The 57,671-nt window shown below is 35.7% G+C and carries 55 protein-coding genes (2 of these 55 only partly in view); 42 read left to right on the top strand and 13 right to left on the bottom strand.

Annotated features, from left to right (window positions below):
- A protein-coding gene (locus tag AA0017_RS08760) for a YheC/YheD family protein (RefSeq protein WP_413380999.1) crosses the window boundary here: on the top strand, positions 1-971 show its 3' portion. 343 nt of this gene lie to the left of the window's left edge; only the last 971 of its 1,314 coding nucleotides appear in the window; the start codon falls outside the window, past its left edge; its stop codon occupies positions 969-971.
- A 107-nt stretch (positions 972-1,078) separates the two neighbouring features.
- Here the strand turns inward: AA0017_RS08760 and AA0017_RS08755 are convergent, their stop codons facing one another.
- On the bottom strand, positions 1,079-1,903 hold the full coding sequence (locus tag AA0017_RS08755) for an aldo/keto reductase (RefSeq protein ID WP_413380997.1): 825 nt from the start codon (positions 1,901-1,903) through the stop codon (positions 1,079-1,081).
- Between the two features lie 164 nt (positions 1,904-2,067).
- Here AA0017_RS08755 and AA0017_RS08750 point away from each other — a divergent pair, with 164 nt between their 5' ends.
- Both AA0017_RS08750 and AA0017_RS08745 read left to right on the top strand, forming a co-directional pair.
- Complete coding sequence (locus AA0017_RS08750) at positions 2,068-2,748, top strand: NAD(P)H-binding protein (RefSeq protein ID WP_413380995.1); 681 nt, start codon at positions 2,068-2,070, stop codon at positions 2,746-2,748.
- Between the two features lie 81 nt (positions 2,749-2,829).
- Positions 2,830-3,414 carry a DUF1541 domain-containing protein gene (locus AA0017_RS08745; protein ID WP_413380993.1) on the top strand — a complete coding sequence of 195 codons (585 nt, stop codon included), beginning with the start codon at positions 2,830-2,832 and terminating at the stop codon, positions 3,412-3,414.
- Positions 3,415-3,517: 103 nt separating this feature from the next.
- Here the strand turns inward: AA0017_RS08745 and AA0017_RS08740 are convergent, their stop codons facing one another.
- Together AA0017_RS08740 and AA0017_RS08735 are read right to left on the bottom strand one after the other, a co-directional pair.
- On the bottom strand, positions 3,518-4,192 hold the full coding sequence (locus tag AA0017_RS08740) for a response regulator transcription factor (RefSeq protein WP_413380991.1): 675 nt from the start codon (positions 4,190-4,192) through the stop codon (positions 3,518-3,520).
- The gene (locus tag AA0017_RS08735; protein WP_413380989.1) at positions 4,167-5,573 is read right to left on the bottom strand and encodes a sensor histidine kinase; all 1,407 of its coding nucleotides are present in this window, start codon (positions 5,571-5,573) and stop codon (positions 4,167-4,169) included. Before AA0017_RS08735 ends, AA0017_RS08740 begins: the two co-directional genes overlap by 26 nt.
- Positions 5,574-5,773: 200 nt before the next feature.
- On the opposite strand from AA0017_RS08735, the gene AA0017_RS08730 reads away from it, so the two are divergent.
- Together AA0017_RS08730 and AA0017_RS08725 are read left to right on the top strand one after the other, a co-directional pair.
- Positions 5,774-6,718: an MBL fold metallo-hydrolase gene (locus AA0017_RS08730; RefSeq protein WP_413380987.1), complete on the top strand. Its 945-nt coding sequence runs from the start codon at positions 5,774-5,776 to the stop codon at positions 6,716-6,718.
- A gap of 173 nt (positions 6,719-6,891) precedes the next feature.
- Positions 6,892-7,887 (top strand): MBL fold metallo-hydrolase, encoded by a 996-nt coding sequence (locus AA0017_RS08725; RefSeq protein WP_413380985.1) that lies wholly within the window; start codon positions 6,892-6,894, stop codon positions 7,885-7,887.
- 7 nt (positions 7,888-7,894) lie between these two features.
- Here the strand turns inward: AA0017_RS08725 and AA0017_RS08720 are convergent, their stop codons facing one another.
- From AA0017_RS08720 to AA0017_RS08705, 4 genes are all read right to left on the bottom strand, one after another.
- Positions 7,895-8,332: a disulfide oxidoreductase gene (locus tag AA0017_RS08720; RefSeq protein WP_413380983.1), complete on the bottom strand. Its 438-nt coding sequence runs from the start codon at positions 8,330-8,332 to the stop codon at positions 7,895-7,897.
- Entirely contained in the window at positions 8,333-9,013 is a 681-nt protein-coding gene (locus AA0017_RS08715; protein ID WP_413380981.1) for a thioredoxin domain-containing protein, read from the bottom strand.
- Between the two features lie 474 nt (positions 9,014-9,487).
- Positions 9,488-10,069, bottom strand: a complete 582-nt coding sequence (locus AA0017_RS08710) for a hypothetical protein (RefSeq protein WP_413380979.1) — start codon at positions 10,067-10,069, stop codon at positions 9,488-9,490.
- A 328-nt stretch (positions 10,070-10,397) separates the two neighbouring features.
- Positions 10,398-10,718 (bottom strand): hypothetical protein, encoded by a 321-nt coding sequence (locus AA0017_RS08705; RefSeq protein ID WP_413380977.1) that lies wholly within the window; start codon positions 10,716-10,718, stop codon positions 10,398-10,400.
- Positions 10,719-10,887: 169 nt separating this feature from the next.
- Between AA0017_RS08705 and AA0017_RS08700 the strand changes: the two genes are divergently transcribed.
- From AA0017_RS08700 to AA0017_RS08665, 8 genes are all read left to right on the top strand, one after another.
- Positions 10,888-11,385: an NUDIX hydrolase gene (locus AA0017_RS08700; protein ID WP_413380975.1), complete on the top strand. Its 498-nt coding sequence runs from the start codon at positions 10,888-10,890 to the stop codon at positions 11,383-11,385.
- Positions 11,386-11,457: 72 nt separating this feature from the next.
- The gene (locus AA0017_RS08695; RefSeq protein ID WP_413380973.1) at positions 11,458-11,955 is read left to right on the top strand and encodes a L,D-transpeptidase family protein; all 498 of its coding nucleotides are present in this window, start codon (positions 11,458-11,460) and stop codon (positions 11,953-11,955) included.
- A 279-nt stretch (positions 11,956-12,234) separates the two neighbouring features.
- Positions 12,235-12,606 (top strand): hypothetical protein, encoded by a 372-nt coding sequence (locus AA0017_RS08690; protein WP_413380971.1) that lies wholly within the window; start codon positions 12,235-12,237, stop codon positions 12,604-12,606.
- Positions 12,607-12,831: 225 nt separating this feature from the next.
- Positions 12,832-14,040, top strand: coding sequence for a CynX/NimT family MFS transporter (locus tag AA0017_RS08685; RefSeq protein WP_413380969.1), 1,209 nt, complete (start codon positions 12,832-12,834; stop codon positions 14,038-14,040).
- Between the two features lie 208 nt (positions 14,041-14,248).
- Positions 14,249-14,848, top strand: a complete 600-nt coding sequence (locus AA0017_RS08680; RefSeq protein ID WP_413380967.1) for a TetR/AcrR family transcriptional regulator — start codon at positions 14,249-14,251, stop codon at positions 14,846-14,848.
- Positions 14,845-16,041 carry a hypothetical protein gene (locus AA0017_RS08675; protein WP_413380965.1) on the top strand — a complete coding sequence of 399 codons (1,197 nt, stop codon included), beginning with the start codon at positions 14,845-14,847 and terminating at the stop codon, positions 16,039-16,041. The genes AA0017_RS08680 and AA0017_RS08675 overlap by 4 nt, the downstream gene beginning before the upstream one ends.
- Before the next feature lie 296 nt (positions 16,042-16,337).
- On the top strand, positions 16,338-17,795 hold the full coding sequence (locus AA0017_RS08670) for a polysaccharide deacetylase family protein (RefSeq protein WP_413380963.1): 1,458 nt from the start codon (positions 16,338-16,340) through the stop codon (positions 17,793-17,795).
- 193 nt (positions 17,796-17,988) lie between these two features.
- Positions 17,989-18,513: a hypothetical protein gene (locus tag AA0017_RS08665; RefSeq protein WP_413380961.1), complete on the top strand. Its 525-nt coding sequence runs from the start codon at positions 17,989-17,991 to the stop codon at positions 18,511-18,513.
- A 287-nt stretch (positions 18,514-18,800) separates the two neighbouring features.
- Here the strand turns inward: AA0017_RS08665 and AA0017_RS08660 are convergent, their stop codons facing one another.
- Complete coding sequence (locus AA0017_RS08660) at positions 18,801-19,235, bottom strand: DUF2383 domain-containing protein (protein ID WP_413380960.1); 435 nt, start codon at positions 19,233-19,235, stop codon at positions 18,801-18,803.
- A 233-nt stretch (positions 19,236-19,468) separates the two neighbouring features.
- Here AA0017_RS08660 and AA0017_RS08655 point away from each other — a divergent pair, with 233 nt between their 5' ends.
- On the top strand, positions 19,469-19,915 hold the full coding sequence (locus AA0017_RS08655) for a hypothetical protein (RefSeq protein WP_413380958.1): 447 nt from the start codon (positions 19,469-19,471) through the stop codon (positions 19,913-19,915).
- A 103-nt stretch (positions 19,916-20,018) separates the two neighbouring features.
- Here AA0017_RS08655 and AA0017_RS08650 read toward each other — a convergent pair whose 3' ends face one another.
- On the bottom strand, positions 20,019-20,525 hold the full coding sequence (locus AA0017_RS08650) for a YhcN/YlaJ family sporulation lipoprotein (protein ID WP_413382498.1): 507 nt from the start codon (positions 20,523-20,525) through the stop codon (positions 20,019-20,021).
- Between the two features lie 368 nt (positions 20,526-20,893).
- Between AA0017_RS08650 and AA0017_RS08645 the strand changes: the two genes are divergently transcribed.
- On the top strand, positions 20,894-22,771 hold the full coding sequence (locus AA0017_RS08645; protein ID WP_413380956.1) for a BCCT family transporter: 1,878 nt from the start codon (positions 20,894-20,896) through the stop codon (positions 22,769-22,771).
- 49 nt (positions 22,772-22,820) lie between these two features.
- Here the strand turns inward: AA0017_RS08645 and AA0017_RS08640 are convergent, their stop codons facing one another.
- Positions 22,821-23,639: a cytochrome c oxidase assembly protein gene (locus AA0017_RS08640; protein WP_413380954.1), complete on the bottom strand. Its 819-nt coding sequence runs from the start codon at positions 23,637-23,639 to the stop codon at positions 22,821-22,823.
- On the bottom strand, positions 23,629-24,129 hold the full coding sequence (locus tag AA0017_RS08635) for a DUF2243 domain-containing protein (RefSeq protein ID WP_413380952.1): 501 nt from the start codon (positions 24,127-24,129) through the stop codon (positions 23,629-23,631). Before AA0017_RS08635 ends, AA0017_RS08640 begins: the two co-directional genes overlap by 11 nt.
- 207 nt (positions 24,130-24,336) lie before the next feature.
- Between AA0017_RS08635 and AA0017_RS08630 the strand changes: the two genes are divergently transcribed.
- The 10 genes from AA0017_RS08630 to AA0017_RS08585 all read left to right on the top strand — a co-directional run bounded on the left by AA0017_RS08630 (position 24,337) and on the right by AA0017_RS08585 (position 37,995).
- Positions 24,337-26,007, top strand: a complete 1,671-nt coding sequence (locus AA0017_RS08630; protein WP_413380950.1) for a PrpR N-terminal domain-containing protein — start codon at positions 24,337-24,339, stop codon at positions 26,005-26,007.
- Positions 26,008-26,169: 162 nt separating this feature from the next.
- Positions 26,170-27,156 (top strand): 2-keto-3-deoxygluconate permease, encoded by a 987-nt coding sequence (locus AA0017_RS08625; protein WP_413380948.1) that lies wholly within the window; start codon positions 26,170-26,172, stop codon positions 27,154-27,156.
- Between the two features lie 66 nt (positions 27,157-27,222).
- Entirely contained in the window at positions 27,223-28,524 is a 1,302-nt protein-coding gene (locus AA0017_RS08620) for a four-carbon acid sugar kinase family protein (RefSeq protein WP_413380946.1), read from the top strand.
- A 19-nt stretch (positions 28,525-28,543) separates the two neighbouring features.
- Positions 28,544-29,515: a 4-hydroxythreonine-4-phosphate dehydrogenase PdxA gene (gene pdxA / locus AA0017_RS08615; protein ID WP_413382495.1), complete on the top strand. Its 972-nt coding sequence runs from the start codon at positions 28,544-28,546 to the stop codon at positions 29,513-29,515.
- Positions 29,516-30,053: 538 nt separating this feature from the next.
- Positions 30,054-31,481, top strand: coding sequence for an aldehyde dehydrogenase family protein (locus AA0017_RS08610; RefSeq protein ID WP_413380944.1), 1,428 nt, complete (start codon positions 30,054-30,056; stop codon positions 31,479-31,481).
- 185 nt (positions 31,482-31,666) lie between these two features.
- The gene (locus tag AA0017_RS08605) at positions 31,667-33,139 is read left to right on the top strand and encodes a carboxylesterase/lipase family protein (protein ID WP_413380942.1); all 1,473 of its coding nucleotides are present in this window, start codon (positions 31,667-31,669) and stop codon (positions 33,137-33,139) included.
- A gap of 383 nt (positions 33,140-33,522) precedes the next feature.
- Complete coding sequence (locus tag AA0017_RS08600; RefSeq protein ID WP_413380940.1) at positions 33,523-34,107, top strand: SGNH/GDSL hydrolase family protein; 585 nt, start codon at positions 33,523-33,525, stop codon at positions 34,105-34,107.
- Positions 34,108-34,132: 25 nt separating this feature from the next.
- Positions 34,133-35,497 (top strand): sigma-54 interaction domain-containing protein, encoded by a 1,365-nt coding sequence (locus tag AA0017_RS08595; protein ID WP_413380938.1) that lies wholly within the window; start codon positions 34,133-34,135, stop codon positions 35,495-35,497.
- A gap of 331 nt (positions 35,498-35,828) precedes the next feature.
- Positions 35,829-36,605 carry a 3-hydroxybutyrate dehydrogenase gene (locus AA0017_RS08590; RefSeq protein WP_413380936.1) on the top strand — a complete coding sequence of 259 codons (777 nt, stop codon included), beginning with the start codon at positions 35,829-35,831 and terminating at the stop codon, positions 36,603-36,605.
- A gap of 76 nt (positions 36,606-36,681) precedes the next feature.
- Complete coding sequence (locus tag AA0017_RS08585; protein WP_413382492.1) at positions 36,682-37,995, top strand: GntP family permease; 1,314 nt, start codon at positions 36,682-36,684, stop codon at positions 37,993-37,995.
- A gap of 91 nt (positions 37,996-38,086) precedes the next feature.
- Here AA0017_RS08585 and AA0017_RS08580 read toward each other — a convergent pair whose 3' ends face one another.
- The gene (locus tag AA0017_RS08580; RefSeq protein WP_413380934.1) at positions 38,087-39,493 is read right to left on the bottom strand and encodes a PLP-dependent aminotransferase family protein; all 1,407 of its coding nucleotides are present in this window, start codon (positions 39,491-39,493) and stop codon (positions 38,087-38,089) included.
- Positions 39,494-39,617: 124 nt separating this feature from the next.
- On the opposite strand from AA0017_RS08580, the gene pdxS reads away from it, so the two are divergent.
- The 5 genes from pdxS to AA0017_RS08555 all read left to right on the top strand — a co-directional run bounded on the left by pdxS (position 39,618) and on the right by AA0017_RS08555 (position 45,719).
- On the top strand, positions 39,618-40,505 hold the full coding sequence (gene pdxS / locus AA0017_RS08575) for a pyridoxal 5'-phosphate synthase lyase subunit PdxS (RefSeq protein WP_413380932.1): 888 nt from the start codon (positions 39,618-39,620) through the stop codon (positions 40,503-40,505).
- Positions 40,505-41,104 (top strand): pyridoxal 5'-phosphate synthase glutaminase subunit PdxT, encoded by a 600-nt coding sequence (gene pdxT, locus AA0017_RS08570; protein WP_413380930.1) that lies wholly within the window; start codon positions 40,505-40,507, stop codon positions 41,102-41,104. The genes pdxS and pdxT overlap by 1 nt, the downstream gene beginning before the upstream one ends.
- Before the next feature lie 721 nt (positions 41,105-41,825).
- Entirely contained in the window at positions 41,826-43,727 is a 1,902-nt protein-coding gene (locus tag AA0017_RS08565) for an endonuclease MutS2 (protein ID WP_413380928.1), read from the top strand.
- Between the two features lie 376 nt (positions 43,728-44,103).
- The gene (locus AA0017_RS08560; RefSeq protein WP_168771640.1) at positions 44,104-44,247 is read left to right on the top strand and encodes a hypothetical protein; all 144 of its coding nucleotides are present in this window, start codon (positions 44,104-44,106) and stop codon (positions 44,245-44,247) included.
- Positions 44,248-44,747: 500 nt separating this feature from the next.
- Positions 44,748-45,719 carry an NAD(P)H-dependent flavin oxidoreductase gene (locus AA0017_RS08555; RefSeq protein WP_413380926.1) on the top strand — a complete coding sequence of 324 codons (972 nt, stop codon included), beginning with the start codon at positions 44,748-44,750 and terminating at the stop codon, positions 45,717-45,719.
- Positions 45,720-45,853: 134 nt separating this feature from the next.
- Here AA0017_RS08555 and AA0017_RS08550 read toward each other — a convergent pair whose 3' ends face one another.
- The gene (locus AA0017_RS08550) at positions 45,854-46,135 is read right to left on the bottom strand and encodes a hypothetical protein (protein ID WP_413380924.1); all 282 of its coding nucleotides are present in this window, start codon (positions 46,133-46,135) and stop codon (positions 45,854-45,856) included.
- A gap of 232 nt (positions 46,136-46,367) precedes the next feature.
- Here AA0017_RS08550 and AA0017_RS08545 point away from each other — a divergent pair, with 232 nt between their 5' ends.
- The 12 genes from AA0017_RS08545 to AA0017_RS08490 form a co-directional block, all read left to right on the top strand.
- Positions 46,368-46,847, top strand: a complete 480-nt coding sequence (locus AA0017_RS08545; protein WP_413380922.1) for a hypothetical protein — start codon at positions 46,368-46,370, stop codon at positions 46,845-46,847.
- A gap of 160 nt (positions 46,848-47,007) precedes the next feature.
- Positions 47,008-48,219, top strand: a complete 1,212-nt coding sequence (locus tag AA0017_RS08540) for an ROK family transcriptional regulator (protein WP_413380920.1) — start codon at positions 47,008-47,010, stop codon at positions 48,217-48,219.
- Between the two features lie 265 nt (positions 48,220-48,484).
- Positions 48,485-48,763 (top strand): CD3324 family protein, encoded by a 279-nt coding sequence (locus AA0017_RS08535; protein ID WP_413380918.1) that lies wholly within the window; start codon positions 48,485-48,487, stop codon positions 48,761-48,763.
- 226 nt (positions 48,764-48,989) lie between these two features.
- Complete coding sequence (locus AA0017_RS08530) at positions 48,990-49,367, top strand: NDxxF motif lipoprotein (protein ID WP_413380916.1); 378 nt, start codon at positions 48,990-48,992, stop codon at positions 49,365-49,367.
- Between the two features lie 243 nt (positions 49,368-49,610).
- Positions 49,611-50,768, top strand: a complete 1,158-nt coding sequence (locus AA0017_RS08525; RefSeq protein WP_413380914.1) for a Gfo/Idh/MocA family protein — start codon at positions 49,611-49,613, stop codon at positions 50,766-50,768.
- Between the two features lie 50 nt (positions 50,769-50,818).
- Positions 50,819-51,874, top strand: a complete 1,056-nt coding sequence (locus AA0017_RS08520; protein WP_413382489.1) for a Gfo/Idh/MocA family protein — start codon at positions 50,819-50,821, stop codon at positions 51,872-51,874.
- A gap of 50 nt (positions 51,875-51,924) precedes the next feature.
- Positions 51,925-52,764 (top strand): AraC family transcriptional regulator, encoded by an 840-nt coding sequence (locus AA0017_RS08515; protein WP_413380912.1) that lies wholly within the window; start codon positions 51,925-51,927, stop codon positions 52,762-52,764.
- A 31-nt stretch (positions 52,765-52,795) separates the two neighbouring features.
- A complete protein-coding gene (locus tag AA0017_RS08510; protein WP_413380910.1) occupies positions 52,796-53,641 on the top strand; it encodes a sugar phosphate isomerase/epimerase family protein in 846 nt (281 codons plus the stop codon).
- A 194-nt stretch (positions 53,642-53,835) separates the two neighbouring features.
- Positions 53,836-54,906: a serine hydrolase domain-containing protein gene (locus AA0017_RS08505; protein WP_413380908.1), complete on the top strand. Its 1,071-nt coding sequence runs from the start codon at positions 53,836-53,838 to the stop codon at positions 54,904-54,906.
- Positions 54,907-55,091: 185 nt separating this feature from the next.
- Positions 55,092-55,709 (top strand): hypothetical protein, encoded by a 618-nt coding sequence (locus AA0017_RS08500; protein WP_413380906.1) that lies wholly within the window; start codon positions 55,092-55,094, stop codon positions 55,707-55,709.
- A 250-nt stretch (positions 55,710-55,959) separates the two neighbouring features.
- Positions 55,960-57,249, top strand: coding sequence for a spore germination protein (locus tag AA0017_RS08495; RefSeq protein ID WP_413380904.1), 1,290 nt, complete (start codon positions 55,960-55,962; stop codon positions 57,247-57,249).
- 16 nt (positions 57,250-57,265) lie between these two features.
- On the top strand, positions 57,266-57,671 hold the 5' end (the start) of the coding sequence (locus tag AA0017_RS08490) for a hypothetical protein (RefSeq protein WP_413380902.1). It continues 665 nt past the right edge of the window; the window shows 406 of its 1,071 coding nt (coding positions 1-406); it begins with the start codon at positions 57,266-57,268; the stop codon falls past the right edge of the window.

The raw sequence follows: 57,671 nt of genomic DNA, 5'->3' as shown, positions 1-57,671 counted from the left end.
ATCAAATAAAGGGAGTCATTTTCTTATGTGCCCCGACCGATATTGATTTTACGACAAAAACGATAGAAGGTTATTATTATAATCCAAACGGAGAAAATAGACAGACTCGTTGGGTGAAAGGGACTTTTCCGTACCCTGACTCTGTTTACAAGTGGAGAAAACTTAAAGAAGAAACGTATGATGAGCTCATAACGACAATTGGCGATCGAATCTTTAATTCTTATCATTTTACGAAATGGGACTTGTATGAATGGGGTAGTACAGACAAAGAATTAAAAGATTATTTTCCTTATACTGAAAAATTAACGGAACCTGAACAAGTTAAACAGCAGTTAGAAAAATACGGTACGGTTTATTTAAAACCCTCTAATAGCTCAAGAGGACGAGGAATTATGATGGTTCAACAGCTGCAAGAGCAATATCAAGTTACCAATGTTGAAAACGAATCGAACGTTTTTTTTCATTGGGAGGATGTAAAAAAAGAAATGCAATCATTGTTACAAAAAGACTATGTGATTCAACAAAGTGTCTCAACGGATTTTGATGAACATCATTTAGACTTTAGAGCCTATTTGCAAAAAGATAGACACAGTAAATGGAATGTTCAAGGAATCATTGCTCGAATGGCTGAAAAAGGCAGCGTAACGACCAATCTTCAATATACAAAAAAAATAATGGAAGCGACAGATGCTTTGAGAGATATTTATCAAGTCAACGAAGAAAAAAATCAACTTTTATACAAAAATATGGAATCGCTTTGTATTAAATTATGTCAGTTATTAGATCGAGAGGTTGGCAATTATGGTGATTTAGCAGTGGACTTTATAGTCGACCATGAACACCAATTATGGTTTTTAGAAATTAATAAAATTTACAAATATAAAAGTTTATATCAATTAGAGAATGATGATTTATACAAAAAAATCATGCCAACCCCATTTGAATACGCTAAAACCTTAGCAGGGTTTTAGAACCTTGCATTGCTGAGGATTAGAGTACAAAAACAACATTATGATAGACGCCTCTCATAAAAAAGAGCAGCCAAAAGTTTCGAATCACTTTTGGCTGCTCTTTCGCTTTATCTTTTATTGTTTGTTTTTGGATCGGAACCACAACGCTCATTTTTATTTAATTGGTCAATTTGCTTCATTTCTTCATTTGTTAACTCAAAATCAAATACTTCAAAATTCTCTTTAATTCTTGAAGGGGTAACGGATTTAGGGATGACAATGAAGTTGTGTTGAAGATGCCAGCGTAAAATCACTTGTGCTGGTGATTTTTGATGAGCCTCGGCAATCTTTGTGATTTCCTCTAATTGTAATACTTCTCCACCTCTTTGTAGGGGGCTCCAAGATTCTAGATAAATATTATTTTCTTCACAAAAAGCTTTGAGCTCTTTTTGTGTTAATAATGGATGACATTCTACCTGATTTAAAACAGGTACTACTTCACATTCATCTAAAATTCGCTGTAAATGTTCAATTGCAAAATTACTAACTCCAATGGCACGAACTCGGCCATCTTTATAAAGTTTTTCTAATGCTTTATACGTCTCTACATACTCATCATATTGAGGAGTTGGCCAATGAATTAAATAGAGGTCCACATAATCTAAACCAAGTTTCTGTAAACTTAAATCAAACGCTCGTAATGTCTTCTCATACCCTTGGTCACCATTCCACACCTTTGTCGTAATAAATAACTGCTCACGAGGAACACCGCATTCTTTTATCGCTTTTCCGACACCTTCTTCATTTTGATAAACGGTTGCTGTATCAATAGAGCGATAGCCGACACGGATTGCTTCTTTTACCGCTAGTTCAGCTTGCTCATTTTCGACTTTAAACACCCCGAAGCCGAGCTGTGGCATTTGAACTCCATTGTTTAAGGTCACGATGTTCATGTCCGATTCATCCTCTCATTTTTCAAAATTTAGGTTGATCATGCTCATTATCCCATATTCTTTTTCAAGATAAAAACAATCTGCTCTTATGTTTTAGCTTCTTCGCCTAAAAAGTTTCAAATTTTTATGAAAAATAATAGAATAAAAGAAAGGAGTGAAGGACGTTGGACACAAAAAGGGCTCTAATAGTTGGTGCGAGTGGGTTAGTTGGTTCAGAACTTTTGCAAATTCTACTAAAAGGGGATCGTTATTCAGAAATTGTTGCTTTCGTACGAACCCCATTACCGATCAAACATCATAAATTAAAGGTAGTGACTGTTGATTTTGACAAGTTAGCCGATTATCAAAATGAAATGGACGTACAAGATGTGTACTGCTGCCTTGGTACGACGATAAAAAAAGCAAAATCACAAGAAAATATGTATAAAGTTGATGTTCACTATCCACTTACATTAGCTAAACTGGTGCAGGAGAAAGGGATTGACCATTTTATTTTAGTGAGTGCGATGAATGCTAATTCTAAATCAAAATTCTTCTATTCTCGAATAAAAGGAGAGTTGGAAGAACATCTAAAAGCTTTACCTTTACCGGCTTTATCTATCGTTCAACCATCATTACTTCTAGGAGAGCGAGAAGAATTCCGTTTTACTGAGAAAGTGGCTGATTGGGTGTTTAAAAGCCTTTCTTGGATGCTAAAAGATTCTACTAGAGCGAAATGGGGCATTGAAGCAAAAACGGTAGCCTACGTTATGTATCGCATTGCTCAACTAAAGACCAAAGGCACAAATGTTTATTCCGCACAGGATATGGCATCTATTGCTAAAAAAGTCCAAGTCTCGATTTAGCTCAGCCATTTTTTGAAACTTCATTTTTTCTGCACACTTTTTTTCTAAACTAGTTATAGTCAATCAAAGGAGTGGTAGAAGATGAAGCATATGAAAAAAATTATAAGTGCATTTGTATTGGTAATGGTGTTAACTGGGTGTGGAAGCACAACTGATGAAGTTGATTCCAATGATGGAGTAAATCACAATGGTCAAAATCATGAAGGGCATGACTCACATGAAGGTATGAATCACTCAAGTTCTGGTGAAGTACCAGAAGGTTTAAAAGAAAAGGCCGAGCCCACATTTGAAGTAGGTAGTAACGCCTTAATTGTTGATGGACATATGGAAGGGATGGAAGGAGCACTAGCCCAGATTGTCGGAGCATATGATACGTATGCTTATGCTATCTCTTATACACCTGAAAATGGCGGTGAACGTGTCGAAAATCATAAATGGATTATTCATGAAGAAATGGTTGATGCAGACGACGAGCCATTTGCTGTCGGAGAAAAAGTGCAAACAACAGCTGAGCATATGGCGGGGATGGAAGGAGCGACTGTTGAAATTGATTCAGTTGAACGAACAACGGTTTATATGGTTGACTTTACGTTGACAACAACAGGAGCTGAAGAGAAAAATCATAAATGGGTGACGGAAAGTGAATTGGGAGCTATAGAAGAATAGGGAACCGAATAGGTATGCTAAAAATCGAATCTTTTTTGGATTCGTTTTTTTGTTAGAGTCGGACTCGAAGGACTCAAGCCCGATTCTAATCCAATATATAGTCTCAAACATCGAGCCACTTATAACCTACACCCCACACGGTTTTAAGGTGTTTTTCAACAGGAACGTTAGCTTTCCGTAATTTGTCTCTTAAATTACGGACATGTGAATCAACGGTACGGTCTTCAATGTTTAATTCATTATTCCAAACAGAATAAATTAAATTTTCTCGCGAATACACTTTATTAGGATTGGAGAGGAACAGCTGTAATAAGCCAAATTCTTTTTTTGTTAATAACAGCTCTTTATCTTGATAGTGAACTTCAAATGAATCACTGTTAAGCATTAAGTCGTTGAATTGAAGCCGTTTTTTTCTTCCGCTTCTTCTAAGGACGGCTTCGATTCGAGCAACTAATATTTCCTCATCAAAGGGCTTAGTAATATAGTCATCAGCCCCCATTGTTAAACCTGTTACTATATCCTGCTTATCCGCTCTCGCTGTTAGCATAATGATTGGAATATCTTTTTCTTTCTTAATTTCTGTACAAACATCCCAACCGCTCATTTCTGGCATCATGACATCTAGTAAAATTAAATCAATGTTCTCATGTATTGCATATTCGATTCCTGTATGAGCAGAGCTTTTTTTTACACATGTATAACCTAAAGGGGTTAAATACAAAGATAATAAATCAAGCATTCTTTCTTCATCATCAATTAGTAATAAAGTTTGTTTCATTTTTTTCATCCTTAAAAAATAATTGAATCGTGGTTCCTTTGTTTTCTTTACTTTGAATGGAAATATCGCCACCGTGGGCATTCATTAGTTCTTTGACGATAGCTAGGCCAAGACCTGAACCACCATATTTACGTGTTCTTGCTTTTTCTACCCGATAAAACTTGTCCATAATATGGGGAATATCGCTTGCTGGAATGCCTTGTCCATTATCAATTATTTCCATGAATAAACCGTTATGTACGGCTGAGACAGCTATCATCACTTCGGAGCCACTATTAGAATAATGAATGGAATTATCTAATAAATTGACAACGATTTGTTCAAGTCGTCTGGGGTCAGCAGATAAGGATAATTGATTTGGACATTGAACAGTCAATGACATCTTTTTTTCGTAAAAGGCTGGTTCCATTTTTAGTTGAATTTGTTCTAAGAAGTCCACTAAATGAATCATTTCCTTCTTAATTACAAATTGGTTCTGATCCAATTTCGCTAAGTCAAATAAATCATCGATTAATTCGGTTAACTTTTCTGATTCCTCATGAATTATTTTTAAATATTTATCTTCATCTTTTGCTGAAAGTTTTCTCTTTTGTACAACATCGGCATAGCCTTTTATATACGTTAAGGGTGTTCGTAATTCATGAGCAATTGTGGCCAAAAATTCATTACGTTCTTTTTTTAGATAATCTAAATCGTGAGCAAGAGTTTGAATGGAGCGAGCGAGATCACCAAGCTCATCTTTGCGTGTATTAGGAAGAGAAACTGAAAAATCCCCATTGCTCATTTTGACCGTTGCTTCTTTCATTTTAAGTAATGGTTTGACAATGTTAACCGATAAAATAAAAATAATGATTGTTGTTAAAGAAATGACAATAACAGCGGTTAACCAAAAGTGTTCATTTAATTGATGAATGACGGCATGTAAGGAATCAGTCGACAAAAACATATAGACATAACCAATCGTTTCGCTGCGTTCATTGATAATTTCATGTACCGTATTAATATAAGAAAAAGAATTAATATCATCATTTAAAATCAAACCTTTTCTTGGAACACTATCAAAGGTAAAGCTTTGTAAAAAGGCTTCCTCAATCCATTGATTTGGAAAAGAGGAGCTTAAGACTTGCTGGGCTCCATTGGTCACTATGACATCTGTATTTGCAGCAACTTCCATTAAGGTAACATGATAAATGGTCTCTTCATCAAATGAATGCTCAAGTGTTAGCTGATGTGAGTGGCCTCTAGCTAAAAGGGAACTAACTTCATCCTCAATTCGGGAATCGACTAAAACATTATGTAAAAAAAAGACCATAGTCAATTCTAGCCCAAGGATAATGACAAAAAACATAAGGCCTAATTTTAATGATAGTCTAAATTTCATGTACGGGACCTCACTCTTTATAAATTTACTCATTCATCCTTATTATAATCAAAAAAATGTCGAGAAATGGTGCAGTTTCTTGTTTCGAACAAATAATATGGTAATTTTCATTGATTTTTAAAAGGAATTATCGAGAGCTTTATCGAAATAAGCAGTATCATATATAAATAATGATATAAAAAAACTGATATGGAGGACATATGCTTACAAAAGTGGTAGACGACATCTATTTAGTGAAGGTCAGATTTCCATTTGGGATTCGTGAAGTCAACTGTTATTTATTTAAGGGAGAACGTGGTTATACGCTGGTTGATACAGGAAGTGAGGCAGAAGAGTCTATTCAATTATGGACAGATATTCTTTCTAAAGGAATTATAATTGAAAAAATCGTTCTAACACATGTCCATCCCGACCATGTTGGATTAGCCCGCTGGTTTCAAGAAAATCATCAATTACCGGTTCATTTATCAACGGTTGGCAATGAAGAACTGAAAATGATTCAAAATGATCATATTAAAGAAGAAGATTTAGAAAATATAATTTGTGAAAATGGAGCACCTAGCATTCCAACTGAGATGTTGTCATTAGATCCTAGCCCTTATTATTTCACACCAGATGTTCTTTTTGAAATAGGAGAATTTATTCAATTAGGGGATGACGAGTATGAGGTCATTTGGACGCCAGGGCACTCAACTGATCACATGTGTTTTTACCAAAGAGAAAAACAAATTCTTGTCGTAGGTGACCATGTGTTAAAGGATATTTCACCAATTATTTATTTTTCATTAAGTAATAAAGAAGAGGACTCCATGAAACATTATTTTCAATCTCTTGATTTAATCCGAAACTATCCTACTAAACTATGTTTACCTGGGCATGGAGAAGTATTTAGTAATTTGATTGAAAGAGTAGATGAATTGAAAAAGGGTCACGAACATAGGATCGAACAAATGCTCCATTGTTTGAAATCAGATTGGAAAACCGCCACAGAGGTCTGTACGGAAATCTATCAACCAAAAAAGAAAACTCATTTTTTTAGTCCGTTTATTTCGACGATTGCTCGTTTTAAATATCTTGTTTCTGAAGGAATGGTTGACTATTACACAGAAAATGGCATTCGATATTATCGAGCTAAAAGTGAATGAGGGGAGATAATAGTTGCATGAGGGCTATCTGCTTATTTATGAAAAAAATTTAAAAGTTATTAGGACGGGACTTTAATACGGTGAATCGAAAATATGGTATATTAGTAAGAAATACCGTGAACTAAAAGAGACAAGTTTTGTTTAGTGAAACGATAAATAGAAGGTGTAAGAAAATGATAAAAACGGAGAAATTTCAGCAACTGATTGATTTAGATTTGCTCCATCAAATTACGGACGATGTCTACCAATTAAAAGTTCAATACCCATTTGAGATGGGAGAGATGAATAGCTATTTATTTAAAGGAGAAAATGGCTATACAATTGTGGATACAGGGAGCTATGCTGAGCAATCAAAAGCTTTATGGCAAGATGTTATAAAAGAAGATTTTAAAATCGATAAGATTGTTTTAACTCATACTCATCCTGATCATATCGGTTTAGCAGATTGGTTTCAAAAAGAGTATGGAGCTTCTGTTCATGTTTCGACTTTAGGAGCTAAACAATTAATAAAATTAAGGCAGAATACTCAACAAACGGCTTTATGGTTAGAGTTTGTTGAAAAAAATGGTGGGCCACACATGCCAACAGAACTTGTGCACCTTGAAGCAGACGCCTACTTATTTGAACCGGATTTTTTATTTGATGAAGGTGACTTTATCAGACTAGGTGATGATTTTTATGAAGTGATTTGGACTCCTGGTCATTCAATTGATCATGTTTGCTTTTATCAAAAAGAGAAAGGTATTATGATTGTCGGGGACCATGTGATTCAGCATTTATCACCAACCGTTTATTTATCATTAAACGACCCTCATTATAATGCATTAGATGCTTATTTGACCTCTTTAGAGAAGTTGAAAAAGTATCCAACAAAAATGACTTTACCTGGACATGGTGAGCTCATTGAAAATCTCCATGAGCGAATTGATAGAACGTTAAGAAGTCATCAGCGCCGTTTAGAACAGGTGCTTGATTTAATAAGTGAGGAAGCCAAAAATGCGGCGGAAATTAGTCAAGAAGTTTACGGAGACGTAGAGTTGAAATTGTTTATCAATCCGTTAATGGCAACAGTGACACGCCTTATTTTTCTTGAACAATTAGGAGAAGTGAATAAAGAAATCAAAAATGGAATTATTTATTATAAAAGAAGAGAAAAAAAGCTTGATTGAGAATAGCTCAATCAAGCTTTTTTGTTTCTTTTCTTAATACGATAAATAAAAATATCGTAATTAATGTAAAGGCAGTTAAGGCTAAAAAGGGTATGGTGATAAAACCAAACCAATTGATGTATTGCATGTTACAGGGAACCCCATCTTTACAAGGGCTAATGGCTCCAAAGGAAGGGATTTTTTGAATGAGATAATGATAAAGGGATATACAACCGCCTATTACAGATAAGGGAAGAATGTATCGTACGACTTTAAAGTCATTAAAATAGACCGCGATCCCTAGAATAAAAGTTAATGGGTACATAAAGATTCGTTGGTACCAACAGAGTTCGCACGGAATAAACTGTTTCACTTCACTAAAGTACAAGCTTCCAAGTGTAGCGATAATGGAGACGAGCCAAGCAAAATAAAGAAAGGATTTTGCAGACAATAGCTTGGCCATCATTTAGTCCTCCAACTCTTTTTCGATTAATGATTTGATATGTTCATAATCAAAAGGATCTTCTACTAATGTTCCATTAATGACAATGCTTGGTGTTAATTGGATATCATACTCGATGACTTGCTCGGTATCAGCTGTCAACTCGTCGATAAAAGTTTGTTCGATAATATCTGCTGCTAGCTGTTCTAAATCAATTTCTGCTTCTATTTCAGCGGCGATTTCAACAAGCTTTAATGGAGTGACCCATGCTTCATCATGATTTTGGGAAGCTGGTTGTTGATGAAAAATTTCTTGATGATATTCCCAAAAGGCTTCTGGGTGGTGATGCCAAACTGATTCACTAGCAAGGGCAGCTAAACCAGATTCTTCTCCGTGAAATAATGTATTGATGTATGAGTAATGAACAAGTCCATCATCAATAAAATCTTCTTGTAACTGGGGTAAAATGGTTTCGTCCCACCTTTTACAAGCAGGGCATTTATAATCACCAAACTCAACAACTGAGACGAGAGCATCTTGATTACCCAAAATTGGCTGTCCATTAATATCTGGATGCTCAGAAAAAATAATATCTTGATTAGGTTCATCTTTTTGAGAGAAGAAGAAAAAAAGAACAGCCGTAACGACTAAAGCAAGTGTAAAAATAACGATAAATTTTGAAGTGCGAGTTGAACTAGTTGACATAAAAAAACTCCTTATTCAATATGGATTCTTTGTTTAACCCATTAAATATTATAAAGCTAAATTGTGCAAAAAGTGTGCAGTTATAACTAAACCTTATTTATTCTAGTTGCTCAAATAGTCTCTAATATAAAGAGGCTGGGATAAAAACCTCCTTTGATAGGAAAAGCCAGTGACATTTTACTCATTTAAAACGTCACTGGCTTTCGTTCTATTTATATGGTGTTCTACTCACCGCTCCCGAAAAACATGCTCCGCGTCCTGCGGGGTGGCACGGCCACTAGATCCCGCGGGAGTCTCCGCATATTTTCGTCCACTAGGGCACAGGATAATCTTCGTTTTCATCCTTGTAAGTAATAGCAGGAAGTGATGAAATTCAAAACGGGGGAATAAAGAGCCGAAAAACAACTAAAAATGTTCTTTAGACTTGTTTTCTACTTTCTAAAGCTAGTTATGTCCCAGCCTCTTAGTCGGTGTTTAATGAATATCAAAGTTGGCTAATTTCCATTCATCATCAATTAGCTCAAAGGTTAATAAATATTCAACATTTGATTTGTCGTCCACTTCAGCAAAGATAACGTCAATTTCATCTTCGGAAATTAAGTTAATCGCTCGGAATTCTAAAGTCTCCAAAGTGAAATGATAAAATGAGGAAATGGGTAAGTAGTCCGCATCTTCTGAACTAATCATTTCAATAAAAGTTTCATTTTGATTATTATAAGCCGTAAATACGTCCAATGACAAATTTAATAGTGTCTCTAGGATCGCAGAATGTGGAACAGTCGGATCTAACAAACTAAGTTGCTCTTGCAACTCATCTATTTGCTCTTCTCTATTATTTACTTGCTGGTGAAGAGCATCCGTTGCAATTTGATATTCAATTTCTTTAGCGTTTAATTGTTCTTCTAACTCTCTATTTTCAGCTCGTAATTCATTGTTTTCTTCTTTAAGGTCGCTTAATTGTTGTTGAATATCTATGCTGCCATTATTTGTTTGAGTTGTGTCGACACATCCGACTAATACGAATGCCAACAAACATAAGAACGGTAATTTTTTCATCTTGACCTCCCCTTAACATTAAGAGTTTACCATAGAAATGGAGAAACTTTGTATCTTTTTTAATTATTTTGGACAAAAGATAGCAAAAAAATAACGAGTTATCGAAAACTCGTTCTGATATACGAAGTGAGTTATCCAGATTAACATGTAAGGTATTCGCTATCTTTCCTCATATTCCTTTTTTCTTTCAGAGTTTTGCAAATGGTTTTCTGTTTTTAACTTAAATTTTGTAGAAATGGCCTAAAAAAGTAGATGAGGATCATTTTCTCATCTACTTCCTTATAGTAATTGATTTTCTCATGTAGTTCGAGTAGTGCCATGTGTTTGATTAATTGGTTTCTTCCTCTTTCTCTCCTTCTTTTTTATCAAGCAGATGAATGAGGCAAAAGTTTACGAGTGTAACTAATGGTATAAAATAAATGAGCGTGTAAATTCCTAAGCTTTCAAAAAATCGATTTGTTTGATTTTCAAAAATTTGATTATCCATACTATAAACAACGGGTGTAGCTGCCACTAAAATAAAAGCAGAAATTCCAAAGGCAACGGCAAGTGCTATGTATTTATGTTGCTTCTTTTTCATAATAACGATACTAGCTATTATAGAAACAACGAAGGAAACAAGGATAATCGTCATAAATAAACTGTTCACAAAAAAACCTCCGATAAGAAATTAATGTCAATTAATCGTAACAAAAAAAATCGATATTTGATATGATTATATAGTAACTATTGCTAATTGTGTTCATTAACCAAGTTTTGTTGTTATTATGTCATAAATGGAATAATAAAAGTCAATGAATTTGAGGTAGGTGGAACGAATGCATACGTATACACTTTGTTTTATTAAGCGAAAAGATGAGATATTGTTATTAAATCGTGAAAAGCCACAATGGATGGGGGCTTGGAATGGTGTTGGTGGGAAAATAGAAGTTGGTGAAGAACCGCTTGAGAGTATTATTCGCGAAATGCAAGAAGAGACAGGTCTTTTGTTTGAAAAAGAGGATGTCCATTATAAAGGAACACTATCGTGGAGTGACATAGAGAATACATATTATGATGGACTTTATCTTTTTGTGGCGGAACTTCCAGAACATATTCCATACATAACACCGCTCAAAACTGAGGAAGGAATTTTAGATTGGAAAAAAATTGAATGGATTTTACATCATGAAAATGTCGGTGTCGCAAATTTGTCCTATTTTTTAAAAACGATTTTATCGGATCAAGCCATTTACGAACATGCTTTTATTTATAAAGGAGACCAAGTTGTTCAGTTTAAAAAGAAGTCATTAAATCCGTCGTTGGAAAGTGTTTAAATGATTTAACTGAACAGATAAACGAGAGCCCACATATAGTAGTAAATATAATCTATACGGGAGGCTCTTAAAATGTATCGTCATATTGTTAAATCAGGAGAAACGTTATGGCAGATTTCAATTGATTACCGGGTACCATTTGCTGCAATTATCCAGGCAAATCCAATGATTAATCCAAATGTATTGTACATCGGTCAGCCTATTATCATCCCTGGCTTGCCAGACCCAAATACATTACCTTATGAAATACATGTATCTCTTTCTAATCATACTTTGACTTTATTACAAAATGGAACCGTAGTAAAAACATATCCTATTGCAGTTGGAAAGATGTTAACGGAGACGCCAGTGGGTGATTTTGTGATTATTAATAAGGCACCAAACCCTGGAGGGCCTTATGGAACGATGTGGATGTCCCTTTCAAAACAGCATTATGGCATTCACGGTACCAACGATCCGTCCTCGATTGGAAAATCCGTCTCACATGGCTGTATTCGGATGTTTAATGCCGATGTAGAAGAGTTAGCAGCAACGATTCCGATTGGAACAAGAGTAAGAATTCAACCATAGGGAAGATTATAAAACTATTCCTTGAGCTATAAGTGGAATAGTTTTTGTTATTTATAAAGATAGATACCACTCGGTCTATAGTATGTACAAATAGAATGTTATAATTTGTATGTATTACTTAGTAAACTAAGCAGAAATTTGTGAGGGTCTACGTATTTATTTTGGTATGAGAGAACGATCTAAAAATACTAAAAAACTTGATAGTTATAGCAGAGATATACAGAGTGTCTTAAAAAGAATTCATAACTTCCATCTGTAAAGAAAGGAAATATCATAAAAATGGATTGGAATGAAGATGATAGCTTAGAGCGACAAAAAACTAAACTTTTAACTGGAATTGGCTGTTTTTTGGGGCTAGTTTTTTTAGTGCTTTTAGTCATTTTGGCACTAGGTTGGTTGTTCTTTCTAAAGTCACCTGAAGAGACTCAATTAGAGGTGAGCTTTTCTCCAAATGATATAAACAAAATTGAAGTGGTTAAGGTAGACGCATTTCCAGATCCTATCCTTAGAATTAAATATGATGACAAGTCCATCATGAAAACGAAACTTCCTCAAATTATATCAATAGAGTGGAAAAATGATTATGAAGCAGAGGTCATTCTTACAAGAAGGGGGAGAGAACCAGACATTGTTAAGGTAGAGTTTGAATAGCCATAACCTATTTGGTCCCATTAACAAAATAAAATTAAATATTATTATAAATTATTCTAAATGAGTAGCCAGTAGAAAAAAACATCTACTGGTTTTCTTTATAAAGTGAACCACTTATCTAAAAGCTTGTTAGGCCGTTATTAATAGTATAAGTTGATAAAATGCAATAAAAAATGGTAAATTATTTTGAGGTATGTGGTATTTTCATAGGTAAGGAGGAGAGTAATGAAAATGAAAAAACGTAATCAAAAACAGTATTTTTTGGTATTGTTGATTTTAGCTGTTTTGTTTATTGCCTCTATATTAAGATCACCAATTACTTCATTAGGGCCTTTAATTCCAATGATTCGTGAAGAGTTAGGCGTTTCGAATGCTTTAGTTGGTTTCGTTAATACTCTCCCATTATTAGCTTTCGGATTATTTTCACCATTTGTTCCAGCGTTAGCCAGAAGATTAGGAATGGAAAAAGTCCTCTTACTTGCGATGCTAGTGTTGTCCTTTGGTATTTTTTTAAGAGGGACTGGGGGAATTTCGGTTTTATTATTCGGTACGTTTCTAGTAGGTATAGCCATTGCTGTCGGGAATGTTCTAATGCCAGGTTTAATTAAGTTAAGCTTTCCGTATCGAGTTGGTTTGATGACCGGATTTTATTCTGTCTCTATGAATATATTTGGAGCTCTTGCATCTGGTCTTTCTATTCCTATTACTAACATTGAAGGAATAGACTGGCGTTCTTCGATGCAAGTTTGGAGTATTTTGGCTTTGATAGCCATGTTATTACTAATTTTACGTTTACCAGCTAATAGGGAAACTAACAGCTTACCTAGTAAAGTGAATAATCAACCAACAAATGCTTTATTTAAGTCGAAAGTTGCTTGGGCAGTTACGATTTATATGGGGCTGCAATCGTTCATTCCATATAGTTTGTTTACGTGGTTGCCTGATATATTACTAGTAAAGGGATTTGCTGAAGAACAAACGGGTTGGTTTATTGCCCTATTCCAAGTGGGGCTTATTCCAGCAACATTTCTAGTACCACTTATAGCATTCAAATTTAAGCATCAAAGTTATTTGGCGTTATTATCAGGAGTTTTATTTTTTATTGGATTATTAGGTATTACTTTTATATCATCAAATTTGATTATGCTATGTTTACTTATAACAGGAGTTGGAGCTGGAACAGCCTTTAGTTTAGCTATGCTTTTTTTTGTATTACGTACTAATACGATAGAGGAATCATCTCAATTATCTAGTATGGCACAGTCAATTGGGTATATGATAGCTGCGATAGGACCCATCTTTTTGGGGTTAGTGGCAGAGTGGACAAATAGTTGGAATACACCGCTTCTTATTCTTATGTTAGCATCCGTTGGAATTGCTATGTGTGGATTTGTTGCTGGGAAAAGTGAAAAAGTAATCGTAAAGCAGCATTAGAGGAACTTAACTATTATACGATGTTTAACAGAGTAGTGCCTTGAACTAACTTGCTCTAACTTAATATATATTTGACAGGAATTAAGGGTAGTTCATTAAATATAATGAATTGCCTTTTTGTTATGTGTACGGCCCTTGACTTAATAGAGTAAATACTCTAAAGTTAGATTTAGAGTATTTACTCTATTTTGTGAAGGAGGATATTCTGTTGAATAAGACTAAAGAAAAAATTATCGATACAGCTATCATTATGTTTAATCAAGAAGGAACTAGTTCAGTATCTACAAATCATATGGCAAAGGAACTTGGGATTAGCACAGGGAACCTATATTATCATTTCAAAAATAAAGAGGAGATTATTAGAGCTATTTTAGAAAAAATGATTCAAGAATGGGACAGTGTTTGGCAAGTTCCGAATTCAAATTGGTTGCCTTCCTTTGAAGATCTAAAGTCAATCATAAGAGCTAGCTTTCAATTAGAGTGGAAATACAGATTTTTCTATCGTGAGCTTATTGTATTAATGAAAATGGATCCTCTATTAAAAGACAGACATCAACAAATACAAGAGCAACGAATGACTGAACAAAAGAAATTTTTTCAATATTTTATTGATGCTGGTGTTCTTTCTATATCGCAAGGCGAATCACAGGTACAAGACTTATTAAAAATTAGTTGGATCATCAGTAATTATTGGCTTGCTTTTCTTGAAACTAGCGGTGAAGAAGTATCAGAAGAAAAAATAGAACAAGGTATTCAGCTAATTATGACGGTTATTCAACCTTATCTAAATGAAGGAGAGATTAGATGAGAGTAAAAGAAAACATTGAATCTGAAAAGATGACTAGAAGAACCTTTTTAAAGAAATCAGGAGCTGCTTTTCTAGTAGTTGTGTGGGCAGGATTAACGTGGAGAGCGATTGACCAAGGTGTTTTTAGTACGGGAAAAGGACCAGCTTACGAGCCGTGGAATATTAGTAAAGAAAATTTAAAAACGGGTGTACTTGCTTTAGTAAATGATGCTATTTTAGCTTCTAACCCTCATAACACTCAGCCCTGGCTATTTAAAGTAACGGATTCTTTTATAGAAATATATGCAGATGAGAGCCGAAACATCGGTACGATCGATCCATTGAGGAGAGAAATGTTTATTGGTCTAGGATGTGCGATTGAGAATCTCATGTTGTCTGCCTATGCAAACGGGTATCAACCACAATTAGTTTATACACCTAATAGTCTTGATCCATACTGTATTGCTCGTATTGACCTTGAGCAAGGTAGAAAATATGATTCCCCATTATATAAAGCTATTCCTCTTAGACATACACACCGTGGAGAATATGATACTAACCATCTGATCTCTCAAACAATCTTTACAGAAGTAGAAAATCTAATAGTAGATGAGAAAAAGGTAAAAATTTCATGGTTTTCCTCTACTGAAGAAAAACAAATGTTAGGAAATTTAATTGTAAAAGCAACAGAAGCGATCATAGCAGATAAAGAAATGAGTGCGGATACGAATAAATGGTTCAAGGAGAATTGGAAAGACATACAAGAGGAACGTGATGGAATAACCTTGGACGCACAAGGTGGCTCTTTTTTAATTAGAGCACTTGGTAAGATATTACCCCCATTGTCACATAAAAAGAACGATCAATTTTGGTTATCTGCAACGAAAGATACCCATACGGCTACAGCAGCAGCTTATGGCTTACTATCTGTAAAAGATGCTAGTGATAATGTACAACGTGCTAGAGCAGGTAGAGCATGGCAAAGAATTCATTTATACGGAGCGAGTCTTGGGATAGGTATGCAACCATTAAGTCAGTTAAATGAGATGGTTGATCGTGAAAAAAGTCTTAATGCACCCGAACTTTTCGGAGCTAAGTTAAAGGAGATTACTGAAGATCCATCATGGAACGGATTATTAATTTTTAGATGTGGTTACCCGTTAAAAGAAACACATCTTAGTCCAAGAAGGTCAATAAGGGAAGTGACCTTATAATCAGATGATTTAATCAATTTATTGTTCAAGATATCTAATAGAGGAGTTGGGGATTTGAGGGCTTCTAATTAGGCGAGTTTTATTATGGGTCAGGCTTGTATTGGTGGCGTGTTTTGTTTAGAGCAAAGTATTCTTACCATTTAATCTTGTCAGTGTTTGGTGAAGTCATTTCTACAAATATATTAAACCATGTTTTGCTCCCTATATTTCACATAAAAAATTTATTGTTTTACTGGAATTAATTTGGTAGTATATTGATTTGTATGTGAGATAAATGGAGAGAGGATTTGTATTAGATGATAAGGCGAATTAAGTGGCCTGGTTGGCTGTTGCTTCTTATCTTGGTTATTGTTGTAAGTAGTTTCTTTTTTAGTCTATTAAAGAAAAATACTGAAACCATACAGGCTCAAGAGGTGATAGTCTCTCATGGTCAAATAATAGATGAGAATGACCAAAATTTTGAAACGAAATATTCAGGGATTGATGTTGTCAGTAAAACAAAACAAACTGAAATTTATACATCTTCTATTGTTGTACCGGAAACGGGGATTGAAGCTATTGACAAGAATGTACATGAGTGGCTTAGGAATAAAGAGAAAGAATTTCTAGAGCAAGTTGACCTAAATAAGGATATTTTTAATGAGGAGCATCTCGCACATTTAAATATTCAAATGACCACTCAGCAAATTACGAGTCATATATATAGTTTTATATTTAGTAACTATCAGTATTATGGGGGAGCCAACGGAAATCAAGATATTACTACGTTTACTATTGACCTTAAAAAAGGAAAAATCTTGGAATTGGAAGAAGTCCTAGCTGTCAATAAAGATTCAGTTGATACAATTTATCAACTGGCTTTTAGTTTACTACAAGAAGATGAGGAGCGGTTTAGCTTTGTATTTGAAGACCAATTAAAAGATGCCTTAACAAAACCGACAAATTGGAAATGGTCTTTAAGTAGTGACGTATTCTCGCTTTATTTTGATAAATATGAAATTGCTGCTGGTGCTGTAGGTCTCATGCAGGTTGATATCCCACTTGATGAAATCTTAACTTATATTAATGAAGATATATTAATAGATTCTGAGAAAGTAGAGGTGGGGGATATAGATAAAGAGATTATAGAGTCAGAATGGAAGGAATTAGATCCGAACGGGAAATACGTGGCTCTTACATTTGATGATGGACCGCATCCAAAAGTAACACCTCAAGTCCTTGATACATTAAGTGAATATGGTGCTAAAGCTACCTTTTATATGTTAGGTACACAAGTAGAATATTACCCTGGATTAGTCCAAGAGGTAGCACGGTTAGGGCATGAAATTGGAAATCATTCAATGAGTCATCCTAATTTAGTCACTCTTGAACCTAAAAGAATAAAACACGAGTTGGAGGAAACAAGTCTACAAATTGAAGAAGCAGTTGGATTCCGTCCTTCTACGATGAGACCTCCATATGGTTCATATAATGACGGGGTAATCTCTCTTATTTCAGACATCGGAATACCAATGGTTTTATGGTCTGTTGATTCCCTTGATTGGAAAAGCAGAGATAAGGATGAAATTAATAAAGTTATCCTTAATAATGTCCATGACGGAGCTATTATTCTGATGCATGACATACATCAAGCTACGGCGGACGCTCTTCCTCATTTGATGAAAGAACTTGACCAGCAAGGTTATGAATTTGTGACCGTTTCGGAGCTTTTAGAACAAAACCATGGGGAGATTGGGCCCCATTCAAAAAGATAAGTACGTAAAGCTCTCAACAACTTGTATGAAGACCGTTATTTTGATTAATCTCTTTCAAGATAACGGTCTTTAAGTTACTAAATCTTAGCTGGGGATTTATTGAATTTAATCATTGAACAAGTAATGAGGTCGATTGATTCACTTCCCAAAAAGCGGAGGACTTAATGTTCGACATAAAAAAGGAGACGTATATATGCTCAAAAAATGGAGTCTTTTACAGCAAGTAGTAGAAGTTTTAGATGAAAACAAAATCGATTACTCATTGGGTGGGAGTGGCTTGTTATATGCATTAGGTTTATCTGAACAAGTAAATGATTGGGATCTAATGGTTGAAGCATCAGAACACGAATTAGTAAAAATCTTGGAAAAGAAATGGATAACTCCGCAAAAGAAAAAAGGAGATAGTTCTTTTGGGAGCGACTATGTTTTACAATTAAACATCGAGAATGTAACATTTGAATTTATTGGTCACTTTTCAATTTATTATGAACAACAGCTGATACAAATACCTAATGAGGTTAGTTTTGTGTGGAATGGTGTAAAAGTTGCAAATCCAGTTGCTTGGTATGTTGCTTATGAACTAATGGCTCGAAAGGATAAGGCAGATTCTCTTTATTACTATTTAAAAGCACATAAAAGCGATAATTCCGTACATTCTAAATGGTTTGAACAGGCATTACCGAATCCAATATTAAAAAAATTGACAGAGCTCAATTGAAGGGGCGTATAATTACTAGGATAAGTCAATGATTTTAATAGTAAAGGAAAACACTTGATTATCCAATGAAGCTCTTTATCAGAGGTGGAGAAGAAATAGATAGCTTAAACCCATAATTTCGCGTACCATAATGGCATTAGAAAATAAAAAAGCATTAAAAAATAATAAAAAACTACCATACATGTCTATATGTAAAGTATTCCATAAAGAGCACTTCACATTTGGCGATTCGTGTTAAGTTATGTCTTCTTTTCTTGTTACAGATGAAACAAGGAATGGATTATAGCTCATGAATGAAGTAGCGATTTTAAATAATCAATATGCTCTCTATCTTTTTCAAGAATTTGATGAACGAGTTGCAGATTTTCATCTCCAAGTTTATCTCGAACGAGCTTTTCTGAGTTTCGAATGCCGTATATATTTTCTCCTTTAATGGCATGTTTAATAATATCTTCATCCGTTTTGTAGCTCTCAAATAGATTTCCTACAAAACTTTCTACTTTTCCAATCAGCCCCTCACTAGTGACCGGAGTCCCATTAAGTCGCTGAATTCGTTCAGAAATGATCGCTGCATGAGTTTTGAGGTCTTTTTGAATCTTAATAAATGAATCTTTTAAGGTAGGGCTTTCGATTTTTTCAATTAAGTGCTCATATGAATGAATCCCCATATAATTTCCTTGTAAAAAATCATTTAATATTTTAACTTCAGCTTTTTTCTCCATATTAGCCACCTTTCTTTTCATTCATTTTATTTAGAAGATATTAATAAAAAATCGATCTCGTTTAGAAAGTTAACACATTTTCTCCAGCAATAGAGTGTTTTTATTATATAATGAGGTAATAAAGGGAAAATAAGGCTAAGATTTATCGAAATAAATAGGTAGTTCATAAGGGGGAGAGGCCTTGCTGATTAAGTATTAACATTGATTGTACTTAATTTACAAGGAGGCATATTATGAATAAAAGGATTGGGTTGCTAATAATCGTAGCTATTGTTGCGTTAATAATCGTTTTATTTTTTCTTGGAAAACAACCTCAGTTTGATGTGGTTGCTCAAGAAAAATTGGACGATGGAACGGTTATTGAAGAATTGGTTTTTGATTATGAGAAGGTATACCAACTATTAGATGTTCTTCATTATGAGTTTGAGAAGGGTGTCTCATTGATTGTTAAAAATGAACAAAAAGAGATGTATGTCATTTTTCAACATCCTACAACAAGTTATTCCAATATTACGTGTGAGATTATTAATAATCAATTATTTATTCATTTTGATTCAGATGATACGGTTCAACATGGTGAAAGTAAAATATTTAAAATGCGTTTTCATAATAAGGACTTTGATTTCATCAAATTGTTTAACAATGGAGAAGAGGATGCCTTTGCAACGATTATCGTATAATAAGTGCCACTTTAATCAGTAAACAAAGTATAGAAAAAGAAAGTCTCAAGGGATATCGAAACCTTTAAGACTTTCTCTTTTTTAATTAAATTAATTTGTGTGATTAACGGGCATTTGGAAAAATTCTTTGAGTCAGTTCTGTAAATTCTTCAAATAACCCTTGAATCGGACGGCCTTCTTGAATTCTATCTCCAAAACCTGTCATTCGATCAACAAAATCTGGGTTCGCTGATACGAATACATTTTGGATATTTGAATCCGTTGATTTAACTACTTCTGAAATTTCATTCTCAAGCTCTTGGCGTATTTCGCCTTTTCTATCATCGTCTAACACAACGGCTACATAAGCATTTCGATTAGCTGCGATGACATTTGCATTGCTTACTTCGTCTAAATCAGTGATTTTATCAGCCGCCTCACTAGCAACTTCCATCCGTGTTTGATTGTTATCCCCATTATTATCTTGTGTTTGCATATTATTTCCACGAGTATTTTGGGTTTCTAGGCGATTTGCATCAGGACCTGGATTCGCTTGATTCCCAAAACCACAACCACTAAAAAGGGCGACAATTAATAATAAGATTAAAGTTCTTTGTATAAACTTCAAAATAATCCTCCTTTAAATGTTATTCACCCATTAATGTGCACACTATCGATTTATTTATACGTAATTCAGTTAAAAAATAATAACCACTGTTTTGAAACATCGAGATGATTGATTTAAAAGATTAAAAACCTTCATTTATCGGTATGTCTTCTCTCTTTTATTAAAAGGTAGAAGAGAATAAAATCAATCGAACTAGAACATTTTAATAATAATATACACTTTTTATAAAAAAGTAGTTTAAGCTGCGAAAAAATAGGGAAACAAAAAATGGTCGAAAAGAATGAATAAATAAATCCATTTGTATGCTTTAAAAAATAAAGCAGTTATCACATAATGGTATATGTCAAATTTGGCAATGAAAGGTGATGCTTATGTTAGAGAAAAAGAAAGAGAAAGACCATACGGCTTCCTTTGTGCTGTATGCATCCGTAATGGGGGTTGTTTTATTCGTCACATGGGGGATGATTTCGCCATCACACCTAGGGGAAACAGCTAATACAGCACTTGATTGGATTATTGTCAATTTTGGTTGGTTTTATATGTTATTGGCAAGTTTGTTTGTGATATTTGGATTGGTTATAGCGATTTCACCTTTTGGAAAGTTGAGATTAGGAAAAGAGGATGACCGACCGGAACATTCGTTTATTTCTTGGATTGGCATGTTATTTGCTGCTGGTCTTGGGGTAGGGTTTGTATTCTTCGGGGTAGCGGAACCAATTATTTATTATTTGGACACACCTCCTGGAGTCGTGCCAGGTACAACAGAAGCCGCAGAAATTGGTTTACAGTATGGAGTCTTTCATTGGGGTTTACATGCTTGGGGTGCTTTTTCTGTCGTTGGTTTAACGTTAGCGTATGTTCAATATCGAAAAAATAGTCCAGCCTTAATCAGTTCAGCGTTTTATCCTTTGATTGGTAATCGCGTGAACGGATGGATGGGTCGTGGTATTGATTTATTAGCCGTCATATCTACATGTGCTGGGGTTGCTACTACTTTTGGTCTTAGTGCACTGCAAATTTCTGGTGGAGTCTCATTTTTAACTCCATTATCGAATAGTATTCCTTTGCAGCTTACGATCATTGCTATTATTACCGTATTATTTCTCTTTTCAGCTGTACGAGGAATTGATAAAGGAATCAAGCGATTAACAAATCTAAACTTAATATTAGCAGGGTTATTACTGCTATTTGTATTTCTTTCTGGACCTACCATTACACTGCTTGAAAGTATGGTGACAACTGTTGGTGGATATGTTGCTAATATTGTTGATATGTCGTTAACGATGACACCTTTTTCAGAGAGTGAGTGGTTAGGGGCTAATACGATTTTCTTTTGGGCATGGCATATGTCTTGGTCTCCATTTGTTGGATTGTTTATCGCACGTATTTCAAAAGGACGTACGATTAGAGAATTTATTGGTGGCGTATTATTAGTTCCAACTTTACTCGCCGTTATTTGGTTCACGACTTTTGGAGGAACGGCATTAGAAATTGAAATGTCAGGTATGTATCCATTAGGTGATGTTGCTTTAAATGAAGTGGAGTTAACGTTATTCCATATGTTAGAGCAACTTCCACTGACGACGATTGTAAGTATTCTGGCGATTATTGTAGTAGGAATATTTTTTGTTACATCGGCAGATTCTGCGGCTTTTGTTCTAGGGTCAATGACTTCTGGTGGGCAATTAAATCCAAGTTATAAATTAAAAATTCTTTGGGGTGTTTTAATTGCTGGAACAGCCTCTGTCCTCCTTATAAGTGGAGATGGAGGATTAAATGCTTTACAAACAGCTGCGATTGCCGCCGCTTTGCCGTTTGCGTTCATTCTTCTACTCATGCTCATATCAGTGAGTATGATGATGTTTAAAGATTTTGATGTCGATCAGAAACAAAAACGTAGGAAGCGAACAGATGAGCTTAAAGAAATTATGAAAAAGGAAGCGTATGAAGAGCTCCGACAAGAACTAACCGATGAATGGCGAGAAGAGTTACGCCGTGAGTTAATGGCAGTCGGTCGAAGTAATGCCGAAATGATCCATTTCCAAGCAACTGAAAACAGCGCCATCGTCGGTAAAAATTTAGCTTCCATCGGCTTTCCTCCACATGTCAATGTAAGTGCGATTGAACGTGGTGAACAGATGCTAACCCCTTCAGGGAGTACGGTCATCGAAGAAAATGATTTTATGTATGTACTCGTACAAAGTGAACAAAAAGAAACATTGCTTGAAATTTTAAGGGAAACGAAATAAAAAAAGAGAGAGATTGTCTTTTCGACAATTTCTCTTTTTTTATTATAAGTTAGGTCAGTTGGTTTGCGACCATCTTTAACCGTGGTCGAGTCGCCTTAAACCATTGCCAACAAAGAATGAAGATAATGATCGCATCAATGGCATCCCCACCATAATACATAAGTTGAGCGGCTTGTTGGGCTTGTACGGTTTCAACTCCTGTTGGTGGGTGAGAATAAATGAATTTGGTTAGAACTCCGTGACCAGCTAAAGCGATTATGAACGTGATCGCTCGGCAATGAAAAGAAACTCGGTGATAGACAGGGTCAATATAGATCATGGAGACTGTAAATAAATAACCTGCCAAAAAGAGATGAACATGTACGAAAACATTTATCACATTATTCTCGTGCATGAGCAAATACAGGTCAGATGTATACAATAACCATAATCCGCCTATATTTAAAACTGAAGTGATAATTGGATGTGTATAAACTCGAAACGGCCAGCTTTTAAGAAATGAAGAGAGCTTTCTTGCGACTGAAACATTTAGGGTTCGAAATAATAAAGTCATTGGTGCTGATAACACGATGAGTAAAGGCACTAACATTCCTAATAGTAAATGGTGAATCATATGAGTGACAAAAGGACCATCAACTAGTGGCACTACCGGATTTAGGAGCGTAACACTGGCTAAAAATAGACCGATTGCAAAGGAAAGAGTTCGGTATTTAGGCCAATTTTTATAATGTCTATTGGAATAATAAACAGATAGAAGATAGAAAAGAAAAAGGAGAATAAATGGAATGACCATATAAAGTGAAGCTATTAATTCAACGATATGATGAGTTTCAAAAGGCTTCAAAGCATGATGAGCATTATGTTTCATGGTGATTAGCTCCAAAAACATTTGGTTTACCCTGATTATGTTTAAGAAGGAGTATACCAATGATGATCATAATGGCGGCAAAAACATTCCAAATCAGATCATAAATAAAGACATTATCAACATAACGAATTTGATGTATTCTCATTAATTTGTGTTGAATAATTCCATCATAAAGTTGAAAAACTCCAGCACCAAGTAGAAGACCACCCCACCATCTTTTTATTAATAAGATATTTCGCCTTCTAAGGTCAGCAAATAAAAATAATCCACCAATAGTTGCAAACCAACTAAAAGCATGGAATAGTCCGTCTGAGATTAACCCAATACTAGTTGTCGATTTATCATAAAAATGATGCCAATGTAGGATTTGGTGAAAGACAGCCTCATCAATAAAGGCAACAAGACCAAGGCCGAACAATAGGCCAGACCATAAATTACGCCTTTTATATAAAGCTCTTTTAGTAGTAATTGAATATGTTTCTGTAGCCATTTTATGCCTCCTTATAAAGTTTTACCTATAGTTTTTCACTCGATTCCATTATTATACAGTGGCGGGTTAAGAATGAACTTGTTTAAGTAATGATCCTGTTTGTATGTATTCTGCTAGGTAGCTATCAATTGGTTATCACTACCTTTTTTTATTTGGATATGATTCAATATGAATATAATTATTTTTTGAATGGAACGGGGAATTAAGATGCTACAAATTCATATCATTGCACCATATCAATCAATGGTACCGATTATCAAAGAATGTCTACCTTTTTATGAGGATTTAACGATAAGTTATTCTGTTGGGGATTTACAAAAAGGTGTAGATATTGCCAAAGAGCAAGAGAGAAAGGGAACAACTATCATTATTAGTCGTGGTGGGACGGCACAGCTGATCAAAGAGAATGTCACTATTCCAGTCATCGATATTCAATTGTCGGGGTATGATTTAACACGCTCTTTAACGTTAGCGAGCAATATCCATAATAAAACAGCGGTCGTCGGCTTTTCGAATATTACCTCTGGTGCAAGTTCCATTATTGATTTGTTAAATTTACCCTTAAACGTTTTTACCGTTTCGCGTTCGGATGAGGTCGCTCCTCTTTTACTTAAACTAAAAGAAGAGGGCTATCAACAAATTCTTGGCGATGTTATTACGATAAAAACATCACAAGCATACGGTTTAAAAGGAATGTTGTTACAATCAGGAAAAGAATCCATTATTCGTTCGATTGAAGATGCTCTTTTTTTATATGAAAATTTAAAAAAACAAAACAGATTAAGTGGAGTATTCGAGCACTTTTGGGTGAAAACTCAGCCGAACATTCTCATTTTTGATGAAAAAAATAAATTGGTGTATGAGCACCTTCGTGATATTGAACAGAATCTTTTAACAGAGGAAGAGTTATATATTTTAAACACGGCCTTAGAAGTTAACCGAAGAAAGGTTATCCGTGATTTTGAGAGAGGTTCTTATCATATTAATGTAACGGGATATTTGTATGAAGATGAAATCAAAGTATATCTTTTAGAAAAACATACAGTTGATTTATCATTAGAAAATGGTGTCAAAGTACATAATGGTGTGATCAAAGAACCGATAGCCAATAAATCAGAGCAAATGGAAAGCATTATTCAAACGCTCAAAAAATTATACTCCAAACAAAAGCCCATTGTTTTAGCTGGTGCAAAAGGGACAGGAAAGAAATTTCTGGCATCTTATATTCACCAAGAATTAGCTGTAGATGGACAGCTAATAGAATTAGATATCAGGCAGTTTGACATGAAGCATATTAATGATTTATTTCAGCCAAATGTTCGAACAATCGTTATAAAAAATTGTGAAGATCCTCTTTTGGACCCTGTATATAAACTTTTTCTTCAAAAATGTGATGAAGAAAAAGTACGCTTATTTCTCCTAACTGATGCATTGAGGACACAAGAAGAAATAGAAAACCTTGGTCTTTATCAAATCATTGTGCCACATCTATCAGAAAGATTAGAGGATCTCCATGAATTAGTGCTATACTTTTTAGCCGATTACCATCAGAAATATGGAACAACTGCTGTAAAAGTAACGGAGGATACGTTGTCTTATTTGAAAGGTTTAAAATATACGAATCATATTGATAGCTTAAGAAATATCATTAAACAAGCGGCATTAAATGAAAAAGATTATATGATTCATAAAACAACTATTGAAGCATTATTTGAGACGAATACCGAAAAATTCAATCAACCTATACAAGGGACATTGAAGGAGATAGAGACTAAAATCATTTTGCAAGTGTTAAAAGAAGAAGATAATAATCAAACAAAAGCAGCTGAAAGATTAGGAATTAATCGGGCGACATTATGGAGAAAACTTAAGGGGTGACCTTTAAGTTTTTTATTTGCTTTGGTTGTTGCAAAATTAAACAATTTAATCATTTTGTAATTATTTTTAAATTTTATTGTTGCATAATCTATCAATTTGTTTTAATCTATATTTAGAAATACAGATGAAAGCGTTTCATTAAATGGAAAAGGAGAAAAAACAATGAAAATTAAAGCAACCTTAGATCGAATTCCTGGTGGGATGATGGTTGTTCCCTTATTACTTGCAGCAGCCATTAATACATTTTTCCCAAACTTATTAAGAATAGGTGGATTTACTGAAGCTTTATTTGTAAATAGTTCAAGTGCTTTAATTGCTTTATTCTTATTAATAGCTGGTACACAAATTACGTTTAAGACAGCGGGTACATCCGTGAAAAAAGGTTTAACCTTATTAACCTTTAAGTGGGTTATTGGAGCTGGTATTGGTCTTATTGCCATTATGTTAGCGGATTCAAATGGTTTATTTATGGGGTTAGCTCCAATCGCAATTATTGCCGCCATGACAAATTCTAACGGAGGCCTTTACATTGCCTTAGCCGGTCAATATGGAAAAGAAGATGATAAAGCTGCTTATCCATTTTTAGCTTTAAGTGACGGTCCTTTTTTAACGATGGTAGCGTTAGCTATTTTTGGTACAATGGGCTTTGCGGAAGGAATGTTCTCACCAGTAGATTTTGTAGCGGTTTTACTTCCATTACTCGTTGGGGTAGCCATTGGTAACTTAGATAAAGACATGGGTGATTTCTTACACAAAGGAAGCGACAAACTTGTTCCATTCTTCGCATTCTCCCTTGGAATGGGCATTAATTTTACCTCGATCATTCAAGGTGGAATTAGCGGAATTTTATTAGGAGTTATGACGGTATTATTTACGGGTGGAATTGGATATTTAATTTTTAAATGGATTGGATGGAACCCAATTGTTGGAACGGCTGAGGGCTCGACGGCAGGAAATGCTGTTGGTACACCGATGGCGATCGCAGCTGCCAATGTCTCATTTATGCCGATGGCTGAGCTCGCAACGGTTCAAGTGGCGGCGAGTGTTGTGACAACCGCGATATTACTACCAATCTTTATAGGGTTTTTAGCGAAACGGCTTGAGAAAAAGACAGGTAAAGAAGTGAAAGAAATAAACGCAACGATGTAGATAAATAGAGAAGAAGGCCATCCTTTAATGGCTTTCTTCATTTGATTTTTAAAAAGGAGAGTTACTATGAATTTAGCAATCATCGCAGACGACTTAACAGGAGCTAATGATAGTGGTGTTCAGCTTGCAAAGTATGGATTGCAAACATCTGTTTTCTTTAAAATGGACGCCGAAAATATAACAGAAAATGAAGCGGTTGTTTTTGATACAGATAGCAGAGCGAAAAAAGGGAAGGAAGCTAAAGAGAGCGTTGAAAAAGTAACCCGTTTTTTGCTTGAACATCAAATCACAAATATTTATAAAAAAATAGATTCAACGATGCGTGGAAGCATTGGACATGAATTAATCGGTTTTCATAATCAATTACAAACAGATTTTATTTTTATTGCAGCAGGCTATCCTAAAAATGGTCGAAAAGTGATAAATGGCTACCATTATTTAAACGGACGTTTGTTATCTGAAACAGAAATTGCCAATGATCCTGTCACCCCTGTAAAAGAATCCCATATTCCAACTCTATTAAAAAAGCAGATGGGAGAGGAAGTGGGTCTCATTAATTTAGAAGTTCTTCGTTCAGAAGATGCAGGCGTTTTTGCTAGGGAGTTATCAAAATTAAAAGAGCAAAAAGTTACATTCGTTGTTATAGATTCCGAATCAGAAGAGGATTTACAATTATTGCTTAAAAAGGTGAAGGGAATAAAGGACTCGATTGGCTGGGTCGGTTCAGCTGGGTTAGCAAATTACCTTCCTGCTTTTTATAATTTAAAACAAAAGCCTCAAAAGTATCAAATAGTCAACATAAAGAAGCCTGTTTTAACCGTTGTTGGAAGTGTCAATGTGAATTCTAGAAATCAATTAACAAGACTATTAGAAGAAGATGTTTTTGCGATAGAAATGAAATCCTATAAAGCTGTTTCAGACTCTGAAACGAGAACAGAGGAAGTATCTCGTGTTTATCAAGAGGTTATAAGTGCAGCAAAATTAGGGAAAGATGTGGTCATTTATTCTGCAGGAGAGCAAGAAGATATTGCCTATGCAAGAGAAATTGGGGCAAAGAATGGTTTTGATTTCACAGCAACGAGCCGTGAAATTGTGACAATGATTGGAGAGGTTGCCTCTCGCCTACTCAAACAAGACTTATTCCAAGGGATTGTCATGACGGGAGGAGATACGGCCAAGAAAATTTGTGATAAATGGAATGTCGCTGGTTTCAAATTGTATGATGAATTGGAAGTCGGCGTACCAATATCGAGCTTTATCGGCATCGACCATCTTTTTGCGATTACAAAAGCTGGGGGATTTGGAAAAGAAGAAGTATTTATTGATGCTATTCGAAAATTGAAGGGAGTTAATGACATTGAACAATAAACCAATAATCGGCATAACAATGGGAGACGCGGCTGGAATCGGTCCAGAAATCATTGTTAAAGCCCTAAATCATGAAGAAGTTTATAACAAATGTCGTCCAGTTGTCATCGGGGATGCCAAAATTTTAGAAAAGGTACGACCAATTGTTGAATTGGATTTGAAAATTCATCGAGTCAGTGAACCTGATGAGGCTAAGTTTGAACATGGCACTATTGATGTGATCGATTTAGATATCGTTCCTTTTGATCTACCTTTTGGTGAAGTTTCAGCAGTAGCAGGAGACGCCGCTTATCAATATTTAGCTAAATCAGTTGAGCTTGCTAAAGAGAAAAAAATTGATTCCATCTGTACAGCTCCTTTAAACAAGGAAGCATTGCACAAAGGGGGTCATCTATACCCAGGTCATACGGAGATTTTGGCTAAATTGACAGATACTGAAGACTTCTCAATGATGTTGACGACACCAAATTTAAAAGTCATTCACTTAACTACTCATATGGGACTTATAGAAGCTATTGAAAGTATTAATCCAGAAAGAACGTATAAAGTAGTGAAGTTAGCCCATGATACTTTATCAAAAGCAGGTTTTGACAATCCGCGAATTGCCGTTTGTGGGATTAATCCTCATGCTGGTGAAAATGGCTTGTTTGGAAATGGGGAAGAAGAAGAAAAGCTGGAACCAGGAATTAAAAAAGCCCAAAACGAAGGAATGAATGTTACCGGGCCACTACCAGCTGATACGTTATTTTTTAGAGCCGGTCGCGGAGACTTTGATATGGTGGTCGCATGTTATCATGACCAAGGACATGCTCCGATTAAAGTCATGGGGATTGAAGATGGCGTTAATATTACCGTCGGATTAAAAGGTGGGATTATCCGTACTTCTGTTGACCACGGAACTGCGTTTGATATTGCCGGGAAAAATATTGCCGCTGAAACAAGTATGATAGCCGCAATTGAGTCAGCTTATGAGTTAGCGCCGAAAAGATAATAAAGAATTTAGGAACATTCTCATCATTAATGGGAATGTTCTTTTTACCATTCATTTGTTCAGATTGGCTGGCGAGGGTGTTAATGTACACCTGACTAGAGACATATTTTTTTGCCTTTTCTATAATTTTGAGTCGTGAAGATTGTGATGCGACGAGATCAAAGCTATTGATTCCGCATTTCGTGTCGTAAAGGCTAGGATAAGACATGAAGAGCACGATACATACCACATTCCGAGTCGTATAGGCAGAGATGCGACGGGAAAAGCATGATTTTTACCACATTTCATGTCGTAAAGGTTGACTTACGACATGGAAATCGTGACTAATTCCACAGTTCGTGTCGTAAAAGCTACCATACAACATGAAGACCGCTATTGATTCCACAAATCGCAAAGATAGCAATACGACGCGATAATTATCAATATTCCACTTATGATAGCGCTTCCTTTTTTTATTTGGTTGGGCAACGTTTAGTTAACAGGGGTAACGGGGATAGAAAGAATAGAAACAGATTATGAATTAAAGGAGCTGGATTTCATGCGTAACTATACAAAACATTATATAAATGGTGAGTGGGTTGAATCTACTGGAACAGAGACAATTGATGTGATCAATCCAGCAACGGAAGAAGTAATGGGAACAATTAGTGCTGGAACAATAGAAGATTTAGAGCGAGCGGTTCAAGCAGCTAGAGAGGTTTTTCCTTTCTTTTCTCAAACGACAAAAGAAGAACGTATTGAGTTACTAGAAAATATTGCCCAAGAATATGAGAATCGAAAAGATGATTTAGTTACTGTTATTACAGAAGAATTAGGTTCTCCGATTTCTAATAGTGAATCCGTTCAATATGAAATGGGCTATCAACATTTTAAGCAAGCTGCCAAGGAATTAAAAGATTTTAAGTTTGTGGAAGACCGTGGCGGACATGTAGTTCAAAAGGATGCTATTGGCGTGGCGGGTTTAATTACCCCTTGGAATTTCCCGACTAATCAAGCGGCAACTAAGTTAGCTAGTACCTTTGCAGCTGGAAGTACAGTCGTGTTAAAACCAGCATCCAAAACTCCATTCGCTGCGATCATTATGGCTGAAATATTTGAGAAAGCTGGGCTTCCAAAAGGAGTTTTTAATTTAGTTAACGGCAGTGGTTCAACGATTGGGGACGCGATTAGTTCTCATCCAGATATTGATTTTGTCTCCTTTACAGGTTCTGGCGGTGTTGGAGAAAAAATAATGAAAAATGCTGCCGAAGATATAAAAAAGATCTCACTAGAATTAGGGGGGAAATCACCACTAGTCATCCTTCCAGATGCAAATATTAGAGAAGCAGCTAAAACAGCTGTTGCTGGAGTGGTTTTTAATACGGGTCAAGTTTGTACAGCAGCAACGAGAACGATTATTCCAAAATCTATTCATGATGAATTTATTGAGGCTGTTAAAGATGTATTACCTGAGTTTACAATCGGGGATCCAAAGGATAAAAATACAAAAGTGGGCCCTCAAGTATCAAAGGAGCAATGGGAAACCGTTCAATCATACATTCAAAAAGGGAAAGATGAAGGAGCAACGTTGATTGCTGGTGGAACAGGCAAACCAAAAGGATTTGAAAAAGGTTTCTATAGTCAGATTACCGTCTTTTCCGAGGTGAAAAACGATATGACGATTGCCCAAGAAGAAATATTCGGTCCGGTGATGTCCATCATTACTTATGAAGACCTTGACGAAGCAATCGAAATGGCTAACGACTCAATTTATGGATTAGCTGGTTATGTTTATGGTGAAGAGCCTGAATTATTAAAGAAGGTCGCCACTAGCTTACGAGCAGGAAGAATTACGATTAATAATGCCAAAGGTGATTTTGGGGCACCATTCGGAGGGTTTAAACAATCAGGAATCGGACGCGAATGGGGAGATTATGGAATAGAAGAATTTCTAGAGACGAAATCAATCTTAGGAATGCCATCTTAAATGAAAAATGGAGGACTTTCCAAAAGTAATTTTATGAACTTTTGGAAAGTCTTTTTTTGTTTTGATTACTAATCCCATCCTCAAACTACATTAAGTTTCTTTTTTTATTAATGAAGAAAATGATAAAATAAAAAGGTGAACTTTTTGCAGTGAACAGGAATAACAAGTGAAAGAGAGTGTACATAGTGAAGGATGTTATCGTTACAACTAAAAGTGGGAAAGTATGCGGTGCTGAATATGAAGATTTTGCTGAATGGAAAGGAATTCCTTATGCAGAAGCTCCAATCGGTCCTTTACGATTTCAAGCACCGAAGCCGATTAAACCATGGCTAGAAGTGAAGGAAACGAAAGCATTCGGGCCGAGTGCGATGCAAAATCACGCACGTCTTATGGAGGCATTAGGAGCAACGACTCAAAAAATGAGTGAGGACTGCTTGTACTTAAATATTTATGCCCCAACAAAAAATAAGCGAGCAAAATGTCCCGTTTTATTTTGGATACATGGTGGTGCTTTTTTATATGGGTCCGGTAATGATTATAACGGTGCAACTTTTTCCAAAAATGGTGATGTCGTTGTGGTGACGATCAATTATCGCCTAGGAGTTTTTGGCTTTTTATGTTTAGAAGAGGCGAAGAAATCATATAAAGACTCTGGCAATGCAGGGATTTTGGATCAGCTCTGTGCCCTGAAATGGGTGAAGGAAAACATCGAAGCTTTTGGTGGCGATCCGAATAATATCACGATTAGCGGGCAATCGGCGGGTGCGATGAGTGTGGCTACTCTAATGGCGATGCCAGAAGCGAAAGGTTATTATCATAAAGCGATCTTACAAAGTGGAGCCGGACGAATGGCAATTGAGAAAGAACGAGCCCAAAGAGTGACGAATAAACTGCTGAAAAATACGGAAGTAAAAGAATTCGATGATTTAACAGTTCTTCCTGCTGAAAAACTATTAGGAGCTTCGGCAGGTGTAAAAATGTTGGAGCTTTGCCCGGTCATTGATGGAATTCATCTGTTTGGCTTACCGGAAATCGAAATGAAGCAATATGTACATAAAGATATGCCAGTTTTAATCGGGACGACACGTGATGAATGGCAAATTTTTAATTTAAAAGACGAACGTTGGAATAGCCCGAACCTCGACAGCATGAGACATGTTTTGAAAGAAGCATCTGGGCGTGAGTTTACGCCACTGGCACGTGTAATGACAGCTTTTCCAAACCTATCGAGAAAATGGTATGTAAATTTAGCAACCTGGGTGATTTTTACCTTTCCAGCGATTCGGTTTGCTGACCAATTATTTGAGAACACTTCTCGTATCTGGATGTACCGCTTTGATCGTGAGCATTCTCATCGTAAAGAATGGAAGGCCAGCCATGGAATTGAAGTGAGTTATGTTTGGTTAAATCAAAAGAATGTTGCAGAGGAAGATCAAAAGCTTGCCTGGCAAATGCATCAAGCGTGGATTCATTTTGTGCATGAGGGGAACCTAGAAACAGTGAATGAAATGAATTGGCCAGCTTATACAAAGGAAAAAAGAGAGACATTCAAGTTTGATGTCCACTCCGAAGTGATAAAACAACCTCAAAAAGTGATGTATTCTCTTCATAAAAGATTAGAAAAGTCAGAACCCGCACCAATTCAAGATTATTCTTAATTAGAACACAAACAGAGGAAAAGATTAAACATAGCCACTAATTCATTTCCTCTTTTTTCGCTCTTTTAACTATAGATAAACAACCCTTACGGCCGAATTTTCAACTTGTCTGAGCATGGTTATTCATGTAATCTAATTTGTTTTATTAAGTGGAGTCATTGATGATGTGAGGAAGAGACTATATAATAAATGAATAAACTGACTTTTTTCACTAAATGTAAGGGCTTAACTTTTTGAGAAATAATCGGTGTATTTTTAAATTACTTTAAAATAGCCCTTTACTTTAATGTTTTTTAGAAAGGGAGAGTTAATCATAGTGTAGTATTTTTGTATTTGAAATATAGAAAATATGAATGAACGATGGAAATTAAGGAGGTTAGAAGATGTTTGTTACAATCGGGGATAGTTTAACAGAAGGAATTGGTGATCATACCGAGGATTTGAGTTGCAGGAGTTGGGTGGAGCATTTTGTTGAAAAGCACACAGAGCCATTACCCTTTCAAAATCTAGCCAAAAGAGGGCTTAACTCAACTGAAATTCGTCGTACTCAATTAAAAGAAGCTTTGTCACTCAATCCAACTATCGTCAGTTTAATAGCAGGAGCTAATGATATTTTAAAAGGTGGTTGGAATACGAATCGCTTTTCTGAAAATTTTAGTGGAATGGTGGAGTCCTTTGTTGAAGCAGGGGCAGATATCATAGTGGCTAAGCTACCTGATTTTACAAAACGATTATCTTTAGCAAATGCTAAAAAAGTGATCGTGCAAAGTCAACTAAAAGAAGCGAACCAAATTATTGAAGACCTTAGTGAAAAACACCGTTTATGTTTGATCGATTTTTGGAATCATCCAATGGCTGTTAATGATTCTATGTGGTCAGAAGATCATGTGCACCCGAATGCTTTAGGTTATCAGGAAGTGGCTAATGTTATCTACCATACTTATTATCAACATAAACAAAATGCGTAGGAGTTTTTATTAATGGGGGTAGAAAATGTTTCCTTTAGAAGAACGGTTTAAGGATGAAATATTTGAGACAATTTTTGAAAATGCTTATCATTGTTTAATAGTCGTAAATGAAAGCGGAATCATTACCTATATAAATAACAGCTACTGTCAATTTCTTGAACTTGATAAATCGGAAGTGATTGGTCAGCATGTGACAGAAGTAATTGAAAACACAAGAATGCATCTTGTCGTCCAGAGTGGCGTCGAAGAAATTGCCGATATTCAATACATCCGAGGTAATCATATGATTGCCAATCGGATTCCTGTACGTTCAGGTGATAAAGTTGTCGGTGCGGTCGGTACGGTTCTTTTTCGCGATACAGAAGAATGGATGAAGATGAACAGTCATATTAAAGATCTTCTGTTAGCCTTAGAGAATTATCGTAAACAATTAAATCACCAGCATGGAGTGACCTATACGCTTCACGATATTGTCGGAAGCTCAAGTCAGTTGAATGATTTAAAAGAAAAAATAAAAAAAGTAGCTCCAGGTGATGCTTCCATTTTATTAAGAGGGGAAAGCGGTACCGGGAAAGAACTTTTTGCCCATAGTATTCACCATTTAAGCGAAAGAAATCAAAAACCATTTATTAAAGTAAACTGTGCCGCTATTCCGGATCATTTATTAGAATCTGAACTATTCGGATATAAAGAAGGAGCCTTTACTGGAGCAAGAAAGGGTGGAAAAAAAGGGAAATTTCAACTAGCAAATGGTGGGACGATTTTTCTAGATGAAATTGGCGATATGCCGTTAAGTGCACAAGTCAAAATCCTCCGCGTGTTACAAGAAGGAGAAGTGGAAGCATTAGGAGATATCCAATCACAAAAAATTGATGTACGGATTATCGCGGCAACAAATCAACCGCTTGAACAGTTAATAGCGGAGCAGCGTTTTCGTGAGGATTTATTTTATCGAATTAATGTGATACAACTTCGTATTCCACCGTTGAGAGAACGTCCAGAAGATATTCGTGTTCTCGCCAAATATCTATTATATAAAATGACAAGTCGAACAGGCAAACGGGTGATTGATTTTGCTCCTGATGTGATGAAAGTATTTCAGACAGACGAATGGGCAGGTAACGTGAGGGAATTAGAAAATGTTATTGAATCCGCTGTCCACTTAACAAACACAGATGTGATCCATTTAGAAGATTTACCTGAACGATTTTATAGTAGTGAGGAGTTCATTAAAACAACAGGAACATTAAAAGAAATACTCGAAAAAACGGAAAGAGAAACACTAGAACAAGCATTTAAACGATGTAATCGAGATAAAAATGCCGTTATGAGTTTGTTAGGGATGGGTAAATCGAGTCTGTATGAAAAAATTAAGAAGTACAATTTGTAGTCCTTTCCGAAAAACCGGAAAACATTCCGGATTTTCGGAAAGGTTATTTCTTTAACCTTTTTTGAAGAATATAATAAGTTTTTATATGTCCTCTTTCCAACATATTGGAGAGCGGATTTTTTTATGAGAAAAAAAGGCGATTAAATGGACATTTTCTGTTTATTAAAAGTTGGCATGGTTTTTGCTTATATAGTTTATGAGGGAAGGAGTGAAAGATTTTAAGAAAACCTAAATTAACTTTTGAAAGCGTTTTTTCATAACGGTTTTGAAATTGTATTTAGCTAAATGAAATGAGTTTAAACAGTAAACATCAATTAGGAGGTTACTAGAAATGATCACAAATAAAGTTGTATTTATTACCGGGGCTGCTAGTGGAATTGGTTACGAAATCGGTCTTTCTTTTATTAAAAGTGGTGCAAAAGTAGTGTTTACAGATTTGAATGAAGAGAAAGTGAAACAAGTAACGACTAAATGTCAACAAGAGGGTTATGATTGTTTGGGGATGAAATGTGATGTAACGGTTGAAACGGATTTGCGGGTGGCAATCGAACAAACGGTCGCTCATTATGGAAGGTTAGATGTTCTGATTAATAATGCTGGTTTTCAACATGTTTCTGCCATTGAAGATTTTTCGACGGAGACATTTGAGTTGATGACAAAAGTGATGCTTATCGCCCCTTTTGTTGCAACAAAATATGCCTTACCTATTATGAAAAAGCAGTCTTTTGGACGAATCATTAATATGGCTTCCATTAATGGCTTAATTGGTTTCTCTGGCAAAGCGGGATACAACAGTGCTAAGCATGGTGTAATCGGTTTAACGAAAGTCGCAGCTCTTGAAGCAGCTGAATTTGGAATAACGGTTAATGCCCTTTGTCCAGGTTATGTTGACACTCCTCTTGTTCGAAATCAGTTAAAAGACTTGGCTCAAAATCGTGGTGTGTCCTTTGAAAAAGCATTAGAAGAAGTTATTTTTCCGTTAGTTCCACAAAAAAGACTGTTGTCAGTCCAAGAGATATCTGATTACGCAATGTTTCTTTCCAGTGATCAGGCAAAAGGTGTAACTGGTCAAGCGTTAGTTATTGACGGAGGATATGTCGCTCAATAAGTCCGTTTAGTTCGTTTTTAAAGTCTTAATATGAAAGCGTATACAAATAAATGGTTGAAATGAGGGAAATAAAATGATCTTTAGTGTGATCGGCCTTGTTGGTGGTTTAGCCCTTTTAATAATATTAACGATGCGAGGTATGAATTTATTAATTGCTGCCCCTTTATCTACATTATTTTTAGCTGTTTTTAGTGGGATACCGTTGTTTCCGCAAATGGTGGCTGAAGGGGAAATCAGTATGTTAAATAGCTATATGGAAGGTTTCTCTGGTTTTGTTGCCTCATGGTTTATTATGTTCTTATTAGGGTCTATTTTCGGGAAAGTGATGGGCGATGCAAGAGCCGCTGATAGTGTCTCGAAATGGGTCGTTGACCGTCTGGGTGTCAAATACGCCGTTGCCGCAGTCGTTGCCGCATGTGCGATATTAACTTATGGTGGTGTTAGTTTATTTATTGTCGGTTTCTCTGTTTTTCCATTAGCTCTTAGTCTATTTAAACAAGCCAATTTACCAAGGAGATTTATTCCTGCAGCATTAGCCTTTGGTTCGGTTACATTTACGATGACTTCTGCGGGTTCGCCAGAGATTCAAAATTGGATTCCGATTCCGTTTTTAGGAACAACCGCTTATGCTGCTTGGGAAGTCAGTTTAATCGTTGCCATTTTTATGGCTATTAGTGGCTATTGGTTATTGAAAAAAATCATTGATCGAGCCGTCGCCAAAGGTGAAAAGTTTGAAGCTCGTGATGGTGATCCAGTTATTGAAAAGCAAGATTTGCCAAACCCACTGCTTTCAGCGATTCCGTTATTAATTGTTTTAATTGTATCGTTTATTTTCCATGATTCACTTGGGACGTCTGCCTTAATAATCGCGTTAACAAGTGGAATTATCGCTACATGGGCTTTAAATCACAAATATTTAAAGAGTGTTTGGACATCGGCTTCAAATGGGACGATGGGGGCTTTGCTTGCGATTACGAATACTGCCGCTGTTGTTGGTTTTGGGGCAGTAGCCAAAAATACAGAAGCCTTTAATTCTGCGGTTGCTGCGGTGACCGATTTACCTGGAAGTCCATTAATTGGGGCGGCCATTGCCGTTGGTGTCATTGCCGGGTTAACAGGGTCTTCATCTGGTGGTCAACAAATTGCTCTTCCATTGGTTGCACCGCATTACTTAGATATGGGTGTCGACCCAGAAGCTTTACACCGCGTTGCTGCGATTTCTTCTGGTGCTCTTGATACGCTGCCATATGGAGGATATGTAGTTACAACGATTCGGGCCATTTGTGGCGAAACACATAAGGATGCTTATCCTGCTTTTGCGGCTGTCACAGTGCTTATTCCAGTCTTAGGTGTTCTTTTTGCGATAGGGTTATTTGCTTTGGGAATGTAGTAGGGACTGTGAGCTTCAAAATTTTGAATCATAAGCCCTTGATACTAAAAAACGAGAATGTCTGTTAGCTTTCGCTTAGACATCCTCGTTTTTACTTGTGTTTATACCCCCATGCTTTCAATAACATTGTAATCGCTAACTCCAAGTCTTCTTCCGCAATCCCGGCAAATCCGAGCAATATACGAGGTGGTGATGTATCATCAATGGCCATCGAATAGGCAGAGAGCGGGTAAACTTTTAAGTTCTCATGGGCAGCTTTTTTGACTAAAGTGGTTTCATCCATACCATTTTTGACAACGAGGACGATGTGTAAGCCTGACCGCTCCCCGATAATCGTTAATCCCTCTTCATATGGTTTTAGTAAACTCAATACCTTCTCGAGCTTACGACGATAAATTTTTCTCATTCGGTTTAAATGTTTCTCGAAGTCTCCATGTTTCATAAACTCAGTTAATACCGTTTGATCAATCCGAGACACGGTTGAATGATAGAAGGAGAATTTATCCTGATAAAGTTGGAGTAACGGTTTAGGTAAGACCATATAACTAATGCGAACGGAAGGCATAAGTGATTTTGAAAAAGTTCCTAAATAAATGACTTTTTCGGAAAAATCCATGCTATGTAAAGAGGGGATCGTTTTTCCTGTATAACGAAACTCACTATCGTAATCGTCCTCAATAATAAACCGTTCTTTGTCACCTTCCGCCCAGTTTAACAACTGTTTTCGACGATTAACAGATAAAACACTCCCATATGGAAAATGGTGTGAGGGTGTGGCATAAACAATATTAATGTTAGAGCCGATCACTTCTTTAACACGAACACCTTCTTCATCGACATTTAGTGGAATCACTTCATGAGGATAGTTTTTTAAAATCTTTAACATTAAATGATATCCCGGGTCCTCGACTCCATATACTTTCTGTTCGCCCAATAAGAGAACGAGCTGTTGCAAGAGAACTTCAACACCTGCACCAACAATAATCTGCCGCGGACTACACTGAACACCACGTGAGTGATATAAATATTGAGAAATTTCATGACGTAATTCATATTCTCCTTGGTTATCGCCTAACAAGAGTAAGTGGTGATTGTGAACATCGATTGTATTTTTTGTATATTTTCGCCATTTGTCAAAAGGGAAGTTTTTTGTATCAATATGACTTGGGTGAAAATTAAAGCGAATAGAGTCCTTCTTTTTTTGTAACACTTCGACATTTGGTTCACTTGATGTTGTATATTCTAAATCTTCGAAGGCTTGTACGAAAAAACCTTTTCTAGGAATCACTTCAACATAACCTTCTGCACTCAGTTGATCATAGGCTGTTTCAACCGTATTTTGGCTTAATTTAAGAAAATCCGCTAATTTTCGTTTGGAAGGAAGCTTGGTCCCGTATTCAAGCCGACCATCAGCAATTTCATTTTTTATATATAAATATAACTGTTCGTATAAAGGGGTTGCACTTTCTCGATCTAATTCACACCAAAGCATATTCATCTATATTCACACTCCATTTAATACTGACCTCATTAAATTATTAAAAACTGACACTTTTAATACAACCAAACTATTTTTATAATAATAAACAAATCAAACTATTGCAAATGGAGAGGTGCTACATATGGAAAAATTACTAGGTACTGATAAAGTTAAAAGAGGTATGGCTGAAATGCAAAAAGGTGGCGTTATTATGGATGTCATCAATGCTGAGCAAGCGAAAATCGCGGAAGAAGCTGGAGCAGTTGCTGTAATGGCCCTAGAACGAGTACCATCTGATATTCGTGCTGCTGGTGGTGTCGCAAGAATGGCTGACCCGACTATTATGGAGGAAGTTATGAACGCTGTTTCGATTCCTGTCATGGCTAAAGCGAGAATTGGTCATATTGTCGAGGCACGCATTTTGGAAGCGATGGGTGTGGACTACATTGATGAAAGTGAAGTGTTAACTCCTGCTGATGAAGTATATCATTTAAATAAACGTGATTTCACTGTCCCATTCGTATGTGGTGCTCGTGATTTAGGTGAAGCCGCTCGTAGAATTGGTGAAGGTGCATCCATGATTCGTACAAAAGGAGAGCCAGGAACAGGAAACATCGTCGAAGCTGTTCGCCATATGAGACAAATGCAAGCTCAGATTAAACAAGTTGTTGCGATGTCAGTAGATGAATTAATGACTGAAGCCAAAAACCTTGGTGCTCCATATGAATTATTATTACAAATTAAAGAGACTGGTAAATTCCCAGTTGTTAACTTTGCTGCTGGTGGAGTTGCTACTCCTGCTGATGCGGCGTTAATGATGCAATTAGGAGCAGATGGTGTCTTTGTTGGTTCAGGTATTTTCAAATCAGATAATCCAGAAAAGTTTGCTAGAGCGATTGTAGAAGCGACAACTCATTATACGGATTATAAATTAATCGCTGAGTTATCTAAAGATTTAGGAAGCGCAATGAAAGGAATTGAAATCTCAACTTTATCACAAGCAGAGCGTATGCAGGAGCGCGGTTGGTAATGGCAACAATTGGCGTCCTTTCCTTACAAGGAGCTGTCTCTGAGCATGTTCGTTTCCTCGAAAACAATGGAGCTTTGGCAAAGGAAATTAAACGTCCAGAGCAGCTAAAAGAAATCGATGGTTTAGTTTTACCTGGTGGGGAATCTACTACAATGAGAAAGCTCATCGATAAATACGATTTTCTAGAACCTTTACGAGCTTTTGGTGAAGCAGGTAAACCTGTATTCGGTACATGTGCTGGCATGATTTTAATGGCTGAATCTCTCGTCGATAAAGAAGAAGGGCACTTAGGGTTTATCGATATGGTTGTGGAACGAAATGCTTTTGGCAGGCAACGGGAAAGTTTTGAGGTTCATTTAAATGTCGCAGGTATTGCTGAAGACTTACAAGCTGTCTTTATTCGAGCTCCGCTTGTTAAAGAAGTCGGAAGAGATGTTGAAGTTTTAAGTGAGTACAGTGGTGAAATTGTCGCCGTCAAACAAGGGCCATTTTTAGCCTGCTCCTATCATCCAGAGCTAACGGATGATTCAAGAATGCATGCATTTTTTATTAAGATGGTTGAAGAAAAGCTGGCGACTAAAACGACTTTACCACAGTGAAAATAATTAAGGTAACTGATATAAAATAATCAAAGCCTCTGAAATTTAGAGGGAGGTGCTAGCTTGTCGGCAACGTCTCGTAATCGAGGGAGTCGACAGGCTTTTTTTATAAGCGAAAGATATAGTCACACATGTCGCCACACAAGGGAAAGAGGCATGTTGGTTGTGAAAATTATTAGATAGGATACAACAAAAGGAGGAAGGGAAAAAGTAGTCATCAATAGCAGGTGGAGACAACAAAAACATAATAGGAAGAAGTAAAGGTTTACTTTTTCTTTCAACCATAGTAACATGTTGCTTAACGATTAGATTTCAATTATTAAAAATGAATATAAATGAGAGGTGCTTTTTGTGAGTGCGGTAGGTTCTAAATAGGGAAAATTTAATGAGATAAATTCAGAAAAAGGGTATTTCTATCCCTTTATTTGTTGTGGATTTATTTCAAACCTATGAAGATACCTACAATACTTTATAAAGCGTGTCATTTTTTGAGGGTAGCCATTAGTTTTATTGGCTTATTTGCGTAACTTTCATAATGACGTAAGCCTTGTAAATGTAAAAAGCTGCGGTATCTCCGTAGCTTTTTTTATATGTATATTTTAGCTAGCGGAGAAAACCAAATAGTGAATTCTAAAATCAATCGCCTTAACAATTGAAATTTAATCGGTAGGTATCTTCATTTATGAATGAATTTATTAAATCATAGTGAGGAGAATAAACAATGAATCAATCAACATTTGAAAAGTTACAATATGAGGAGCTTAAACAAACTGTAAAATCTTATTGTGTAAGTGGGCTAGGTAAGCAACTACTCGATAAACTGAAACCGAGTTCTCAATTAAAAGTTGTCAAGAATCGTTTAAATGAGACAACGGAGGCAAGAGCGATTTTAGATGCAGAAAGCCATATTCCCTTTATTGGTGTTTCGAATATAGAAAATACCGTACAAAAGCTTGAAAAAGGGATGATTTTAGACCCGAGTGAATTAATCAGCATCTCCGATTTTTTAAGGGGATGTCGAAAAATGAAATCATTTATGTTAGCGAAGGAATTTTTTGCTCCTGTTTTATCATCGTATGCCCTTTCAATGTCTGAATTACAAAATGTAGAAGAAGAAATCAATCATTGTATTAAAAATAACCGTGTGGATGCACAAGCGAGTAAGGAACTAAAGCGAATTCGTAGACAAATCAATCTGACGGAAGAAAAAATTAATGACCGACTCCATAAATTTTTAAATAGCAGTACTAATAAAAAATACATTCAAGAATTTTTTATTAGTAAAAAAAATGACCGATTGACGATTCCGATAAAAGCCTCTTATAAAAATCAAGTTTCGGGAACGATTGTTGAAGTTTCTTCTAAAGGTTCCACCGTTTTTATCGAACCGAGTACAGTAGCGAAGTTAAATGGAGAACTAGCCAGTTTAAAAGCGGAAGAGACAATGGAGGAATATCAAATTTTAGCTACTTTATCAGGAATGATTATTGAAAAGAATCATGAACTCAAAATGAACATAGACCTCATTAGTCAATATGATATGGTTTTTGCGAAGGCGAAGTTCAGTAAAGCCATTCAAGGGATTGAACCAAAAGTCAATGAACATGGCTATATAAAAATAGTTGGTGGTCAACATCCACTTTTAACAGGAAAGGTCGTTCCACTTCAATTTGAAATAGGGGAAGATTATCGGAGTTTAGTCATTACAGGGCCTAATGCCGGTGGTAAAACAATTGTTTTGAAAACGATAGGCTTGCTGACGATGGCTGTGATGTCTGGTTTCCATATAACAGCTGATAAAGAAACAGAAGTATCAATTTTTGAAAAAATCTTTGTCGACATTGGTGATAATCAAAGTTTAGAAAATGCTTTAAGTACATTTTCTTCTCATATGAAAAATGTGTCTGAAATTATGAAAAAAGCAAATAATCATACGCTCTTGCTATTTGATGAAATCGGCAGCGGCACAGAGCCAAATGAAGGGGCCGCTCTTGCTATATCCATTTTGGAGGAATTTTATCAAATGGGTTGTATGACAGTCGCAACTACCCATTACGGGGAAATTAAGCGTTATTCTGAACAGCACGATGAGTTTATGAATGCGGCGATGCAGTTTAACCAGCAAACATTGGAGCCATTATATCAATTAATGATTGGCAAATCAGGGGAAAGCAATGCTCTATGGATATCAAGGAAAATGCAAATCAATGAACAGGTGTTAGAAAGAGCAAAGGGTTATATGCAAAACAAAGATTATCACTTTAACCTAGTCAATCCGGATATTGTCAGGAAACCAAAAGTGCTTCATACGGAACCGAAAGTGAAATATGATTATAAAAGAGGAGACCGAGTTAAATTATTCGACTATGATGATTTTGGAATTATTTATAAAGAAGTCGACGCCTTTTATAATGTTATCGTCTTCCATAATAAAGAATTAAAAGAAGTTAATATTAAACGAATGAGTTTAGAATTAGAAGCAAAAGAATTATATCCAGAAGGTTATGACATAGACACTTTGTTTGTTGATTATCAAACTCGAAAAATGCAGCATGACCTGGAAAGAGGTTCAAAAAAAGCTTTACGGAAAATTGAGAAGGAGATTAGAAGAAACAAACAATAAGTTAGTGAGAACGGACTAGATGTTATGTTAATATATTGTAGAAATTCGAAAATAGGTATTTTTTCAGCTGAGGTAGAGATAAGTCGAGCTTTGTCATAACTTTATTACCATCTTCCTTTTTCTTACTGAATTCCATTATTTATCTTAGGGATTAAGTAATAATTAATATTGTAATATAAAATGTCAACCGGTATAATCGAACGAATATTCTTATATTTGTACCAGTTAAGCTACGAATATGATACAATTAAAAGTGACATATATTCCATAATTATCTTAAAGTGTCATTTTTTCAGTATTCACTTTGAAAAATGAGCCTTACCAGTTTAATCATTACTGTGTAGGGCTTGTTTTATAAGAAAAGGGGGAGATAATCGTGTTGGAGTGGCTTGAGCCTTTTTTACAACTGCTAGTGCTTGTCGCCACAATCTTTTCTTCCATCACACTAGGATTAAAAAATATCAAAGAAATAAGAGATAAAGCCAAAGAAAAGACAAAAAAGAAAAGACGTTTCCTCTGAGGAACCGTCTTAACAAAATTTGCTTCCCGATAATTATATTACGGGTTCACCTCAAAAAATGCAAGTTAAATTCAAAATATTCAAATAATATTTTGATTTGAAGAAAAAATGGAATATATGTCTTCTTTTTAGTTTTAAAAATGGTGAAAAAACGGGCTAGTATAACTACAGCGGTGTAGGTGAGGGGATGGTTAGCTGCAAACTGGTTGTCGAGACTCATACAGAAGTCTAAGCGGGTGGCGAGTTTAGACATGAGGGACGTGAGTGTATGCCAAAATAGTGAACTGAAGCACTCCATTATTTTTATAGAGCAGCCGATTTACATGATATGTTTAATTTGAGCCAATACATAATTGAATCTTTCTGTCTAAATTAGGGGAATATTCACTCTTTTACTTGGAAAATTGTTGAAAGTCTATTACACTATTATAGAAAGATAGTTTATATTTAGAATTTTTACTGTTTTGTTTAATCACTTTGGAAATGGAGAGGATATGCTCATGCAACATTCGAAGCTCGATTTACTTTTGGACAATACAAGGTTACCAGTTATTTGTGCCCCAATGTTTCTTGTTTCAGGGACGGAACTCGTCATTGAAGCTTGTAAATCTGGAATTATTGGCTCATTCCCACTATTGAACGCAAGAACAGGAGAGATTTTAGAGGAATGGATGACTCAAATCAAAGAGGAGTTAGCTGAGGCGAAAATATTACATCAAGATAAAGAAATAGCTCCTTGGGCAGTCAATTTGATCGTTCATAAATCCAATAAACGCTATGAATCAGATTTAGAACTGATTAGAAAATATGAACCTCCTATTGTTATTACGTCACTTGGTAAGCCAACGTCTGTTGTCGAAATCGTTCACGGATATGGTGGTTTAGTTTTTTCAGATGTGGCAACGCTTACACACGCCAAAAAAGCCGCGGAAACTGGTGTCGATGGCCTTATTTTAGTTTCCAATGGAGCGGGTGGGCATGGTGGAACTCTTAATCCACTTGCCTTTATCGCTTCGGTTAAACAGTTTTGGAATGGAATCACTCTTCTTGCTGGAAGTGTGACGAATGGTCGAGATATTCTTGCTACTCAAGCTTTGGGAGCAGATTTTGCCTATATGGGGACAAGGTTTATCGCAGCTAGTGAAAGTTTAGCGAACGATGTTTATCAAAACACGCTGATTGAGTCGACAGCTGAAGACATTGTTTATACAGATGCCTTTAGTGGTGTCAATGCGAACTATCTTGTTAAAAGTATTATTAACGCTGGACTTGATCCAGAAAAGTTAAAGAAAAAGGACATTGTTGATGTTAGCCACAGTGATTCAAAGGCGTGGAAAGACATTGTTTCAGCAGGACACGGTGTCGGTACGATTGACAAAGTTCAAACAGTCAACGAAATCGTAAATGAACTTGAGGGAGAATATAAAGAAGGGTTAACAAAGCTGAATTCAGGTAAATTGCTTCAACTTTAAGAATTTTTCTAAGTGAAAAAAACTAAATAGTATTGGAATTTATTGCGTAAAAAAGGGACTGTCCGATAAGAGTCATGAGAAAGATCTTATGTGGACAGCCTTTTTATGCTAGCTATTGAAGCTACCCTATCCTTTTATTTTTTATCACGATTAGTAGTTTTGTACTTTTCATCTTTGCTATCATAGGTGACCCATTCTCCAACAGGTTCGCCCATTTCAAAATAGCCTGACCGCTTAATTGTCCCATCAGTTCGATACCATTCCCAATACCCTTCTGGCTTATCTTCTATCATTTTTCCCTTTGACCATCTTGTTGTTCCGTTTGCATGGTACTTTATCGTATATCCATCAATCACTTCTAATTTCTTTTCCTTAACATTACTTGTGTGTATTAAATCACATTTTTTATCTTCCATGACGAACCTCCGATAACCACTTTTATTATACAACCCTACTTGTTAACGAAATAATAACTTCATTTCTTCTTATATTTTAACACTTCAAACAATAAAGTGGCAGCTATTGTGTGTGGTCATCCTGTTATTTGGTGGGTATTTTACTTGTTGAATGATATACATGGGAAACTTTTGAATGGAAGTTTTATAAAAGGTACTAAGGGGAAAATAAACTAAAAAAGGAGAAGTCTTTATGTTTGAGTGGAGCGACCTTTTAACGGCTTTTTGGGCTTTTTTTCTAATCCTTCCTTTCGTATCTTTTATTCATCAGTTCGGTCATTGGACGATGGCGAAAATGATGGGAGGAACATCTAATCTAATCATAGGCAGAGGAAAAACCATTTTAAGGGTAGGACCGATTTCATTAAAGTGGATTTATATAGCAGATTCCTCTTGTACATATAAAGGGTTAAAAATAAATAACAAACTTGCTCATATTTTGGTCCATTTAGGTGGAGTGATTTTTAATTTAGGCTCTATGCTTCTTCTTAATCTCCTCATTATGATAAATATCTTACCAGAAACAACTTATTTTTATCAGTTCGGCTACTTTTCGGTTTACTATGTATTCTTTGCTTTGTTACCGATTAAATATAGTGAAAAACATGTGAGTGATGGACTAGCTGTATACGAAATCCTTAAAAACTTTGACCCTAAGGATGTTACCGATTAAAATCAAAAGGAATAGTAACATCCATTGAAAAAATCTCATTCTCACTTTTAACCGGGACGAACCCTAAATAATTAGGTGAGCCATCATGGATTCAGCTGGTGGAGTAATCCAAATCATCTAAACTCATTTCAGTGAATCATAGTAGTGTAGGAGGCTTTATATGTCAAGAATACAAACAGGTAGTTTTCAAGGGATGAAATTATTAAATAAGTCAACGATTTTAAATACAATTCGCTTACATAATCCCATTTCTCGTGCCGAGATAGCTAAAAAAACAAAGTTGACTCCTGCAACGATAACCAATATCGTAGCGGAATTAATTAACGAAAATTTAGTGTGTGAGAGTAAGGTCGGGGTGTCCCAAGGAGGGCGGAAGCCAATATTATTAACGATTAACAACAGAGACTCGTTTATTGTTGGAGTCGATGTTGGTGGGCATACTGTTCGGGCAGTAGTAACGAATTTAAGTGCGACGCTTCAAGCAAAAGATGAAATAATCTTACCAAGTCCACTTACAAAAGACCAATTACTTGAACAAATCGTTTCAGTCATCAAAGCAGTGATTACAAAGTCAAAAATAAATATAGACAAGATAATGGGAATTGGCATAGGGATGCATGGTGTTGTTGATCATTTAGAAGGGGTTGCGATTTTTGCTCCAAATTTTCAACTTAGACAAATCCCGATTAAAAAACATTTAGAGGCTCAATTTCAGATACCTGTGTATGTTGAAAATGACGTACGAGCTTTCACATTAGGCGAAACATGGTTTGGAAATGGGAAAGGGATAGATAATTTAATTTGTATTAATATCGGTGTCGGAATTGGGGCGGGGATTATATTAAATGATCAACTTTTTCATGGTCAGAATGGGATTGCAGGCGAAATTGGTCACGTTATCGTTGACATCAATGGTCGGCAGTGTTCTTGCGGTAGTTATGGTTGCCTCCAAACCATTGCAGGGGGAGAAGTATTAAGGGAACGGGCGTTGGAATCCGAAGAAAACCAAGAGCTTTTAAAAAAAGCTAATAACGATCCCAATGCAATTAACGGTGCTCTTATTTATCAATGTGCCAAAGAAGGAGATGCACTTTCGTTGCAACTATTAGCCGATACCGGACGTTATATCGGGGTGGGGGTAATTAATTTAATTCATCTAATCAATCCGACACGAATTATTATTGGTGGTGGAGTAGCTAAAGCGGGCAATTATGTGTTAACCCCTTTACGAGAGGTCGTTAAAGAGCAGGCACTCACCGCACAAGCAAGGGAAACAGAAATTTTGCAATCAAAACTCGGAGATGATGGAACGATGATAGGAGCAGCTACTCTTGTTTTAAAGCATCTTTTTAACCCACATATCACCCTTTAAAAAGTGTGATAAACTATTTCTTAATTAAATTAATTTACTAATCGAATTTGTTGATTCCATTCAAGTATGATTTTAGATACTTGTCCCATATGTTATCGGTTTTGAGAAAGTGGTATAATTATTGAAATATTTAATTTATTATAAATGGTTTGAGGTGATCTTTTATGAAGTTGCTTGTATGAATGATATGAAGGGTATTCAATAAATGTTCGCTATAAATTTTGCTTCTTACTCAACATTTATCAAAAATGGGAGGGAGCAAAATATGAGCTATATGAATGCGGAGCATGTTTTACCAAAAGAATTAATTAAAAAGATTCAGCAATATGTTGACGGAAAACCATTGTATATCCCGAGAAAAAGCGTTAACAAAAAATCATGGGGAGAAAACAACGGAACGAGGCAAACTCTAAAAGAACGAAATGAAAAAATGTATGTTCTATTTTTAGAAGGAGCAACAATTGCCGAATTAGCCGTTCAATTTTATCTCTCTGAAAAGAGTGTTAGAAGAATTATTAGGCATGAAAAAATAAGTCAATCTTAAATATGTGGAAGGGACTGTTTCAAAAGGAGTCGTGAAAATGACACCGATTGGGTTCAGTTCCTTTTTTCTATTTAAGAGAGTACCATAAAGCTTTTGCTTGTTCTGTTTCTGTAGGCGAACGGTTGAAAGTTGTTATTTGGGACAATTGTAGAGCGGTTTACAAATATAGGATTAAATGAAATTATTTGTATTGTTATGATATAAAAAGCAGGTAGGAGAAGTTATTATGAGGAGGATTATTTATAGTTTCTTAATGATTTTGATTTTAAGTGCATGTTCCCAGGGAGGAAATATTACTGCTGCCGACGATGAAGTTATTCTTCCAAAGAACGTAGAGATTCCTAGTATAATATTTACCTCTGAAAAAGAAAATAGTGTAATTGACGAGGATGAAATAAAAGCAAGTATAAAAACCTATTTAGACAGCGACGAAGATGTATATAATGCTAGTTATCCGTTTCGAGATATTATATATGAACGACAGGAATTAAATGAGGATGAAATAGAGAAGTTAGACAGGATGAACAAGCTTATAAAAGAAAATGATGAGAATTTTTCTAATTATATTTTTACACATCTCGACAAATTTATTTTGAGAAAATGATAGTCAACAGCCTGCAAACCTTAATAACGCCATCTTGTTTGAAATTCTCTCAGTACCTTCTTGGTTTCTTTCTCGTCAACTTCAACCAAAGAAAGTTCTTTTAATTATAAGTCCTCCTTCCTTAAAGTTTTAAATAGAACAATATTGTATAAATGTAAGCGTTAATTCATCAATTAGAGTGAAGGTTTTAAACTGTGGTTGTTTTATTCTTAAAGCAAGTTAAAAAAGGGAGGAGAAGGACAGATGGAAAAGGTTAGAGTAGGAGTAATTGGTGTCGGTTCAATGGGAACATCTCATGTAAACTATTTAGTTGAGGGGAAAATTGAAGGAGCGATTTTAACAGCACTATTAGAACAACGATTAGATAAAAAGGAAGAATTAGAACGGTGCTATCCAGGTATTCAAATTTTTCAAGATGAGGAGTTATTTTTTAAGCAGGCTGAAGTCGATGCTGTCTTAATCGCGACACCACATTATGATCATCCCCGTTTAGCAAGTAAGGCTTTTGAACATCAGATGCATGTACTAACGGAAAAGCCAGCTGGTGTATATACAAAACAAGTTCGTCGAATGAATGAAGCGGCCAAAGAGAGTGGAAAAGTATTTTCTATTATGTATAATCAACGAACGAATCCCCTTTATCAAAAAGTGAGAGATTTAATTCAGACGAAGGAATTAGGAGATATTAGAAGAATTAATTGGATTATGACAAGTTGGTACCGCTCTCAAAGTTACTATGATTCAGGTGACTGGCGTGCAACTTGGGCAGGAGAAGGTGGAGGGGTTTTAATTAATCAATGTCCACATCAGCTTGATTTATGGCAGTGGATGACTGGGATGATGCCAGCAAAAATTCGGTCCTTTTGTTCATTTGGAAAGTATCGAGATATTGAGGTCGAAGATGAAGTAACAGCGTATGCGGAATATGAAAATGGAGCAACAGCTGTTTTTATTACAACGACGGCTGAAGCGGCTGGAACGAATCGACTTGAAATTGTTGGGGAGCAAGGAAAGATCGTTGTAGAACATGGAACGTTAACATTTTGGCGTTTAAGAATCTCTGAACCAGAATTTAATCGAACTTATAAGGGAGGGTTTGGAGAACCGGAATATTGGAAATGTGAAATTCCTATTATACGAACAAAAGAAGGGCATGAAGTAATTACACAAAACTTTATTGATGCGATCCGATTGAACACGCCTTTACTTGCACCGGGTGAGGAGGGAATTAAAGGATTAATGATTTCAAATGCGATTCAATTGTCAACTTGGATCAACGATTCGGTCGAGTTTCCTTTAGATGAAAAGCTTTATTATGAACAGTTACAAAAAAGAATTCAGCAATCGAAAAGTAAAGTTATTAAAGGGTATCGAACATTGAATGTAGAAGGAACTCACTAATTGATAAATAAAAAAGGAGTGACTCCAAGTTGAATCGTCATAAGGAAGGAATGAACTATGCACCTAAAGGAGTTATCAATAAAGTTGTGGAACAAGGGGAGTTTGTTTTTGCTGCAACTGCTTTAGATCATGGACATATTTATGGAATGTGTAACGGATTAATGGAAGCTGGGGCTGATTTGAAATGGGTCTATGATGGAGAGCGTAAAAAGTGTGAAGCGTTTAAACGACAATATCCCAACGTTAGAATAGCAGACTCCTTGGATGATATTTTACAAGATAAGGAAGTAATGCTTGTCGCTGCTGCTGCTATTCCTTCCAAAAGGTGTGAGTTAGGTATCCTCGTTATGGAGCATGGAAAAGACTATTTTACGGATAAAACACCATTTACGACACTTGAGCAGCTAGAACTAGCGAAAAAGGCAGTGCTGGAAACTGGGAAAAAATATATGGTTTATTATAGTGAAAGACTTCATGTGGAAAGTGCTGTCTTTGCTGGTCAGCTGATTGAACAAGGGGCAATAGGTCGTGTTTTGCAAGTGACAGGCTTTGGTCCACATCGATTACAAGCAGAGAACAGACCTGAATGGTTTTTTCAAAAAGAGCAGTATGGTGGAATTTTATGTGATATCGGTAGCCATCAAATTGAGCAATTTTTATATTATACAGGTTGTCAGGAGGCTAAAGTGTTGCATAGCAAAGTAGCTAATTATTACGCGAAAGAATATCCAGAGTTAGAAGACTATGGGGATGCAACTCTAGTTGGTGATAATGGAGCGACTCACTTCTTTCGGGTTGATTGGCATACACCGAATGGGCTATCAACTTGGGGAGATGGAAGACTTTTTCTTACAGGAACAAAAGGAACGATTGAAATTAGAAAGTATGTGGATGTCGCAAGGGATGAAGAGGGGGACCATGTTTATTTAGTAAATGAAGAAACAGAACAACACTTTCAAGTAAAAGGAAAGGTTGGTTTTCCTTTCTTTGGTCAATTCATTCTTGATTGCCTAAATAGGACGGAAAATGCGATGAGACAGGCCCATGCTTTTAAAGCGGCAGAACTATGCTTGATGGCTCAGAAACAAGCGATTAAAGTTGAATAATACACTTAATTAATTAAGATGAAAGATCTTAACGAAAAGTGGAGGCGACTATGTCGATCAGTTTGATTGATGATCATTTACAATTTGGATACCACCAGAATACGAAGTCAAAGATTGATTTTCATTCACATGAAAAGGCTGAAATTTATTATTTTCATGGTGGCAAATGCAACTATTTAATCGGCGATGAAATTCATATCTTATCTCCGGGAGACTTGATATTGATGCACGGTTTAACGTTACATCGGCCAAAAATCTATGAGGAAGACGATTATATACGAACGACGATTCATTTTGATACGAGTTATTTTTCTCAACTATTAGAGCCGATGGGGTTAGAACGTGTGTTACTTCCATTTACGAAATTAAAATCTTTAAGAATTCACTTTGAAGGGAAAAAAAAGGAAGAGCTAGAGAGTTATTTTATAAGAATTCAGCAATTAAAAGATAACGGAGATTTGCTATCAGTTCAGCGCTATCAACTTTTGTTTATCGATTTACTTGCATTCATTTATCCATTTTGCCAAAATTCATTAGCAAAGAAAAGAACACATCGCTCAGATAAGGAAAAGCATGTTCAAAGGGTTATTACGTATATAGAAAATCATTATCATGAAGAAATTAGTATGGAATTTTTAGAAGAACATCTTCATTTAAGTCGATTTTATTTATCGAAAATCTTTAAAGAAGTAACGGGTGTAACGATTTTTACTTTTTTATATCAAAAAAGAGTTAATCAAGCCAAGATTGAATTAATGCTGTATCCGAATCGAACCGTTACAGAAGTCAGTTTTGCGATGGGGTTTAAGCACCCTTCCCATTTAAGTAAAGTTTTTAAACAATTAACTGGGATGACACCAGAGCAATACCGTAAGGAAGTTGTTTCCTGAATGGTCATTCATTTTGTGGGAGGAAGATATGATGAAGTTTTCTGTGTTTACTGTGATGGTACCAGATTTAACACCATCTGAGCTTTTACCGTTGCTTAAAGAGAATGGATATGATGCGGTTGAATGGAGATATAAATCGATTGATCCTCAATTTGAACAAGAGAACCTTAGCTTTTGGAGAAACAATGTTTGTACGATTCAACCGAATTGGAAGTCGGAAGAATTGTTAAAGTTAAGAAAAGAAGCGGAAAAATTAGGCATTGAGACGTTAAGTGTTACCCCTTATTTAACCTGTGGTGATCTAGAAGCGACAGAGGATGTGTTAAAAAAAGCGAAATTATTAGGGGCTAACATGATTCGAATAGGTGTTCCCAGATACGATGGAGCTCTTCCATTTTCTGATTTACTACAGCAGGCGAAAAGATATGTGAAAGAAGTTGAGGAGCTTTGCAAACAGTATCAGATCAAGGGACTTGTCGAGACTCATCATCAAACGATTGCTCCAAGTGCTTCTTTAGCACTAAGGTTAGTAGAGGAATCAAACCCTGAGTATATTGGGGTTTTATATGATCCTGGGAATATGGTTCATGAAGGATATGAAGATTATCGAATGGGCATAGCGATGCTAGGACCTTATTTAGCCCATGTTCATGCCAAAAATGCAGCCTATTTTTCTAAAGAGCAAGAGGGAATAAAAAAATGGCATGCTAAATGGGTGAGAATTGATCAAGGTATAGTCGATTGGCCAGAAGTAATGAATGCATTAAAAGAGAGCGGCTATCAAGGTTATATTGGAATGGAGGATTTTAGCGAAACGTTTCCTTCTAAAGAGGCATTGGCTTTTAATGCGCAATATTTAAAATCATTAGTCGAATAAAATGAGGCTAGATGATTTTTCCTTGATTAACGAGAAAATATATATCTTACTTGAAGCTTACCTTTGAGGAAGCTACATCTTTTTTGCTCTAGCTAAAATGCTTAGAGCTTCTTTTTTTGTTAATTGTTCTTGAGCACAACGACCAATGAATGGATGGTAAAATAAAACAAAAGAGCAAGGTAAGGAGGAAAAATATGACGATAACAATCCAAATAGAAGATGTATTTAATGAATACGTGCAGAACGAGAACTTCTCTGGTGTAGGATTTGTGAAAGTTGGGAATTCGATTTTTTTTCAAAAAGCGTTTGGTTATGCACATCGTGGTTGGAGAGTTCCTAATCGAATCGATACTAAATTTGATACCGCTTCTATTACAAAAGTGTTTACATCTGTAGCTATCCTGAAATTAATAGAGCAACAATTATTGTCTTTGGATGATAAGGTTTTAGAAATTCTAGATTTAGGAGATTCAACGATTCATAAGGATGTTACGATTTATCACTTATTAACGCATACTTCTGGAATTGGCGATGACGCTGATGAGGAAGCTGGTGAGAGCTATGAGGAGTTATGGAAGGATAAACCGAATTATTCTGTCAAAGAAACCGTTGATTATTTACCTCAATTTATTTATAAAGAACCGAACTTTAATCCTGGTGAGGGGTGTAGATACAATAATTGTGCCTTTATTTTGCTTGGGTTGATTATTGAAAAAAGAAGTGGGTTAAGTTATCGGGAATTTATAAAAAAATCCATTTTTGATGCAGCGGGAATGAACCAAACTGATTTTTATGCAATGGATCAGGTGGTTGAACAGGCAGCGGAGCACTATGCTTCTATTTTAGACGAGAATGAAAAGATCATTGGGTATCGAAAGAATATTTATTCCTATCCGTCTATCGGATCAGCTGATGCCGGTGCGTTAACGACTGTGCAAGACCTTGATTTATTTATTAGGTCTCTTAAAGCTGGAAAATTGTTGTCAGAAAAATGGACGAATGAAATCTTTACACCTAAAGAGATTTACCGACAACATGCAACTGTCACACAATTAATGGGGTATGGATTTCACTTTCTAATGGAGAAAGATAGCAATGAGCTCATTTACATGCAAAAAGATGGAATTAACGCAGGGGTAAGTTGTGTAATGAATTATTATCCTAAAACCGATATGTCGATTATTATCATGGCCAATCAAGATACAAATGTCTGGGATTTAGCTTGGGAAGTGAGTGAGCTAATAAATGGATATGAAAAGAGTTGATTAGATGATATCAGAGTAAAGCAAAGCATCAAAACGGAACTACTAGGATAAGCCCTTTCTCCCCTTTTTCCTTTTTTTCTGAAACCATATCGTGACTAACTACGTCTCATATACTAAAGAAAGAAAATGGCATCAAACGGCATTTAAATATGTAGACTAACAGAAAGAGAAAGGAGAGTTATGACATGAAAGGAGTCCTTTATTTTATTGGAAGTGTAACGGTGGTCATTGCAGCCATCCTTTTGTTTAATTTATCTAGTAGTTTTCAAACGGAAGCGGAAGAAGATCCGTCTCCTGTTGAAGAAAATGCCACAGTTGAAGAGCGAGCTCAACTAATACTTGAGGCATTAAAGGAAAAAGGTTTTGAACAGGTAGCTGAGTATGTGCATTCTGAAAAAGGTGTAACGTTTTCGCCATATGCTTATGTAGAAAATGATCATCAAACGTTTGAACAAGAAAAAGTAGAAAATTGGAAAAATGATCAATCGAATTATACTTGGGGAACTTTTGATGGAAGTGGTGAGCCAATCGAACTGACCCCAAATGAATATTACGAACAATTTATTTATGATAAAGATTTTGCATCTGCAGAAGAAGTGCATCTAGATGAAGCTATACAACCACGTGGAAATTCCTTACACAATGCTAAAGAGTTTTATCCGAATGCCTCGTTCATAGAATTTCATGTACCAGGTAGTGAAGAGTACGCTGGAATGGATTGGGGAAGTTTAATTATGGCCTTTGAAGAAGTGGATGGAGCTTTGTATTTAGTAGCGATTATTCACGATCAATGGACGATTTAATAAGGCAATTTCAGTAGCTCAAAAGGAACTTATGATAACTAACTAGTTCTAGAGTTTTAACGAATAAAGACCGAAAAAGTCGATTCCTTAATGTAGGGTTTTGGCTTTTTTTGTGTTTACGATTTTTACTTTGAATAGAAGTCAGTAAATGGATGAGGGGGATGTCTGTTTATGTTAAATATTCCCTTTTATAGATTTGAACTGCATTAAATTTTTCGGATCAGGGAATAATTTTTGCGAGGTGATTTTTATGAAACTTAAAGATTTGAGCAAAAATGATGATTTTATTCAGAGAGAAGTTAGAAAAGACAGATTAGAAATCACTCTTTATTATTTTAAGTCCTTATGTGATGAAAAAAGGATTATGGATCATCTTATTTCCCCTTTTTATGAAATAAATCAAATTAATGAGTTTCAAGAATACATAAAGTCGTTTGAAGAGTGGTCATTCATTAAAGTAGAAAAAGAAGCCATTGAAAAAGTGTTCAACGGGTGCGTCATTATTTTACATGAACATCAATTCTACTCTGTAAAATTAGAAGATTTCGAAACGAGTGGGATAGGCGAATCAACAGATGAAAGTGTTTTACAAGGGCCTAAAGATAGCTTAAGTGAAAATGTAAGTATTTCATTAAATATTATTCGTAATCGTTACCGAAAAGAAACATTAATCTCTAAAAATAAAAAATTAGGGAGAAGTTCTAAAACAAATATCATTTTACTGTATGATGAGAAGCTCTGTGACTCACAAACTCTAGTTCATTTAAATAATAAAATGAAGGATATAGAAGTGGATATATTGCAATCGGCTGGTCAATTACAAAAATTATTGATAGATGATAAGTGGTGCCCGTTTCCTTTGTTTTTGACAACAGAGCGACCTGACAGAGCCGTAACCAATCTTTCTCAAGGGAAAATTGTTTTTCTTATTGAGGGTTCTTCGTGGGTTTTACTTGGACCTTCTAAATTCTATGATTTTTTTAAATCTATGGATGACCCTGTAGAATTACCTGTCGTTGGCAAGTTTCTGATTTCGATTCGATACATAGCCCTTATGATTACACTTTTCCTTCCTGCTTTGTATGTAGCGATCATTTCTTATTCACCCGAAATCTTAAAAGTACAATTTGCTCTTTTAATTGCAGGAAATAGAATATCGGTTCCATTTCCTTCTTATTTTGAGATTCTATTTATGATGCTAATGGCCGAATTTTTAGGGGAGGCTAGTATCCGTTTACCAAGAACGATTAGTTCATCCGCTACGACTGTTGGTGGATTAATTCTCGGACAGGCAGCGTCTCAAGCTGGACTAGTGGGCAATGTGATGATTGTTGTAATTGCTGCTGTTTCCCTTTCTATCTTTGTGATTCCTATTAATGCCATGCATCAAGCTATCCGGATTATAAGATATCCTTTAATTATATTAGGAAGTTTATTTGGAGCTATAGGGGTACTAATAGGGGCATTTGCACTTATCGCTTACCTTTGCAATTTACGCAGTTTAGGAAGGCCTTATATGCAACTATTTGCTAATAATTGATTGTAGGTGGAAATTAATGCTCGGACAACGCTATTACTTCTATTTATTTTATATCAATGCACTCGTAAGTGTAACTGCTTGTATTCCTCAAATCTTATATAAAGAGCGATTTAACGGAAGTTTAACAAGTTTGATCCTATCAACATTAGTTGGAGCGATTCTTTTATATTTATTTCAAGCTCTAATAAAGAATTTTCACAGTGAAACTATTTCTGAAGGTTTGAATAAATTGTTCCAAAGCAAGATTCAAAAGGGTTTTCTTTTTTTTTATTTCATCATGAGTATTTTTTCAGGAACGTTGTTTCTTAACTCTATTATGCAAGTTATAGGAAGGTTTACAAAGCTAAACACAAATTTAATCTTTTTGATCCTTCTCTTATTAATCACATTTTCCATGATGAGTAAAACCAATTCCATCTTAT

This window comes from Alkalihalobacillus phoenicis, assembly GCF_047302405.1.
Taxonomy (GTDB): Bacteria; Bacillota; Bacilli; order Bacillales; family Bacillaceae_D; genus Alkalihalobacillus.
The sequence above is the reverse complement of the archived record's forward strand: the minus strand, read 5'-3'. Positions and strand labels throughout refer to the sequence as shown.

Excerpts from the sequence above, each read along its gene's own strand:
- AA0017_RS08755 (WP_413380997.1), bottom strand. The coding sequence starts at position 1,903 with ATGAACATCGTGACCTTAAACAATGGAGTTCAAATGCCACAGCTCGGC.
- AA0017_RS08745 (WP_413380993.1), top strand. The coding sequence starts at position 2,830 with ATGAAGCATATGAAAAAAATTATAAGTGCATTTGTATTGGTAATGGTG.
- AA0017_RS08740 (WP_413380991.1), bottom strand. The coding sequence starts at position 4,192 with ATGAAACAAACTTTATTACTAATTGATGATGAAGAAAGAATGCTTGAT.
- AA0017_RS08735 (WP_413380989.1), bottom strand. The coding sequence starts at position 5,573 with ATGAAATTTAGACTATCATTAAAATTAGGCCTTATGTTTTTTGTCATT.
- AA0017_RS08730 (WP_413380987.1), top strand. The coding sequence starts at position 5,774 with ATGCTTACAAAAGTGGTAGACGACATCTATTTAGTGAAGGTCAGATTT.
- AA0017_RS08725 (WP_413380985.1), top strand. The coding sequence starts at position 6,892 with ATGATAAAAACGGAGAAATTTCAGCAACTGATTGATTTAGATTTGCTC.
- AA0017_RS08720 (WP_413380983.1), bottom strand. The coding sequence starts at position 8,332 with ATGATGGCCAAGCTATTGTCTGCAAAATCCTTTCTTTATTTTGCTTGG.
- AA0017_RS08715 (WP_413380981.1), bottom strand. The coding sequence starts at position 9,013 with ATGTCAACTAGTTCAACTCGCACTTCAAAATTTATCGTTATTTTTACA.
- AA0017_RS08710 (WP_413380979.1), bottom strand. The coding sequence starts at position 10,069 with ATGAAAAAATTACCGTTCTTATGTTTGTTGGCATTCGTATTAGTCGGA.
- AA0017_RS08700 (WP_413380975.1), top strand. The coding sequence starts at position 10,888 with ATGCATACGTATACACTTTGTTTTATTAAGCGAAAAGATGAGATATTG.
- AA0017_RS08695 (WP_413380973.1), top strand. The coding sequence starts at position 11,458 with ATGTATCGTCATATTGTTAAATCAGGAGAAACGTTATGGCAGATTTCA.
- AA0017_RS08690 (WP_413380971.1), top strand. The coding sequence starts at position 12,235 with ATGGATTGGAATGAAGATGATAGCTTAGAGCGACAAAAAACTAAACTT.
- AA0017_RS08685 (WP_413380969.1), top strand. The coding sequence starts at position 12,832 with ATGAAAATGAAAAAACGTAATCAAAAACAGTATTTTTTGGTATTGTTG.
- AA0017_RS08675 (WP_413380965.1), top strand. The coding sequence starts at position 14,845 with ATGAGAGTAAAAGAAAACATTGAATCTGAAAAGATGACTAGAAGAACC.
- AA0017_RS08670 (WP_413380963.1), top strand. The coding sequence starts at position 16,338 with ATGATAAGGCGAATTAAGTGGCCTGGTTGGCTGTTGCTTCTTATCTTG.
- AA0017_RS08665 (WP_413380961.1), top strand. The coding sequence starts at position 17,989 with ATGCTCAAAAAATGGAGTCTTTTACAGCAAGTAGTAGAAGTTTTAGAT.
- AA0017_RS08660 (WP_413380960.1), bottom strand. The coding sequence starts at position 19,235 with ATGGAGAAAAAAGCTGAAGTTAAAATATTAAATGATTTTTTACAAGGA.
- AA0017_RS08655 (WP_413380958.1), top strand. The coding sequence starts at position 19,469 with ATGAATAAAAGGATTGGGTTGCTAATAATCGTAGCTATTGTTGCGTTA.
- AA0017_RS08645 (WP_413380956.1), top strand. The coding sequence starts at position 20,894 with ATGTTAGAGAAAAAGAAAGAGAAAGACCATACGGCTTCCTTTGTGCTG.
- AA0017_RS08640 (WP_413380954.1), bottom strand. The coding sequence starts at position 23,639 with ATGAAACATAATGCTCATCATGCTTTGAAGCCTTTTGAAACTCATCAT.
- AA0017_RS08635 (WP_413380952.1), bottom strand. The coding sequence starts at position 24,129 with ATGGCTACAGAAACATATTCAATTACTACTAAAAGAGCTTTATATAAA.
- AA0017_RS08630 (WP_413380950.1), top strand. The coding sequence starts at position 24,337 with ATGCTACAAATTCATATCATTGCACCATATCAATCAATGGTACCGATT.
- AA0017_RS08625 (WP_413380948.1), top strand. The coding sequence starts at position 26,170 with ATGAAAATTAAAGCAACCTTAGATCGAATTCCTGGTGGGATGATGGTT.
- AA0017_RS08620 (WP_413380946.1), top strand. The coding sequence starts at position 27,223 with ATGAATTTAGCAATCATCGCAGACGACTTAACAGGAGCTAATGATAGT.
- pdxA (WP_413382495.1), top strand. The coding sequence starts at position 28,544 with ATGGGAGACGCGGCTGGAATCGGTCCAGAAATCATTGTTAAAGCCCTA.
- AA0017_RS08610 (WP_413380944.1), top strand. The coding sequence starts at position 30,054 with ATGCGTAACTATACAAAACATTATATAAATGGTGAGTGGGTTGAATCT.
- AA0017_RS08600 (WP_413380940.1), top strand. The coding sequence starts at position 33,523 with ATGTTTGTTACAATCGGGGATAGTTTAACAGAAGGAATTGGTGATCAT.
- AA0017_RS08595 (WP_413380938.1), top strand. The coding sequence starts at position 34,133 with ATGTTTCCTTTAGAAGAACGGTTTAAGGATGAAATATTTGAGACAATT.
- AA0017_RS08590 (WP_413380936.1), top strand. The coding sequence starts at position 35,829 with ATGATCACAAATAAAGTTGTATTTATTACCGGGGCTGCTAGTGGAATT.
- AA0017_RS08580 (WP_413380934.1), bottom strand. The coding sequence starts at position 39,493 with ATGAATATGCTTTGGTGTGAATTAGATCGAGAAAGTGCAACCCCTTTA.
- pdxS (WP_413380932.1), top strand. The coding sequence starts at position 39,618 with ATGGAAAAATTACTAGGTACTGATAAAGTTAAAAGAGGTATGGCTGAA.
- pdxT (WP_413380930.1), top strand. The coding sequence starts at position 40,505 with ATGGCAACAATTGGCGTCCTTTCCTTACAAGGAGCTGTCTCTGAGCAT.
- AA0017_RS08565 (WP_413380928.1), top strand. The coding sequence starts at position 41,826 with ATGAATCAATCAACATTTGAAAAGTTACAATATGAGGAGCTTAAACAA.
- AA0017_RS08555 (WP_413380926.1), top strand. The coding sequence starts at position 44,748 with ATGCAACATTCGAAGCTCGATTTACTTTTGGACAATACAAGGTTACCA.
- AA0017_RS08550 (WP_413380924.1), bottom strand. The coding sequence starts at position 46,135 with ATGGAAGATAAAAAATGTGATTTAATACACACAAGTAATGTTAAGGAA.
- AA0017_RS08545 (WP_413380922.1), top strand. The coding sequence starts at position 46,368 with ATGTTTGAGTGGAGCGACCTTTTAACGGCTTTTTGGGCTTTTTTTCTA.
- AA0017_RS08540 (WP_413380920.1), top strand. The coding sequence starts at position 47,008 with ATGTCAAGAATACAAACAGGTAGTTTTCAAGGGATGAAATTATTAAAT.
- AA0017_RS08535 (WP_413380918.1), top strand. The coding sequence starts at position 48,485 with ATGAGCTATATGAATGCGGAGCATGTTTTACCAAAAGAATTAATTAAA.
- AA0017_RS08530 (WP_413380916.1), top strand. The coding sequence starts at position 48,990 with ATGAGGAGGATTATTTATAGTTTCTTAATGATTTTGATTTTAAGTGCA.
- AA0017_RS08525 (WP_413380914.1), top strand. The coding sequence starts at position 49,611 with ATGGAAAAGGTTAGAGTAGGAGTAATTGGTGTCGGTTCAATGGGAACA.
- AA0017_RS08520 (WP_413382489.1), top strand. The coding sequence starts at position 50,819 with ATGAACTATGCACCTAAAGGAGTTATCAATAAAGTTGTGGAACAAGGG.
- AA0017_RS08515 (WP_413380912.1), top strand. The coding sequence starts at position 51,925 with ATGTCGATCAGTTTGATTGATGATCATTTACAATTTGGATACCACCAG.
- AA0017_RS08510 (WP_413380910.1), top strand. The coding sequence starts at position 52,796 with ATGAAGTTTTCTGTGTTTACTGTGATGGTACCAGATTTAACACCATCT.
- AA0017_RS08505 (WP_413380908.1), top strand. The coding sequence starts at position 53,836 with ATGACGATAACAATCCAAATAGAAGATGTATTTAATGAATACGTGCAG.
- AA0017_RS08500 (WP_413380906.1), top strand. The coding sequence starts at position 55,092 with ATGAAAGGAGTCCTTTATTTTATTGGAAGTGTAACGGTGGTCATTGCA.
- AA0017_RS08495 (WP_413380904.1), top strand. The coding sequence starts at position 55,960 with ATGAAACTTAAAGATTTGAGCAAAAATGATGATTTTATTCAGAGAGAA.